36 protein-coding genes and 1 pseudogene (2 of these 37 only partly in view) are annotated in these 57,671 nt (G+C 49.6%); 35 read left to right on the top strand and 2 right to left on the bottom strand.

The window, feature by feature from the left end; genetic code table 11:
• The 7 genes from K7B67_RS15010 to K7B67_RS14980 form a co-directional block, all read left to right on the top strand.
• A protein-coding gene (locus tag K7B67_RS15010; protein WP_252176707.1) for a hypothetical protein crosses the window boundary here: on the top strand, window positions 1-464 show its end. 949 nt of this gene lie to the left of the window's left edge; only the last 464 of its 1,413 coding nucleotides appear in the window; its start codon lies beyond the left edge, outside the window; its stop codon occupies window positions 462-464.
• A 99-nt stretch (window positions 465-563) separates the two neighbouring features.
• Window positions 564-1,787 carry a hypothetical protein gene (locus tag K7B67_RS15005; RefSeq protein ID WP_252176706.1) on the top strand — a complete coding sequence of 408 codons (1,224 nt, stop codon included), beginning with the start codon at window positions 564-566 and terminating at the stop codon, window positions 1,785-1,787.
• Window positions 1,788-1,885: 98 nt separating this feature from the next.
• The gene (locus tag K7B67_RS15000; RefSeq protein WP_252176705.1) at window positions 1,886-3,310 is read left to right on the top strand and encodes a hypothetical protein; all 1,425 of its coding nucleotides are present in this window, start codon (window positions 1,886-1,888) and stop codon (window positions 3,308-3,310) included.
• A 99-nt stretch (window positions 3,311-3,409) separates the two neighbouring features.
• On the top strand, window positions 3,410-4,471 hold the full coding sequence (locus K7B67_RS14995; RefSeq protein ID WP_252176704.1) for a hypothetical protein: 1,062 nt from the start codon (window positions 3,410-3,412) through the stop codon (window positions 4,469-4,471).
• Window positions 4,468-5,718, top strand: a complete 1,251-nt coding sequence (locus K7B67_RS14990) for a C2H2-type zinc finger protein (protein ID WP_252176703.1) — start codon at window positions 4,468-4,470, stop codon at window positions 5,716-5,718. The genes K7B67_RS14995 and K7B67_RS14990 overlap by 4 nt, the downstream gene beginning before the upstream one ends.
• Complete coding sequence (locus tag K7B67_RS14985; protein ID WP_252176702.1) at window positions 5,715-6,515, top strand: hypothetical protein; 801 nt, start codon at window positions 5,715-5,717, stop codon at window positions 6,513-6,515. Before K7B67_RS14990 ends, K7B67_RS14985 begins: the two co-directional genes overlap by 4 nt.
• 99 nt (window positions 6,516-6,614) lie before the next feature.
• On the top strand, window positions 6,615-8,186 hold the full coding sequence (locus K7B67_RS14980; RefSeq protein WP_252176701.1) for a hypothetical protein: 1,572 nt from the start codon (window positions 6,615-6,617) through the stop codon (window positions 8,184-8,186).
• A gap of 33 nt (window positions 8,187-8,219) precedes the next feature.
• Here the strand turns inward: K7B67_RS14980 and K7B67_RS14975 are convergent, their stop codons facing one another.
• Window positions 8,220-12,602 carry a hypothetical protein gene (locus K7B67_RS14975; RefSeq protein ID WP_252176700.1) on the bottom strand — a complete coding sequence of 1,461 codons (4,383 nt, stop codon included), beginning with the start codon at window positions 12,600-12,602 and terminating at the stop codon, window positions 8,220-8,222.
• A gap of 177 nt (window positions 12,603-12,779) precedes the next feature.
• Between K7B67_RS14975 and K7B67_RS14970 the strand changes: the two genes are divergently transcribed.
• The 25 genes from K7B67_RS14970 (at window position 12,780) to K7B67_RS14850 (ending at window position 53,325) form a co-directional block, all read left to right on the top strand.
• Window positions 12,780-14,255, top strand: coding sequence for a hypothetical protein (locus K7B67_RS14970; protein ID WP_252176699.1), 1,476 nt, complete (start codon window positions 12,780-12,782; stop codon window positions 14,253-14,255).
• Between the two features lie 73 nt (window positions 14,256-14,328).
• On the top strand, window positions 14,329-15,438 hold the full coding sequence (locus K7B67_RS14965; protein ID WP_252176698.1) for a hypothetical protein: 1,110 nt from the start codon (window positions 14,329-14,331) through the stop codon (window positions 15,436-15,438).
• A 100-nt stretch (window positions 15,439-15,538) separates the two neighbouring features.
• Entirely contained in the window at window positions 15,539-17,167 is a 1,629-nt protein-coding gene (locus K7B67_RS14960; RefSeq protein WP_252176697.1) for a C2H2-type zinc finger protein, read from the top strand.
• Window positions 17,168-17,266: 99 nt separating this feature from the next.
• Entirely contained in the window at window positions 17,267-18,946 is a 1,680-nt protein-coding gene (locus K7B67_RS14955; RefSeq protein ID WP_252176696.1) for a hypothetical protein, read from the top strand.
• A gap of 82 nt (window positions 18,947-19,028) precedes the next feature.
• The gene (locus tag K7B67_RS14950; protein WP_252176695.1) at window positions 19,029-20,249 is read left to right on the top strand and encodes a hypothetical protein; all 1,221 of its coding nucleotides are present in this window, start codon (window positions 19,029-19,031) and stop codon (window positions 20,247-20,249) included.
• A 99-nt stretch (window positions 20,250-20,348) separates the two neighbouring features.
• The gene (locus tag K7B67_RS14945; protein WP_252176694.1) at window positions 20,349-21,938 is read left to right on the top strand and encodes a hypothetical protein; all 1,590 of its coding nucleotides are present in this window, start codon (window positions 20,349-20,351) and stop codon (window positions 21,936-21,938) included.
• A 99-nt stretch (window positions 21,939-22,037) separates the two neighbouring features.
• The gene (locus tag K7B67_RS14940; RefSeq protein ID WP_252176693.1) at window positions 22,038-23,411 is read left to right on the top strand and encodes a C2H2-type zinc finger protein; all 1,374 of its coding nucleotides are present in this window, start codon (window positions 22,038-22,040) and stop codon (window positions 23,409-23,411) included.
• A gap of 99 nt (window positions 23,412-23,510) precedes the next feature.
• Complete coding sequence (locus K7B67_RS14935; RefSeq protein ID WP_252176692.1) at window positions 23,511-25,163, top strand: hypothetical protein; 1,653 nt, start codon at window positions 23,511-23,513, stop codon at window positions 25,161-25,163.
• 99 nt (window positions 25,164-25,262) lie between these two features.
• Window positions 25,263-27,026 (top strand): C2H2-type zinc finger protein, encoded by a 1,764-nt coding sequence (locus K7B67_RS14930; RefSeq protein WP_252176691.1) that lies wholly within the window; start codon window positions 25,263-25,265, stop codon window positions 27,024-27,026.
• 74 nt (window positions 27,027-27,100) lie between these two features.
• Window positions 27,101-29,065: a hypothetical protein gene (locus tag K7B67_RS14925; RefSeq protein ID WP_252176690.1), complete on the top strand. Its 1,965-nt coding sequence runs from the start codon at window positions 27,101-27,103 to the stop codon at window positions 29,063-29,065.
• Between the two features lie 99 nt (window positions 29,066-29,164).
• Window positions 29,165-30,502, top strand: a complete 1,338-nt coding sequence (locus K7B67_RS14920; protein ID WP_252176689.1) for a hypothetical protein — start codon at window positions 29,165-29,167, stop codon at window positions 30,500-30,502.
• Between the two features lie 100 nt (window positions 30,503-30,602).
• On the top strand, window positions 30,603-32,168 hold the full coding sequence (locus K7B67_RS14915) for a hypothetical protein (protein WP_252176688.1): 1,566 nt from the start codon (window positions 30,603-30,605) through the stop codon (window positions 32,166-32,168).
• Between the two features lie 100 nt (window positions 32,169-32,268).
• Window positions 32,269-33,906: a C2H2-type zinc finger protein gene (locus tag K7B67_RS14910; RefSeq protein WP_252176687.1), complete on the top strand. Its 1,638-nt coding sequence runs from the start codon at window positions 32,269-32,271 to the stop codon at window positions 33,904-33,906.
• A gap of 325 nt (window positions 33,907-34,231) precedes the next feature.
• A complete protein-coding gene (locus K7B67_RS14905; RefSeq protein ID WP_252176686.1) occupies window positions 34,232-35,455 on the top strand; it encodes an IS110 family transposase in 1,224 nt (407 codons plus the stop codon).
• A 156-nt stretch (window positions 35,456-35,611) separates the two neighbouring features.
• Window positions 35,612-37,069 (top strand): C2H2-type zinc finger protein, encoded by a 1,458-nt coding sequence (locus K7B67_RS14900; RefSeq protein ID WP_252176685.1) that lies wholly within the window; start codon window positions 35,612-35,614, stop codon window positions 37,067-37,069.
• Between the two features lie 43 nt (window positions 37,070-37,112).
• Window positions 37,113-38,540 carry a hypothetical protein gene (locus K7B67_RS14895; protein ID WP_252176684.1) on the top strand — a complete coding sequence of 476 codons (1,428 nt, stop codon included), beginning with the start codon at window positions 37,113-37,115 and terminating at the stop codon, window positions 38,538-38,540.
• A gap of 43 nt (window positions 38,541-38,583) precedes the next feature.
• Complete coding sequence (locus tag K7B67_RS14890) at window positions 38,584-39,834, top strand: hypothetical protein (RefSeq protein ID WP_252176683.1); 1,251 nt, start codon at window positions 38,584-38,586, stop codon at window positions 39,832-39,834.
• 43 nt (window positions 39,835-39,877) lie between these two features.
• A complete protein-coding gene (locus tag K7B67_RS14885; RefSeq protein ID WP_252176682.1) occupies window positions 39,878-41,425 on the top strand; it encodes a hypothetical protein in 1,548 nt (515 codons plus the stop codon).
• A 99-nt stretch (window positions 41,426-41,524) separates the two neighbouring features.
• Window positions 41,525-43,660, top strand: a complete 2,136-nt coding sequence (locus K7B67_RS14880) for a C2H2-type zinc finger protein (protein ID WP_252176681.1) — start codon at window positions 41,525-41,527, stop codon at window positions 43,658-43,660.
• A 99-nt stretch (window positions 43,661-43,759) separates the two neighbouring features.
• Window positions 43,760-45,316, top strand: a complete 1,557-nt coding sequence (locus K7B67_RS14875) for a C2H2-type zinc finger protein (protein WP_252176680.1) — start codon at window positions 43,760-43,762, stop codon at window positions 45,314-45,316.
• A 99-nt stretch (window positions 45,317-45,415) separates the two neighbouring features.
• Entirely contained in the window at window positions 45,416-46,735 is a 1,320-nt protein-coding gene (locus K7B67_RS14870) for a C2H2-type zinc finger protein (protein WP_252176679.1), read from the top strand.
• A gap of 99 nt (window positions 46,736-46,834) precedes the next feature.
• On the top strand, window positions 46,835-48,466 hold the full coding sequence (locus tag K7B67_RS14865) for a C2H2-type zinc finger protein (protein ID WP_252176678.1): 1,632 nt from the start codon (window positions 46,835-46,837) through the stop codon (window positions 48,464-48,466).
• A gap of 98 nt (window positions 48,467-48,564) precedes the next feature.
• Window positions 48,565-50,520 (top strand): hypothetical protein, encoded by a 1,956-nt coding sequence (locus tag K7B67_RS14860; RefSeq protein WP_252176677.1) that lies wholly within the window; start codon window positions 48,565-48,567, stop codon window positions 50,518-50,520.
• A 99-nt stretch (window positions 50,521-50,619) separates the two neighbouring features.
• Window positions 50,620-52,158, top strand: coding sequence for a C2H2-type zinc finger protein (locus K7B67_RS14855; RefSeq protein ID WP_252176676.1), 1,539 nt, complete (start codon window positions 50,620-50,622; stop codon window positions 52,156-52,158).
• Window positions 52,159-52,257: 99 nt separating this feature from the next.
• Window positions 52,258-53,325 (top strand): hypothetical protein, encoded by a 1,068-nt coding sequence (locus tag K7B67_RS14850; RefSeq protein ID WP_252176675.1) that lies wholly within the window; start codon window positions 52,258-52,260, stop codon window positions 53,323-53,325.
• A gap of 29 nt (window positions 53,326-53,354) precedes the next feature.
• Here K7B67_RS14850 and K7B67_RS14845 read toward each other — a convergent pair.
• A pseudogene (locus K7B67_RS14845) lies at window positions 53,355-54,718 on the bottom strand (IS110 family transposase).
• A 264-nt stretch (window positions 54,719-54,982) separates the two neighbouring features.
• On the opposite strand from K7B67_RS14845, the gene K7B67_RS14840 reads away from it, so the two are divergent.
• The 3 genes from K7B67_RS14840 to K7B67_RS14830 form a co-directional block, all read left to right on the top strand.
• Window positions 54,983-55,144 carry a hypothetical protein gene (locus K7B67_RS14840; protein WP_252176674.1) on the top strand — a complete coding sequence of 54 codons (162 nt, stop codon included), beginning with the start codon at window positions 54,983-54,985 and terminating at the stop codon, window positions 55,142-55,144.
• Between the two features lie 99 nt (window positions 55,145-55,243).
• On the top strand, window positions 55,244-56,689 hold the full coding sequence (locus K7B67_RS14835; protein ID WP_252176673.1) for a hypothetical protein: 1,446 nt from the start codon (window positions 55,244-55,246) through the stop codon (window positions 56,687-56,689).
• Between the two features lie 99 nt (window positions 56,690-56,788).
• Window positions 56,789-57,671, top strand: the beginning of a protein-coding gene (locus K7B67_RS14830; protein ID WP_252176672.1) for a C2H2-type zinc finger protein. Its footprint extends 980 nt past the window's final position; only the first 883 of its 1,863 coding nucleotides appear in the window; its start codon is at window positions 56,789-56,791; its stop codon lies beyond the right edge, outside the window.

The following is a 57,671-nucleotide window of genomic DNA, read 5'->3' as shown; positions in this document are numbered from 1 at the left end:
GCTGCAACTACAGCACCGACTATTCGAGCGATCTGAAAAGGCACAAACAGAAGCACTTGTCTGCCGACCAGAGACCCAAAAGACCCAAACTGCACCAGTGTGACCATGAGGACTGCAACTACAGCACCGACCAGGCCGGTAATCTGAACAGACACAAACAGATCCACCTGCCTGCCGACCAGAGACCCAAGCGGCACCAGTGTGACCGTCAGGGCTGCAACTACAGCACCGACTATGCGAGCGATCTGAAAAGGCACAAACAGAAGCACTTGTCTGCCGACCAGAGACTCAAAAGACCCAAACTGCACCAGTGTGACCATGAAGGCTGCAACTACAGTTCCAACCGAGTGAGCAATCTAAATACTCACAAGCGGACCCACCTGCCTGCTGACCAGAGACTTAAAAGAAAAGCCTATGACCAGCCGCCATCTAACGCGAAAAGAAAGAAAGGCGATAAAGAATGATCCGTCTCCCAACCCACCTCCAAGAAACCCCCAACCTCTCTCCGGATTTTGACTAACCTGACCTCCCAATAAACAGTTCAATGACTGGGAAGCCGGGCCTTGATATCCAAAAAACCATTGATTTTGACCTTGGTCATTGCCTTTTCTGGGCACTGTTCCAATGGCCACGCTCAAGAAAACAGGTTGCCTTTGCTGCGCTTCGCTCAGGCTGTCGGCAAGGCGCTGATTAACGCCCCGAAGTCCTTTATTGAGGTCTTATCCATAAAAGGAGTCTACGTTACGGGCGTTGAAACTGTTCTTCTCCCTCTTTTCCCGCTCCGGGATAGGCTACCAGATGAACAAGAGAGCAAGGCCATTGAATGGTGGGAGTTGAAGGTTCATAGTCGGGCGGCCTCTGATCATGGTTCTGACAGTGAAGACAGCAGCACCTCTGATGAAAGCAGCGACAACCGTTCAAACGAAGACGAATCTGATGCTCGGTATGTAACCACGACACTTAATCCCTTTCGAGTAGCCAATGAAATCAGTCCGTATGGTGCGACTCTGAAGCTGAAAAAGATTAAGGAGGAGCCTGTTTCAGACAGTGAAATACTCACTGAGTCAGAGGTAGACGTGACAAAAGTGGACGCTGCTAAGCACCAGTGTGACCATGAGGGCTGCGACTACAAGACCAAGCGGTCGAGTGATCTGAAAAGGCACAAACAGATCCATCTGCCTGTCGACCAGAGGCTCAAGAGATCCAAGATCCACCAGTGTGAGCATGAGGGCTGTGACTACAGCACGGACCGGGCGGAGAATCTGAAAGAGCATAAACAGATCCACCTGCCTACCGACCAGAGGCTCAGGGTGCACCAGTGTGACCATGAGGGCTGCAACTACAGCACCAATCGTATGGGCAATCTGAAAAAACACAAACGGACCCACCTGCCTGCCGACCAGAGACCCAAGGTACACCAGTGTGACTATGAGGGCTGCAACTTTAGCACGAGCCATTCAGGCAATCTGAAAAAGCACGAACAGACCCACCTGCCTGCCGACCAGAGACTCAAGAAGCACCAGTGTGACCACGAGGGCTGCAACTACAGCACCGGCCATAAGGGCCATTTAAAAATACACAAACAGACCCACCTGCCCGCTGACCAGAGACCCAAGGTGCACCAGTGTGACTATGCGGGCTGCAACTACAGCACCGACTGCGCGAGCCATCTGATAAGGCACAAACAGACCCACCTGCCCGCTGACCAGAGATTCAGGAAACCCAAAAGAAAAGGCTATGAACAGCCGCCATCTAACGCGAAAAGAAAGAAGGGTGATAAAGAATGACCTGCCTCCCAACCCACCTCAAAAAAACCTCCGACCTCTCTCCAGATTTGACTAACCTGATTTTCAAATAAACAGTTCAATGACTGGGAAGCCGGGCCTTGATATCCAAAAAACCATTGATTTTGACCTTGGTCATTGCCTTTTCTGGGCACTGTTCCAATGGCCACGCTCAAGAAAACAGGTTGCCTTTGCTGGTCGCTCTGGCTGTCGGCAAGGCGCTTTTCCCGATCCGGGATGGGCTACCAGATAAACAAGAGACCGAGGCCATTGAATGGTGGGAGTTGAAGGTTCACAGTCGGGCAGCCTCTGACAATGCCTCTGACAATGCCTCTGACAACGGTTCTGACAACGGTTCTGACAGTGAAGGCAGCAGCACCTCTGATACAAGCAGCGACAACCGTCCAAACGAAGATGAAGACGAAGCTAATACCGAATCAGATGTTCGGTATGAAACCACAACACTGAATCCTTTTCGGGTAGCCAATGAAACCAGTCAGTATTGTGCGACTCTGGAGCTGAAAAAGATTAAGCAGGAGCCTGTTTCAAACAGTGAAATAGCCACTAACGGCACCTCTGATAAAAGCATCGACAACCGTTCAAACGAAGACGAATCTGATGTTCAGTATGAAACCACAACACTTAATCCTTTTCGGGTATCCAATGAAACCATCCAGTATTGTACGACTCTGGCACTGAAAAACATTAAGCAGGAGTCCGTTTTAGACAGTGAAATAGCCACTAACGGCACCTCTGATAAAAGCATCGACAACCGTTCAAATGAAGACGAATCTGATGCTCGGTATGTAACCACGACACTGAATCCCTTTCGAGCATCTAATGAAATCAGTCAGTATGGTGCGACTCTGGAGCTAAAAAACATTAAGCAGGAGCCCGTTTCAGACAGTGAAATACTCACTGAGTCAGAGGTAGACGTGACAAAAGTGGATGCTGCTAAGCACCAGTGTGACCATGAGGGCTGCAACTACAGGAGCGACCGGATGGAATCCCTGAAAAAGCACAAACAGACCCACCTGCCTGCCGACCAGAGAGTCAAGTTGTACCAGTGTGATCATGAGGGCTGCGACTACAGGGCCGACCAGGTGGGCAGTCTGAAAAAGCATAAAAAGACCCACCTGCCTGCCAACCAGAGACTCAAGGTGCACCATTGTGACCATGCGGGCTGCAACTTCAGCACCGACCGGACAAGTAATCTGAAAAAGCACAAACAGACCCACTTACCTGTCGACCAGAGAGTCAAGTTGTACCAGTGTGATCATGAGGGCTGCGACTACAGGACCGACTACACGAGCAATCTGAAAAAGCACAAAAAGACCCACCTGCCTGCCAACCAGAGGCTCAAGGTGCACCGGTGTGACCATGAAGGCTGCGACTACATCACCGACTGGGCGAGCAGTCTGAAAAAGCACAAACAGACGCACCTGCCTGCCGACCAGAGACCAAAAAGGAAAGCCTGTGACCAGCCGTCATCTAACAGGAAAAGAAAGAAGGGTGATAAAGAATGACCTGCCTCCCAACCCACCTCAAAAAAATCTCCGATCTCTCTCCAGATTTTAACTAACCTGACTTTCCAATAAACAGTTCAATGACTGGGAAGCCGAGCCTTGCTATCCAAAAAAACATTGATTTTGACCTTGGTCGTTGCCTTTTCTATGCATTCCCATAATAGCCATGCTCAGGAAAACAGGTTGCCTTTGCTGGTTGCTCTGGCTGTCGGCAGGGTGCTTTTCCCGGTCTGGGATCGGCTACTGGACGAACAAGAGACCGAGGCCATTGAATGGTGGGAGTTGAAGGTTCACAGCCGGGCAGCCTCTGATCATGGTTCTGACAGTGAAGGCAGCAGCACCTCTGATGAAAGCGGCGACAACGATTCAAACGAAGATGAAGACGAAGCTAATGCTGAACCTGATGTTCAATATGCAACCACAACACTTAATCCCTTTCGGGTAGCCAATGAAATCAGTCAGTATGGCGCGGCTCTGGCACTGAAAAAGATTAAGGAGGAGTCCATTTCAGACAGTGAAATACTCACTTACAGCACCAACGACCAGAGAATCAAGAGACCCAAGGTGCACCAGTGTGGCTATGCGGGCTGCAACTACAGCAGCGACCGGGCGGGTAGTCTGAAAAGGCACAAACAGATCCATCTGCCTTTCGACCAGAGACCCAAGAAATCCAGGGAATCCAAGATCCACCAGTGTGAGTATGAGGGTTGCGACTACAGAACGGACCGGGTGGAGAATCTGAAAGCGCATAAACGGATCCACCTGCCTGCCGACCAGAGACTCAGGGTGCACAAGTGTGACCATGAGGGCTGCAACTACAGCACCGACCAGGCAAGTAATCTGAACAGACACAAACAGACCCACCTGCCTGCCGACCAGAGACCCAAGAGACCTAAGATCCACCAATGTGACAATGAGGACTGCAACTACAGCACCGACCAGTCGGGCGATCTGAAAAGGCACAAACAGTCCCACTTGCCTATGGACCAGAGAGTCAAGGTGTACCAGTGTGACCATGAAGGCTGCAACTACAGATCCGACCGAACGAGCCATCTGAAAACGCACAAACGGACCCACCTGCCTGCCGACCAGAGACCTAAAAGGAAAGCGGATGACCAGCCGTCATTTAACAAGAAAAGAAAGAAGGGTGATAAAGAATGATCCGTCTTCCGATTTTGACCTTGGTCATTGCCTTTTCTGTGCATTGCTCCAATGGTCGCGCTCAGGAAAACAGGTTGCCTTTGCACTTCGCTCTGGCTGTCGGCAAGGTGCTTTTCCCGGTCCGGGATGGGCTACCAGATGAACAAGAGAGCGAGGCCATTGAATGGTGGGAGTTGAAGGTTCACAGTCGGGCAGCCTCTGATGATGGTTCTGATAGTGAAGACAGCAGCACCTCTGATGAAAGCAGCGACAACCGTTCAAACGAAGATGAAGCCAACGCCGAATCTGATGTTCAGTATGAAACCACAACCATTAATCCTTTTCGGGTATCCAATCAAGTCAGTGAGTATTGTGCGGCTCCGGCACTGATAGAAATTAAGCAGGAGCCCGTTTCAGACAGTGAAGTAGTCACTAACGGCACTTCCAGCACCTCTGATAAAAGCATCGACAACCGTTCAAACGAAGACGAATCTGAAGTTCACTATGAAACCACAACACTTAATCCCTTTCGACTATCCAATGAAATCAGTCAATATGGTGCAACTCTGGAACTGAAAAAGATTAAGGAGGATCCGGTTTCAGACAGTGAAATACTGACTTACAGCACTGACGACCAGAGGCCCAAGAGGCTCAAGAGCCACAGACCCAAGAGACCCAAGAGACCCAAGAGCCAGCAGTGTGACCATGAGGGCTGCAACTACAGCACCAACCAGGCGGGTAATCTGAACAGACACAAACAGATCCACCTGCCTGCCGACCAGAGACCTGAAAGAGCCAAGGTAAACCAGTGTGATCATGAAGGCTGCGACTACAGGACCGATAGGCCAGAGGATCTGAAAAGGCACAAACAGATCCACCAGCCTGCCGACCAGAGACCCAAGGTGCACCAGTGTGACTATGAGGGCTGCAACTACAACACCGACCGTACGGGCAATCTGAATATGCACAAACGGACCCACCTGCCTACCGACCAGAGACTTAAGGTGCACCAGTGTGACCACGAGGGTTGCAACTACTCCACCGACCGGACGGGCAATCTGAATATGCACAAACAGACCCACTTACCCGCCGACCAGAGACCCAAGCGGCACCAGTGTGATCATCAGGGCTGCAACTACAGCACCAACAAGGCGAGCGATCTGAAAAGGCACAAAAAAATCCACCTGCCTGCCGACCAGAGACCCAAAAGAAAAGCCTGTGACCAGCCGCCATCTAACGCGAAAAGAAAGAAAGGCGATAAAGAATGATCCGTCTTCCGATTTTGACCTTGGTCATTGCCTTTTCTGTGCATTGCTCCAATGGTCGCGCTCAGGAAAACAGGTTGCCTTTGCACTTCGCTCTGGCTGTCGGCAAGGTGCTTTTCCCGGTCCGGGATGGGCTACCAGATGAACAAGAGAGCGAGGCCATTGAATGGTGGGAGTTGAAGGTTCACAGTCGGGCAGCCTCTGATGATGGTTCTGATAGTGAAGACAGCAGCACCTCTGATGAAAGCAGCGACAACCGTTCAAACGAAGATGAAGCCAATGCCGAATCTGATGTTCAGTATGAAACCACAACCATTAATCCTTTTCGGGTATCCAATCAAGTCAGTGAGTATTGTGCGGCTCCGGCACTGATAGAAATTAAGCAGGAGCCCGTTTCAGACAGTGAAGTAGTCACTAACGGCACTTCCAGCACCTCTGATAAAAGCATCGACAACCGTTCAAACGAAGACGAATCTGAAGTTCAGTATGAAACCACAACACTTAATCCCTTTCGACTATCCAATGAAATCAGTCAATATGGTGCAACTCTGGAACTGAAAAAGATTAAGGAGGATCCGGTTTCAGACAGTGAAATACTCACTTACAGCACCGACGACCAGAGAATTAAGAGACCCAAGGTGCACCAGTGTGACTATGCGGGCTGCAACTACAGCGCCGGCCATGCGGGCAATCTGAAAAAGCACAAGCAGACCCACCTGCCTGCCGACCAGAGAGTCAAAAGGAAAGCCTATGACCAGCTGCCACCTAACAAGAAAAGAAAGAAGGGTGATAAAGAATGACCCGCTTCCCAACCCACCTCAAAAAAACCTCCGGCCTCCCTCCAGATTTTGACTAACTTGACTTTTCAATAAACAGTTCAATGACTGGGAAGCCGGGCCTTGCTATCCAAAAATCCATTCATTTTGACCTTGGTCATTGCCTTTTCTGTGCATTGCTCCAATGGTCACGCTCAGGAAAACAGGTTGCCTTTGCGCTTCGCTCTGGCTGTCGGCAAGGCGCTGATCAACGTCCCGAAGCCCTTTATTGAGGTCTTATCCATAAAAAGAGTCTACGTTACGGATATTGAAGAAGAGAGCGAGGCCATTGAATGGTGGGAGTTGAAGGTTCACAGTCGGGCAGTCTCTGATAATAGTTCTGACAGTGAAGACAGCAGCACCTCTGATAAAAGCAGCGACAACCGCTCAAACGAAGATGAAGACGAAGCTAATGCCGAATCAGATGTTCGGTATGAAAGCACAACAATTAATCCTTTTCGGGTAGCCAATAAAACCAGTCAATATTGTACGACTCTGGATCTGAAAAAGATTAAGCAGGAGCCCGTTTCAAACAGTGAAATAGCCACTAACGGCACCTCTGATAAAAGCATCGACAACCGTTCAAACGAAGACGAATCTGATGTTCGGTATGAAAGCACAACAATTAATCCTTTTCGGGTAGCCAATAAAACCAGTCAATATTGTACGACTCTGGATCTGAAAAAGATTAAGCAGGAGCCCGTTTCAAACAGTGAAATAGCCACTAACGGCACCTCTGATAAAAGCATCGACAACCGTTCAAACGAAGACGAATCTGATGTTCAGTATGAAACCACGACACTTAATCCTTTTCGGGTATCTGATGAAATCAGTCAGTATGGTGCGACTCTGGAACTGAAAAAAATTAAGGAGGAGTCTGTTTCAGACAGTGAAATACTGACTGATTCAGAGGTAGACTTGACAAAAGTGGACGCTGCTAAGCACCAGTGTGACTATGAAGGCTGCAACTACAGAACCGACCACAGGGGCAGCCTGAACAAACACAAACAGATCCATCTGCCTGACGACCAGAGACTTAAGGTGCACCAGTGTGACCATGAGGGCTGCAACTACAGAACCGACCACAAGGGCAGTCTGAATATACACAAACATACCCACCTGCCTGCCGACCAGAAACCCAAAGTACACCAGTGTGAACATGAGGACTGCAACTACAGCACTAACCGAGTGAGCAATCTAAAAGCGCACAAAAAAACCCACCTGCCTGCCGACCAGAGACCCAAGAAACCCAAGAAACCTAAGAAACCCAAGAAACCCAAGAAACCCAAGATCCACCAGTGTGAGCATAAGGGTTGCGACTACAGCACTAACCGAGTGAGCAATCTGAAAGCGCACAAAAAAAACCACCTGCCTGCCGACCAGAGACTCAGGGTACACCAGTGTGACCATCAGGGCTGCAACTACAGAACGGACCATAAGGGCAATCTGAAACAGCACAAACAGACCCACCTGCCTACCGACCAAAGACTCAAGCAGTACCAGTGTGACCATCAGGGCTGCAACTACTGCAGCGACCGGACGGAACGTCTGAAAATACACAAACAGACCCACCTGCCTGCCGAACAGAGAGTCAAAAGAAAAGCCTATGACCAGCCGCCATCTAACGCGAAAAGAAAGAAGGGTGATAAAGGATGAAACCTCCGGCCTCTCTCCGGATTTTGACCTTGGTCATTGCCTTTTCTGTGCGTTGCTCCAACGGTCACGCTCAAGATTTCTGTGCACAAAAACATGGCTGACAAACCGCGTAATTAACTTGGTCAGGGTGACTAGAGGAAACATGGCATTAGTGGCTCCGAGGTGCAGATGGTTACCATTTCTGGTGAAGTCTCTGGGAAATTTTTTCTGCTCTTCCAAATAATGCAAAGGTTTCGGGTACAGTGTTTTATCAAGACGTCCCGTGTCTTTTAAGTGCTCTGAGTAGCACTCACTGTTGGGGGTAAATGTACAGTGCTCTGTGGCCTCATAAGGTTGTAGGGCCGTCCAATACAGGATCTCCTGGGCTGAGCGAGTCAACCATGCGCGGTATTGGGTATCGTCAAATTTCATAAATGATTGCAATCTTGACGTCGGCTGTTGTTCTTTTTCTTCTGCAAACAGACCCGACAAGTATTCGTTCAGTAGCTGTTCAATAAAAGTTTTCGTCTCTTCCACTGCCTGTGGATTTTGATAATGATAATCCGGGGAGTCCCGACGCAGGCGTGATCTTAACAACACCGCTGCCAGCATATTTTCACACAGGGCATTGGCAAAGCTTAATCGTTGAAAAACCTCTGGAGTATAACCCCAGGTTTTAGAATCTTCGGAACCAAAGCCGCTTTTCATGGAGCCATAAAACTCAACATCACCCCAGTCCCTTAAACCGCTCCAGCCAAAATCAGGGCGTTCAATGGCTTCGATCCAGTTTTCAAATTTTCCGGGTAATGGGAAAGCAAAATACTTCGAGTTCCCTAACAACGGGCTAAGGAAAACCCAACGACGCCCGGTAAAGTGAAATGCCGGTATTGCTGACGTAGGCATAACACCGTACTGGCCATTCAGTACGCCAATATCATGAATGCCATTCAATAGACCTCGCTCAGCAGACGCGTAAGGCGTGTTGGTTTTATCAGGGGTATAAGCGTACTGGCTATAGTCGTCTGTCGCCTGAAAGTAATAGACCAGAAGGATTCTTTCACTTTCAACACTGTTTACTTGTAAACGGTCAGTAAAGTGCCGGGTAATCTCGGGAAGATCCTTTTCAAGTACCACGAGGTATTGGCCAAAAAGGGGTTTCTGACTTTTAAAACGGTCGTTTTTGGCAATAAGTTGATGCATGATGCCTTCTTGCGCGAGAGTGTCTACGGACTCTCCGATGCGTTGAAACTTATAATAATCCACCCACTCACCATTGGGTATTTTCAGTGTCCGACCACCCAGGATGGTACCTTTTTTTGTAAAGAGTGATAACGGATGTTGAGCAGAATAAACCCGTTGAAAGTGTGTTTTTCCTGCATGAGCAAAGGCTAACTTTAGCTGATGACCAGCGTCCTCATCCGAAGCATGAAAACCCACTGCGTGGACAACCACCACCAGTGGGAATGCCTCAGTATTAGGGCTTTGAAATTGAAGAGGGTGAACGGGTTCTGACAGCTGATTGGCAGAATCCAGTTTGAAAAAAAGTGCCGGATCTTTGAGAAAATCCAGAATAGCATCCAGTAATTTCGGGGGAAGAAGATCTTTCCAGTACACCAATAAAGACTGTTTGTCAGCAATTAACCTTTCTGCAAGTACGCGTATGAGCCTTTGTCGGATTATTGGATCAATGCAACACTTCTCCAGATAGTCTTTGTCGTCAAAAAAGCGGAAAAAGTCTATATGCCGTTCCATATAGTCTATTGCAATATGAGGGTTGTCGGGCTTTAGCTTTCTGCTTAGAAGGTGCATTTTTCCCCTGTCAAAGGGGACTTCAGATTTGAGCACTATTTTGTCTTGCTCCAGCAGTATTTCTTCCGGAAGCTCATCGTAATTCTGTTCAGGTAAATAAGGATAAACAATATTCAGGACATCGGTTTTAAAGTCATCATCGGCACTGACTATGCTAAAAAATGCATAAAGGAAGTTGATATAAAAATGCTGACTGACTTCAGGTCTGGTTTTTAATAAGTTCCGTAATGAATCCTTTGCAGTATCGATGAATTCCTGAGGCAACTCATTATTGTAATTTTTAATAGGTATCAACATAAAAGGATTGGTTTTTATCAGTTTTATTAGCAGTGAATTCAATGTTTTTTTATCTGCCTTATATCTATTTATGGCAGCAAAATATATACAATCAAAGAGGTTGCCGGGTGTGTACTTAAAGCCCTTTTCTGTTTCCTGTTCGACGGTTAAAGCCTTGACCATTACTGCTTCCAAAAAATCAGGATCCTTGGTGAACCTATTGTATTCAGAAAAAAAAGCAATCGAGGCATTAATATCCCAATGCTTTCCACTGATCGAATTCAGGATGATTTCTTTTGTTAGAAAATGAACCGGAACCTCTGATAGTTTACAAAAGCCGTTTAATAGCTGAGAAAGACAGTAGTCTTTATTTTTGATCTTAATATGTTTAGGAAGGTCTTCAAGCTCTATCATGCCAGAATGGATAAGTTCATCATAAAGTTCATCATTTTTAAAGCTGTTTGGAAGGGATCTCAGGGAATTTATTTTCGCTGTGGTGTCCAGATGACCATAAATAAAAATGGCCAGTTCCGGTGGTGTACCACGAGGAATACCCGCCATCTTTGAGTATTCGAAAAGAAAGTCAACATCTTTTTTCAATTCGTCGGGCATACCTTCGTAGGAAGGTTTGGAATGAACAAAGTTGGGTTTAGCAAGAATTACGTCTTTGGTTATTTTTTCTTTTGGTACTTCGTAAATGTGCAAAAGACGATTCTTTACAAGTTCTTTCCAAAGGGTAGGTGATTCAAATTGAGCAAAAGACTTACCTATCACATGCCTGTCTCGTTCCAAGAAGTCAATAGCATTTATAAATTCATCTTTCGGAAGACTTCTGGGGTCACCATCAGCCAGCTTTTTAATCAGCTCGACTTGTTTTTCGGTGAAGATAGCGGTGTTCAAAGCCGGTCTGGCTGTAAGGCTGTTTAAAGGATTAGATGATGAGGCTTCGGGCTCTACCATAAAATGCCTGAATGAGCCGGGGTACAGCCGCCATGGAATCGGTGCAACCTTGTGGCGCTTTCCTGATTTCCAGAGACTGCCTTCTGGCATCAACGTTTTAACCAGTAACTGTAAAGGTGCAACGAGCTTGGGGTGTGAGGGGGTTTGCTGAAGGGAAGGCGGAACATAATCGTTGCCAGTCTTTTTTGCCTCCTGATTGTTTTGCTGCACAGAGGTTATAAAAAAGTGCAAAACAGCCTTTTCCAGAAGTTGCAGCATCAGCTCGGCGCGGTTGGCATTGGCCAGTTGCTTAACGGTCGCGTCAACGCTGTTTTTAATGTCATATTGTCCCTGCAGTATCATGCCAAAATGCGGGTATGGAAACAGTTTATAGGTCAATTGCAGGTGACTGTTGCAGTCGGCTTGCTGTTCACCACCTTGCTGCTTACCACAAAGAGAGAGCTGGCCGCTATGTCCGTCAGCGTCATCAAATTCAAGTTGGCCAGCAACCTGTGTTACAGGGAGACTGGTTAAAGACGAATCCGGATTTTGGATCAGGGCCACGGTGTTTTTAATAACCGCATCACTTAACAGGCTGGCAATGGCGTGACCCTGGGCAAAATGTTTCGCCTCATTGTGCAACAACGACTCAATACTGACTGGCAGACTTTCTGAACCTTCGTTACGGGTCAGTGTCACTAACGTTGATTCCGTGGCTTTGTCGGAATAATGAATGTCGATGCGAATGGCTTCTGGCGTTTCGGGTGAAACCCATGAGAGATCCATATAAACGACACTGTGTTGCAAACTGGCCTCGTACAGTTGCAGCCAATGGGAGTAGCCGTCAGAAAAAGGTGTTTCAGCCAGCCGGGGGTTGATGGATGGGTTCAATGGAAAGGGCGTGATTCGCAAAATCTGCTGATGACTTTCCTGCTGGTAAATCAGCTCCAGGTAAAATCGCCTGCGAATGTGGGGGGCGTCTGCCTGAATTTGCTCTGAGCCTGGACGAGTGCCGGTATACCAGCTATACAGGGCACTTTTGACACCGGGCAAAATGGCCATGGACAAGACTTGGGCCGTGTGCAGTGTGACCGGATTCACTGTCCAGCGACTCAGCACAGAGGCGGTTGTTTTGCTTACCATCCAGTACATCATGGCACTGAAGGCCATCGAGGGCAGGGTGCGCAATCCGTTCAGTGACAAATAATCCCCATAACGGCGAAAAGTAAAATCATCGCCAAGGCGAATAAAAAAGCCCAATGGGGAGCTGCTGTGAAACTCAAAGTCAACCAGTGAAAGTCTGTTTAACAGAGCTTCATTGTTATCATAATCCTGATGATCCGTATCTGAATGGCTGAAGTTTGCCAAAGATAACAGCAGAAAAAAACAGAACAATAATGCGCAATTTTTCATAAATTATGGGCTGCTGAGGGTAACGGGATTGTTTGAATTTAAAAATGGATAAATACATCCAAAAGAGCGTGAAAGCGTAGTTGGGTTATGGCAACTTTTCCAACCCTTCGACCTCTGTCCATTTTTTTGACTAACCTGATTTCCAAATAAACGGTTCAACGACTGGGGACAAAGACCTTGCTATCCAAAAATCCATTGATTTTGACCTTGGTCGTTGCCTTTTTTGTGCATTCATCTAATAGCCATGCTCAGGAAAACAGGTTGCCTTTGCTGGTTGCTCTGGCTGTCGGCAAGGCGCTGATGAATACCCCGAAGTCCTTTATTGAGGTCTTATTCATGAAAGGAGCCTACGTTACGGGCATTGAAGACGAGAGCGAGGCCATTGAATGGTGGGAGTTGAAGGTTCACAGTCGGGCGGCCTCTGATAATAGTGCCTACAGCAAAGACAGTGACAGTGAAGACAGCAGCATCTCTGACAAAAGCAACGACAACGGTTCAAACGAAGATCAAGGCGAAGCCAATACTGAACCTGATGTTCAGTATGCAACCACAACACTTAATCCCTTTCGGGTATCCAATGAAACCAGTCAGTATTGTACGACTCTGGAGCTGAAAAATATTAAGCAGGAGCCCGTTTCAGACAGTGAAATAGCCACTAATGGCACCTCTGGTGAAAGCATCGACAACTGTTCAAATGAAGACGAATCTGATCCTCGGTATGTAACCACGACACTTAATCCCTTTCGAGTATCCAATGAAATCAGTCAGTATGGTGCGACTCTGGAACTGAAAAAGATTAAGCAGGAGTCCATTTCAGACAGTGAAATAGCCACTAACGGTGCCTCCGATAAAAGCAGCGACAACGGTTCAAACGAAGATCAAGGCGAAGCCAATACTGAACCTGATGTTCAGTATGCAACCACAACACTTAATCCCTTTCGGGTAGCCAATGAAACCAGTCAGTATTGTACGACTCTGGAACTGAAAAAGATTAAGGAGGAGCCTGTTTCAGACAGTGAAATACTTACTGAGTCAGAGGTAGACGTGACAAAAGTGGACGCTTCTAAGCACCAGTGTGACTATGAGGGCTGCGACTATAGAACCAAGCGGCTGGATAGCTTGAAAAGGCACAAACAGACCCACCTGCCTGCCGACCAGAGACCCAGGAAACCCAAGGTACACCAGTGTGACTATGAGGGCTGCAACTACAACACCTACCACACGGGTCATCTGAACGAGCACAAACAGACCCACCTGCCTGCCAACCAGAGACTCAAGGTGCACCAGTGTGACTATGCGGGCTGCAACTTCAGCACCAACCACGCGAGCGGTCTGAAAAAGCACAAGCAGATCCACCTGCCTGCCGACCAGAGACTCAGGAAACCCAAAGTGCACCACTGCGATCATGAGGGCTGCAATTACAAAACCGACCAGGCGAGCAATCTGAAAAAGCACAAACGGACCCACCTGCCTGCCGACCAGAGAGCCAAGGTGCACCAGTGTGACCATGAGGGCTGCAACTACAGAGCCGATCGGTCAGGCAGTCTGAAAAAGCACAAACAGATCCACCTGCCTGCTGACCAGAGACCCAAAAGGAAAGCGTGTGACCAGCCGCCATCTAACCAGAAAAGAAAGAAGGTTGATAAAGAATGATCCGCCGACCTCTCTCCAGATTTTGACTAACCTGATTTCCAAATAAACGGTTCAACGACTGGGGACAAAGACCTTGCTATCCAAAAATCCATTGATTTTGACCTTGGTCGTTGCCTTTTCTATGCATTCCTCTAATAGCCATGCTCAGGAAAATAAGTTGCCTTTGCTGGTTGCCCTGGCTGTCGGCAAGGCGCTGATGAATACCCCGAAGTCCTTTATTGAGGTCTTATTCATGAAAGGAGCCTACGTTACGGGCATTGAAGACGAGAGCGAGGCCATTGAATGGTGGGAGTTGCAGGTTCACAGTCGGGTAGCCTCTGATAGTGGTTCTGACAATGAAGACAGCAGCACCTCTGATAAAAGCAGCGACAACCGTTCAAACGAAGATGAAGACGAAGCTAATGCCGAATCCATCGACAACCCTTCAAACGAAGACGAATCTGATGTTCGGTATGTAACCACAACACTTAATCCTTTTTGGGTAACCAATGAAATCAGTGAGTATTGTGCGGCTCTGGCACTGAAAAAGATTAAGGAGGAGTCTGTTTCAAATAGTGAAATACTTACTGATTCAGGGGTAGACGTGACAAAAGTGGACGCTGCTAAGCACCAGTGTGACTATGAGGGCTGCAACTACAGAACCGACCACAGGATCAGTCTGAAAAGGCACAAAAAGACCCACTTGCCTGCCGACCAGAGACTCAGGGCGCACCAGTGTGATCATGAGGGCTGCAATTACAGCACCGATCACAGGGGCAATCTGAAGGTGCACAAACAGATCCACCTGCCTGCCGACCAGAGACCCAAGGCGCAACAATGCGACCATGAGGGCTGCAACCACAGCTCCCCATATCTGGACAATCTGAAAAAACACAAAAAGACCCACTTACCTGCCGACCAGAGAGTCAAACTGTACCGGTGTGATCATGAGGGCTGCGACTACAACACCGACTGGGCGAGCGATCTGAAAAAGCACAAACAGACCCACCTGCCTGCCAACCAGAGACCCAAGAAACCCAAGGTGCACCAGTGCGACCATGAGGGCTGCAACTACAGCACCGATCAGGCGGGCAATCTGAAAAGACACAAACAGACCCACCTGCCTGCCGACCAGAGGCTCAAGAGAAAAGCGTCTGACCAGCCGCCATCTAACCAGAAAAGAAAGAAGGGTGATAAAGAATGACCCGCCTCCCAACCCACCCCAAAGAAACCTCCGACCTCTCTCCAGATTTTTTACTAACCTGAATTTCAAATAAACAGTTCAATGACTGGGAAGCCGGGCCTTGCTATCCAAAAAACCATTGATTTTGACCTTGGTCATTGCCTTTTCTGTTCATTGCTCCAATGGTCGCGCGCAAGAAAACAGGTTGCCTTTGCGCTTCGCTCTGGCTGTCGGCAAGGCGCTGATCAACGCCCCGGAGCCCTTTATTGAGGTTTTATCCATAAAAAGAGTCTACGTTACGGGCGCTGAAACTATCCTTCTCCCTCTTTTCCCGATCCAGGATGGGCTAGCAGATGAACAAGAGAGCGTGGCCATTGAATGGTGGGAGTTGAAGGTTCACAGTCGGGCAGCCTCTGATCATGGTTCTGACAGTGAAGGCAGCTGCACCTCTGATGGAAGCAGCGACAATTGTTCAAATGAAGATGAAGACGAAGCTAATACCGAATCTGATGTTTGGTATGAAACCACAACAGTTAATCCCTTTCGGGTAGCCAATGAAATTAGTGAGTATTGTACGATTCTGGATCTGAAAAAGATTAAGCAGGAGCCCGTTTCAGACAGTGAAATACACACTAACAGCGCCTCTGATAAAAGCATCGACAACCGTTCAAATGAAGACGAATTTGATGTTCAGTATGAAACCACAACACTTAATCCTTTTCGGGTATCCAATGAAATCAGTCAGCATGGTGCGACTCTGGAACTAAAAAAGATTAAGGAGGAGCCTGTTTCAGACAGTGAAATACTTACTGATTCAGAGGTAGACGTGACAAAAGTGGACGCTGTCAGGCACCAGTGTGACCATGAGGGCTGCAACTACAGAACCGACTGGGTGGGCAATCTGAAGGCGCACAAACAGACCCACCTGCCTGCCGACCAGAGACTCAAGGTGTACCAGTGTAACCATGAGGGTTGCGACTACAGGACCGATTACATGGGCAATCTGAAAAAGCACAAACAGACCCACCTGCCTGCCGACCAGAGAGCCAAGGTGCACCAGTGTGACTATGAGGGCTGCGGCTACAGCACCGATAACAAGCGCAGTCTGAAAAGGCACAAACAGACTCACCTGCCTGCCGACCAGAGACTCAAGGTGCACCAGTGTGACCATGAGGGTTGCAGCTACAGTTCCCGACATCCGCACAATCTGAAAAGGCACAAACAGATCCACCTGTCTGCCGACCAGAGAGCTAAGAGACCCAAGATCCACCAGTGTGACGATGCGGGCTGCAACTACAGTAGCAACCTGCTGGACAGTCTGAAAAGGCACAAATTGATCCACCTGCCTGCTGACCAGAGACCCAAGGTGCACCAGTGTGACCATGAGGGCTGCAACTACAGCACCAAGCGGTCGGGTGATCTGAAAAGGCACAAACAGATCCACCTTCCTGCCAACCAGAGACCCAAGAAACCCAAGGTGCACCAGTGTGACCATGAGGGCTGCAACTACAGCACCGGCAATAAGGGCCATTTAAAAACACACAAACAAACCCACCTGCCTACCGACCAGAGACTCAAGAAACCCAGGAACCACCAGTGTGAGCATGAGGACTGCGACTACAGCACGGACCGGGCGGAGAATCTGAAATGGCATAAACAGACCCACCTGCCTGCCGACCAGAGACCCAAAAGAAAAGCCTGTGACCAGCCGCCATCTAACGCGAAAAGAAAGAAAGGTGATAAAGAATGACCCGCCTCCCAACCCATCTCAAAAAAACCTCCGACCTCCCTCCAGATTTTTACTAACCTGAATTTCCAATAAACAGTTCAATGACTGGGAAGCTCGGCCTTGCTATCGAAAAAAACACTGATTTTGACCTTGGTCATTGCCCTTTCTATGCATTGCCCCAATGGTCGCGCTCAGGAAAACAGGTTGCCTTTGCGCTTCGCTCTGGCTGTCGGCACGCTGATCAACGCCCCGAAGCCCTTTATTGAGGTCTTATCCTTAAAAGGAGCCTACGTTACGGGCGTTGAAACTATTCTTCTCCCTCTTTTCCCGATCCGGGATGGGCTACCAGATAAACAAGAGAGCGTGGCCATTGAATGGTGGGAGTTGAAGGTTCACAGTCGGGCGGCCTCTGATAATGGTTCTGACAGTGAAGACAACAGCACTTCCGATGAACGCATCGACAACCGTTCAAACGAAGATGAAGCTAATACCGAATCTGATGTTCAGTATGAAACCACAACACTTAATTCTTTTCGGGTATCCAATGAAACCATTCAGTATTGTACGACTCTGGCACTGAAAAACATTAAGCAGGAGCCCGTTTTAGACAGTGAAATAGCCATTAACGGCACCTCTGATGAAAGCATCGACAACCGTTCAAACGAAGATGAATCTGATGTGCAGTATAAAACCACAACACTTAATCCTTTTCGGGTATCCAATGAAATCAGTCAGTATGGGGCGACTCTGGAACTGAAAAAGATTAAGGAGGAGCCTGTTTCAGACACTGAAATACTTAATGATTCAGAGGTAAATGTGATAAAAGTGGATGCTGCTAAGCACCAGTGTGACCATGAGGGCTGCAACTACAGCACTAAGCGGTCGAGTGATCTGATAAGGCACAAACAGACCCACCTGCCTGCCGATCAGAGACCCAAAAGACCCAAAAGACCCAAGGTCTACCATTGTGAGCATGAGGCCTGTAACTACAGCACGGGCCATCCATGCAATCTGAAAATGCACAAACAGATCCACCTGCCCGCCAACCAGAGGCCCAAGGCGCATCAGTGTGACCATGAGGGCTGCAACTACAGCACCGACTATTCGCGCTATCTGAAACAACACAAACAGACCCACCTGCCTGCTGACCAGAGACCCAAGACGTACCGTTGTGACCATGAGGGCTGTGACTACAGAACCGATCTGTCGCATAATCTGAAAAGGCACCGGCAGACCCACCTGCTTGCCAGCCAGAGACCCAAGAGACCCAAGAGACCCAAGGTGCACCAGTGTGACCATGAGGGCTGCGACTACGGCACCGACCTGGCGCCTAATTTGAAAAGGCACCGGCAGACCCACCTGCTTGCCGACCAAAGACCTAATAGATTCAAGGTGCACCAGTGTGACTATGAGGGTTGCGATTACGAAACCAACCATTTGGGTAATCTGAAAAGGCATAAACAGACCCACTTTTCTGCATCTGATGTTCAGTATAAAACCACGACACTTAATCCTTTTCGGGTATCCAATGAAATCAGTGGGTATTGTGCGGCTCTGGCACTGAAAAAGATTAAGCTGGAGCCCGTTTCAGACAGTGATATGCTCACTGAGTCAGAGGTAGACGTGACAACAGTGGACGCTGCTAAGCACCAGTGTGTCCATGAGGGGGGCAACCACAGAACCGCCCACAGGACCACTCTGAAAAGGCACAAACAGACCCACCTGCCTGCCAACCAGAGACCCAAAAGGAAAGCGCATGATCAGCCACCATCTAACGAGAAAAGAAAAAAGGGTGATTAAAGAATAGAAACCACCGACCTCGCTCCAGATTTTGACTAACCTGATTTTCAAATAGACATTTCAATGACTGGGAAGCCGGGCCTTGCTATCCAAAAAAACGTTGATTTTGACCTTGGCCGTTACTTTTTCTGTGCATTGCTCTAATGGCCAGGCTCAGGAAAACAGGTTGCCTTTGCTGTTCGTTTTAGGCGTCGAAACTATGCTTCTCCCTCTTTTCCCAGTCCGGGACGCGCTACCAGAACTTGACTCTATGGCTAAAGCGATCACCACTGAGATACAGCAAAAAAACGATCAGCAACGTGAAATCATTGCAACAGCGAAACAAAGGGGAAGTCTGATGCTCTCTTGTTTTAGAGGTGACAAAAGGCCTGAGGAGCCAGAAGAAAAGAGTGTTGAAGAAGAAAACGAAGTCATTGAATGTTACCACTGCGACATGCCACAAGTTTGCTTCGGTGATGACGTCCTTTTAAAACCAGACACTCGTTATTGCTTTTCTCCCGATCCTGACGTCAAAGCCAGGGCTTACCGTTGTGCAGCCTCTGATAATGGTTCTGACAGTGAAGACAGTGGCAACTCTAATGAGAACAGCGACAACCCTTCAGACCAAGACGAAACTGAGACCGAAACGGATGTTCAGTGTATAAACACGACAACTGACCCTTATCGAGCATTAAACATAATCAGTCAGTATTGCGATACTCTGAGACTGGAACTGATTCAGCAGGAGTCCATTTCAGACCCCACGGACCATCTGAAAACACACAAACAAACCCACCTGCCTGCCAACCAGGGACCCAGGGCACATCAGTGTGACCATGAGGGCTGCAGCTACAGCACCGATCTGGTGTCTAACTTCAAGAGGCACAAAAAGATCCACCTGCCTGCCGATCAGAGACTCAAGAAACCCAAGGTGCACCAGTGTGACTATAAAGACTGCCACTACAGAAGCGACCAGAAGTGTAATCTGAAAACGCACAAACAAACCCACCTGCCTGCCGACCAGCGACCCAAGAAACCCAAGAAACCCAAGGTGCACCAGTGTGACCATGAGGGCTGCGACTACAGCACCGACCACAAGAGCTATCTGAAAAAGCACAAGCAGACCCACCTGCCTATCGACCAGAGAATTAACGTGTTCCATTGTGATCATGAGGGCTGCTACTACAGCTCCGACTGGGCGGGCAATCTGAACCGGCACAAACGGATCCACCTGCTTGCTGACAAGAGATCCAAAAGACCCAAAAGAAAAGCGTCTGACCAGCTGCCATCTGACGAGAAAAGGAAGAAGGTTGATCAAGAATGATCCGCTTCACAACCCAGCTCAAAGAAATCTCGAACCTCTCTTCAGATTTTGACTAACCTGATTTACCAATAAGCATTTCAATGACTGGGAAGCCAGGCCTTGCTATCCAAAAATCCATTCATTTTGACCTTGGTCGTTGCCTTTTCTATGCATTGCTCCAGTGAAACTATTCTTCTCCCTCTTTTCCCGGTCCGGGATGGGCTAGCAGATGAACAAGAGAGCGAGGCCGTTGAATGGTGGGAGTTGAAGGTCCACAGTCGGACAGCCTCTGATAATGGTTCTGAAAATGAAGACAGCAGCACCTCTGATGAAAGCAACGACAACCGTTCAAACGAAGATGAATCTGATGTTCAGTATGAAACCACAACACTTAATCCTTTTCGGGTAGCCAATGAAATCAGTGAGTATTGTGCGGCTCCGGCACTGAAAAACATTAAGCAGGAGTCTGTTTCAGACAGTGAAATAGCTACTAACGGCACCTCTGATGAAAGCATCGACAACCGTTCAAACGAAGACGAATCTGATGTTCGGTATGAAACCACGACACTGAATCCCTTTCGAGTATCAAATGAAATCAGTCAGTATGGTGCGACTCTGGAACTGAAAAAGATTAAGCAGGAGCCTGTTTCAGACAGTGAAATACTCACTGAGTCAGAGGTAAACGTGACAAAAGTGGACGCTCCTAAGCACCAGTGTGACCATGAGGGTTGCAATTACAGCACCGACCACAAGGGCAATCTGAATGCGCATAAACAGACCCACCTGCCTGCCGACCAGAGACCTAAAAGAGTCAAGGTGCACCAGTGTGACCATGAGGGCTGCGACTTCAGCACTGAACGTGCGAGCAATCTGAAAAGACACAAACAGACCCACCTGCTTGGCGACCAGAGACCTAAAAAAGTCAAGGTGCACCAGTGTGGCTATGAGGGCTGCTACTTCAGCACTGAGCGTGCGGGCAATCTGAAAATGCACAAACAGACCCATCTGCCTGCCGACCAGAGACTCAAGGTGCACCAGTGTGACCATGAGGGCTGCGACTTCAGCACTGAACGTGCGGGCAGTCTGAAAAGGCATAAAAAAACCCACCTGCTTGACGGCCAGAGACTCAAGGTGCATCAGTGCGAGCATGAGGGCTGCAACTACGGCACCGACCGGGCGTGTAATCTGAAAATACACAAAAAGACTCACCTTCCTGCCGACCAGAGACCCAGGGCGCACCAGTGTGATCATGAAGGCTGCAACTACAGCACCGATCAGGTGGGCAATCTGAAAATGCACAAGCGGATCCACCTGCCTGCCGACCAGAGAATTAAGATGCACCAGTGTAACCATGAAGGCTGCAACTACATCACTGGCCGCACGACCGATCTGAAAAGGCATAAATGGACCCACCTGCCTGACGACCAAAGACTCAAGGTGCATCAGTGTGACCATGAGGGCTGTGACTACAGTACCGACCGGGCAAGCAATCTGAAAATGCACAAGCAGACCCACCTGCCTATCGACCAGAGAATTAACGTGTACCATTGTGATCATGAGGGCTGCGACTACAGTACCGACCTGGCAGGCAATCTGAACCGGCATAAATGGATCCACCTACTTGCCAACCAGAGATCCAAAAGACCCAAAAGAAAAGCGTCTGACCAGCTGCCATCTAACGAGAAAAGAAAGAAGGTTGATCAAGAATGATCCGCCTCACAACCCAGCTCAAAGAAATCTCCGACCTCCCTCCAGATTTTGACTAACCTGATTTCACAATAAACAGTTCAATGACGGGAAACCGAGGCCTTGCTATCCAAAAAACCATTGATTTTAACCTTGGTCATTGCCTTTTCTATGCATTGCCCCAATGGCCGTGCTCAAGAAAACAGGTTGCCTTTGCGCTTCGCTCTGGCTGTCGACAAGGCGCTGATCAACGCCCGGAAGTCCTTTATTGAGGTCTTATCCTTAAAAGGAGCCTGCGTTACGGGCGTTGAAACTATTCTTCTCCCTCTTTTCCCGATCCGGGATGGGCTACCAGATGAACAAGAGAGCGAAGCCATTGAATGGTGGGAGTTGCAGGTTCACAGTCGGGCAGCCTCTGATGATAGTGCCTACAGCGAAGACAGTGACAGTGACGACAGCAGCACTTCTGATGAAAGCAACGACAACCGTTCAAACGAAGATGAAGACGAAGCTGATGCCGAATCTGATGTTCGGTATGTAACCACGACACTTAATCCCTTTCGAGTAGCCAATGAAATCAGTCAGTATGTTACGACTCTGGAACTGAAAAAGATTAAGGAGGAACCCGTTTCAGACAGTAAAATACTCACTTACAGCACCGACGACCAGAGAATCAAGAGACCCAAGAAACCGAAGAAACCGAAGAAACCTAAGAGCCCCAAGATCCACCAGTGTGACCATGAGGACTGCAACTACAGCACCAACCTGGTGAGTAATCTGTACAGGCACAAACAGGCACACCTGCCTACCGACCAGAGACCCAAGTTGCACCAGTGTGACCATGAAGGCTGCAACTACAGAACCGACCTGACGAGCAGTCTGAAACAGCACAAACAGACCCACCTGCCTGCCGACCAGAGACCCAAGATGTACCGGTGTGACCATGAGGGCTGCAACTACAGAACCGACCTGGCGAGCAGTCTGAAAAAGCACAAACAGACCCACCTGCCTGCCGACCAGAGACTCAGGGTGCACCAGTGTGGCCATGAGGGCTGCGACTACAGCACCGACCTGGCGAGCAATCTGAAAAAGCACAAACAGACCCACCTGCTTGCCGACCAGAGACCCAAGATGTACCGGTGTGACCATGAGGGCTGCGACTACAGCACCGACCTGGCGGCTAATCTGAAAAGGCACAAGCAGACCCACCTGCCTGCCGACCAGAGACCCAAGATGCACCAGTGTGACCATGAGGGCTGCAAATACGGCACTGACCATAAAGGCCATTTAAAAACACACAAACAGACCCACCTGCCTGCTGACCAGAGAGCCTATCGGCACCAGTGTGACCATCAGGGCTGCAACTATAGCACCGACCAGGCGAGCGATCTGAAAAAGCACAAACAGACCCACTTGCCTGCCGACCAGAGACCCAAAAGAAAAGCCTGTGACCAGCCGCCATCTAACGCGAAAAGAAAGAAAGGCGATAAAGAATGACCCGCCTCCCAACCCAGCTCAAAAAAACCTCCGACCTCTCTCCAGATTTTGACTAACCTGACCTTCCAATAAACAGCTCAACGACTGGGAAGCTCGGCCTTGCTATCGAAAAAAACACTGATTTTGACCTTGGTCATTGCCCTTTCTATGCATTGCCCCAATGGTCGCGCTCAGGAAAACGGGTTGCCTTTGCGCTTCGCTCTGGCTGTCGGCAAGGCGCTGATCAACGCCCCGAAGCCCTTTATTGCGGTCTTATCCTTAAAAGGAGCTTACGTTACGGGCGTTGAAACTATTCTTCTCCCTCTTTTCCCGATCCGGGATGGGCTACCAGATGAACAAGAGAGCGGGGCCATTGAATGGTGGGAGTTGCAGGTTCACAGTCGGGCAGCCTCTGATGATAGTGCCTACAGCGAAGACAGTGACAGTGAAGACAACAGCACCTCTGATAAAAGCAGCGACAACCGTTCAAACGAAGACGAATCTGATGCTCGGTATGTAACCACGACACTTAATCCCTTTCGAGTAGCCAATGAAATCAGTCAGTATGATGCGACTCTGAAGCTGAAAAAGATTAAGGAGGAGCCTGTTTCAGACAGTGAAATACTCACTGAGTCAGAAGTAGACGTGACAAAAGTGGATGCTGCTAAGCACCAGTGTGACCATGAGGGCTGCGACTACAGAACCAACTACACGAGCAATCTGAAAAAGCACAAACAGATCCACCTGCCTGCCGACCAGAGACCCAAGATGCAACAGTGCGACCATGAGGGCTGCGATTACAGAACCAACTACACGAGCAATCTGAAAACGCACAAACAGATCCACCTGCCTGCCGACCAGAGACCCAAGATGCACCAGTGTGAACATGAGGGCTGCAACTACAGAACCGGCCACAAGAGCCATCTGAAAGCACACAAACAGACCCACCTGCCTGCCGACCAGAGACCCAAGAGACTTAAGGTATACAAGTGTGATCATGAGGGCTGCAACTATAGCACCTACCATATGGGCAATCTGAAAAAACACAAACAGATCCACCTGCCCGCCGACCAGAGACCCAAGATGCACCAGTGTGACCATGCCGACTGTAACCACCGCACCGACCGCGCGGACAAGCTGAAAATACACAAACAGACTCACCTGCTTGCCGACCAAAGACCTAATAGACCTGAGATATCCAAGGTGCACCAGTGTGACCATGAGGGTTGCAGCTACAGTACCCGATATCCGGGCAATTTGAAAAAACACAAACAGACCCACTTGCCCGCCGACCAGAAAGTCAAGGCGTACCAGTGTGACTATGCTGGCTGCAACCACAGTACCTACCGTGCGAGCAATCTGAAAAATCACAAACAAACTCACCTGCCCGCTGACCAGAGATCCAAGGTGCACCAGTGTGACTATGCAAGCTGCAACTACAGCACCGACTTCACGAGCCATCTGAAAAGGCACAAACAGACCCACCTGCCTGCCCACCAGAGACTCAGGGTGTACCAGTGTGACCACGAGGGCTGCAAATACGGCACTGGCTATAAATGCTATTTAAAAAAACACAAACAGACCCACCTGCCTGCCGACCAGAGACCCAAGGTGCACCAGTGTGACCATGAGGGCTGCAAATACGGCACTGACCATAAAGGCCATTTAAAAAAACACAAACAGACCCACCTGCCTGCCGACCAGAGACCCAAAAGAAAAGCCTGTGACCAGCCGCCATCTAACGCGAAAAGAAAGAAAGGCGATAAAGAATGACCCGTCTCCCAACCCAGCTCAAAAAAACCTCCGACCTCTCTCCAGATTTTGACTAACCTGACATTCCAATAAACAGTTCAACGACTGGGAAGCCGGGCCTTGATATCCAAAAAACCACTGATTTTGACCTTGGTCATTGCCTTTTCTGTTCATTGCTCTAATGGTCGCGCTCAAGAAAACAGGTTGCCTTTGTGCTTCGCTCTGGCTGCCGGCAAGGCGCTGATTAACGCCCCGAGGCCCTTTATTGAGGTCTTATCCATAAAAGGATTCTACGTTATGGGCGTTGAAACTATTCTTTTCCCCCTTTTCCCGATCCGGGATGGGCTACCAGATGAACAAGAGAGCGAGGCCATTGAATGGTGGGAGTTGCAGGTTCACAGTCGGGCAGCCTCTGATGATAGTGCCTACAGCGAAGACAGTGACAGTGAAGACAGCAGCACCTCTGATAAAAGTAGCGACGACCGTTCAAACGAAGATGAAGACGAAGCTAATGCCGAATCTGATGTTTGGTATGAAACCACAACACTAAATCCCTTTCGAGTAGCCAATGAAACCAGTCAGTATTGTACGACTCTGGAGCTGAAAAAGATTAAGGAGGAACCCATTTCAGACAGTGAAATACTGACTGATTCAGAGGTAAATATGACAAAAGTAAACGCTGCTAAGCACCAGTGTGACCATGAGGGCTGCGACTACAGAGCCAACTACACGAGCAATCTGAAAAAGCACAAACAGATCCACCTGCCTGCCGACCAGAGACCCAAGATGCACCAGTGCGACCATGAGGGCTGCGACTACAGAACCAACTACACGAGCAATCTGAAAAAGCACAAATGGATCCACCTGCCTGCCGACCAGAGACCCAAGATGCACCAGTGTGACCATGAGGGCTGCAACTACAGAACTGGTAACAAGAGCCACCTGAAAGGACACAAACAGACCCACCTGCCTGTCGACCATAGACCCAAGAGGCTCAAGATATACAAGTGTGACCACGAGGGTTGCAACTATAGCACCCACCATATGGGCAATCTGAAAAAACACAAACAGATCCACCTGCCCGCCGACCAGAGACCCAAGATGCACCAGTGTGACCATGCCGGCTGTAACCACCGCTCCGACTGCGCGAACAGTCTGAAAAAACACAAACAGACTCACTTGCCCGCCGACCAGAGAGTCAAGATGTACCAGTGTGACTATGCTGGCTGCAACCACAGCACCTATCGTGCGAGCAATCTGAAAAAGCACAAACAAAATCACCTGCCCGCTGACCAGAGATCCAAGGTGCACCAGTGTGACTATGCAAGCTGCAACTACAGCACCGACTTCACGAGCCATCTGAAAAGGCACAAACAGACCCACCTGTCTGGTGACCAGAGACCTAAAAAAGCCAAGGTGCACCAGTGTGACCACAAGGGCTGCGACTACAGTAGCGACCGAGCTGCCAATCTGAAAACACACAAACAGACCCACCTGCCTGCCGACCAGAGATCCAAGCGGCACCAGTGTGACCATCAGGGCTGCAACTACAGCACTGACCTGACGGGCGATCTGAAAAGGCACAAACAGACCCACTTGCCTGCCGACCAGAGACCCAAGATCCACCAGTGTGACCATGAGGGCTGCAACTACAGAACCCACCAGGTGGGCAGTCTGAAAAAGCACAAACAGACCCACCTGCCTGCCGACCAGAGATCCAAGCGGCACCAGTGTGACCATCAGGGCTGCAACTACAGCACTGACCTGACGGGCGATCTGAAAAGGCACAAACAGACCCACCTGCCTGCTGACCAGAGACCCAAAAGGAAAGCCTATGACCAGCTGCCACCTAACAAGAAAAGAAAGAAGGGTGATAAAGGATAAAACCTCCGGCCTCCCTCCAGATTTTGACTAACCTGACTTGTCAATAAACAGTTCAATGACTGGGAAGCCGTGCCTTGCTATCCAAAAAACCATTGATTTTGACCTTGGTCATTGCCTTTTCTGTGTATTGCTCCAATGGTCGCGCTCAAGAAAACAGGTTGCCTTTGCGCTTCGCTCTGGCTGTCGGCAAGGCGCTGTTCAACGCTCCGAAGCCCTTTATTGAGGTCTTATCCACAAAAGAAGTCTACGTTACGGGCGTCGAAACTATTCTTCTCCCTCTTTTCCCGGTCCGGGATGGGCTACCAGATGAAGAAGAAAGCGAGGCCATTGAATGGTGGGAGTTGAAGGTTCACAGTCGGGCAGCCTCTGATAATAGTGCCTACAGCGAAGACAGTGACAGTGAAGACAGCGGCACCTCTGATAAAAGCAGCGACAACCCTTCAAACGAATACGAAGACGAAGACGAAGCCAATGCCGAATCTGATGTTCAGTATGAAACCACAACAATTAATCCTTTTCGGGTATCCTATGAAATCAGTGAGTATTGTGCGGCTCCGGCACTGAAAGAGATTAAGCAGGAGCCCGTTTCAGGCAGTGAAATAGCCATTGACGGCACCTCTGATGAAAGCATCGACAACCGTTCAAACAAAGACGAATCTGATGTTTGGTATGAAACCACAACATTTAATCCCTTTCGAGTATCCAATGAAATCAGTCAGTACGGTGCGACTTTGGAACCGAAAAAGATTAAAGAAGAGCCCGTTTCAGGCAGTGAAGTACTCACTTCCAGCAGCGACGGGCAGAGAATCAAGAGACTCAAGATCCACCAGTGTGATCATCAGGACTGCAACTACAGCACCAACCTGGTGAGTAATCTGTACAGACACAAAGAGATCCACCTGCCCGCCGACCAGAGACCCAAGGAGCACCAGTGTGACCATGAAGGCTGCAACTACAGAACCTGCTATTCGTCCCATCTGAAAACACACAAACAGACCCACCTGCCTACCGACCAGAGACCCAAGGTGCACCAGTGTGACCATGAGGGCTGCAACTACAGAACCGACCTGGCGAGCAGTCTGAAAAAGCACAAACAGACCCACCTGCCTGCCGACCAGAGACCCAAGATGTACCGGTGTGACCATGAGGGCTGCGACCACAGCACCTACCTGGCGAGCAATCTGAAAAAGCACAAACAGACCCACCTGCCTGCCGACCAGAGACCTAAGAGACCTAAGAGACCTAAGAGACCTAAGAACCACCAGTGTGAGCATGAGGGCTGTGACTACAGCACGAACTGGGCGGAGAATCTGAAAGCGCACAAACGGACCCACCTGTCTGCCGACCAGAGACTCAGGATGCACCAGTGTGACTATGCGGGCTGCAACTATAGCAGCGACCGGGCGGAACATCTGAAAATGCACAAATGGATCCACCTGCCTGCCGACCAGAGACTCAGGGTGCACCAGTGTGACTATGCGGGCTGCAACTACAGCACCGACCTGGCGAGCAATCTGAAAAAGCACAAACAGACTCACCTGCCCGCCGACCAGAGACCCAAGGTGCACCAGTGTGACCATGAGGGCTGCGACTACAGCACCGACCTGGCGAGCAATCTGAAAAAGCACAAACAGACTCACCTGCCCGCCGACCAGAGACCCAAGGTGCACCAGTGTGACCATGAGGGCTGCGACTACAGCACCGACCTGGCGCCTAATCTGCAAAGGCACAAGCAGACCCACCTGCCTGCCGACCAGAGAACCAAGAAACCCAAGATCCACAAGTGTGAGCATGAGGGCTGTGACTACAGCACGAACCGGGCAGTGAATCTGAAAATGCATAAACAGATCCACCTGCCTGGCGACCAGAGACTCAGGGGGCACCAGTGTGACCATGAGGGCTGCGACTACAGCACCGACCTGACGGCTAATTTGAAAAGGCACCAGCAGACCCACCTGTCTGCCGACCAGAGACCCAAAAGGAAAGCTTATGACCAGGCGCTGTCTAACGCAAAAAGAAAGAAAGGTGATAAAGAATGACCCGCCTCCCAACCCACCTCAAAGAAACCTCCGACCCCCCTCCAGATTTTGACTAACCTGATTTCACAATAAACAGTTCAATGACTGGGAAGCTCGGCCTTGCTATCGAAAAAGACACTGATTTTGACCTTGGTCATTGCCCTTTCTATGCATTGCCCCAATGGTCGCGCTCAGGAAAACAGGTTGCATTTGCGCTCCGCTCTGGCTGTCGGCAAGGCGTTGATCAGCGCCCGGAAGTCCTTTATTGAGGTCTTATCCTTAAAAGGATTTTACGTTACGGGTATTGAAGAAGAGAGTGAGGCCATTGAATGGTGGGAGTTGAAGGTTCACAGTCGGGCAGCCTCTGATAATAGTGCCTACAGCGAAGACAGTGACAGTGAAGCCAACAGCACCTCTGATAAAAGCAGCGACAACCGTTCAAACGAAGATGAAGATGAATATGAAGATGAAGATGAAGATGAAGATGAAGCTAATGCCGAATCTGATGTTCGGTATGAAACCACAACACTGAATCCTTTTCGGGTATCCAATGAAACCAGTCAGTATTGTACGACTCTGGAGCTGAAAAACATTAAGCAGGAGCCCATTTCAGACAGTGAAATAATGACTGATTCAGAGGTAGACGTGACAAAAGTGGACGCTGCCAAGCGCCAGTGTGACCATGAGGGCTGTAACTACAGAACCGCCCACATAACCACTCTGAAAAGGCACAAACAGACTCACTTACCTGCCGACCAGAGACTCAGGGCGCACCAGTGTGACCATGAGGGCTGCAATTACAGCACCGACCACAAGGGCAATCTGAAGGTGCACAAACAGATCCACCTGCCTGCCGACCAGAGACCCAAGGAGCAACAGTGCGACCATGAGGGCTGCAACTACAGCTCCCGATATCCGAACAATCTGAGAAAACACAAACAGACCCACTTACCTCCCGAACATAGAGTTAGGATGTACCGGTGTGATCATGAGGGCTGCGACTTCAACACCGACTGGGTGAGATATCTGAAAAGCCACAAACAGGCCCACTCGCCTGCCGACCAGATACTCAGGGCGCACCAGTGTGACCATGAGGGCTGCGACTACAGAACTGGTCACAAGGGCCATCTGAAAGGACACAAACAGACCCACCTGCCTGCCGACCAGAGACCCAAGAAACCCAAGAAACCCAAGATCCACCAGTGTGACCATGAGGACTGCAACTACAGCACCGACCAGATGGGTAATCTGAACAGACACAAACAGACCCACCTGCCTGCCGACCAGAGGCTCAAGCGGCACCAGTGTGACCATCAGGGCTGCAATTACAGCACCGACCAGACGAACGATCTGAAAAGGCACCAACAGAAGCACTTGCCTGCCGACCAGAAACTTAAAAGAAAAGCCTACGACCAGCCGCCATCTAACGCGAAAAGAAAGAAGGGTGATAAAAAATGACCTGCCTCCCAACCCACCTCAAAAAAAACCTCCGACCTCTCTCCAGATTTTGACTAACCTGACTTCCCAATAAACAGTTCAATGACTGGGAAGCCGGGCCTTGCTATCCAAAAAACCATTGATTTTGACCTTGTTCATTACCTTTTCTGTGCATTGCTCCAATGGTCACGCTCAGGAAAACAGGTTGCCTTTGCGCTTCGCTCTGGCTGTCGGCAAGGTGCTGATCAACGCCCGGAAGTCCTTTATTGAGGTCTTATCCATAAAAGGAGTTTACGTTACGGGTATTGAAGAAGAGAGCGAGGCCATTGAATGGTGGGAGTTGAAGGCTCACAGCCGGGCAGCCTCTGACAGTGGTTCTGAAAGTGGTTCTGACAGTGAAAACAGCAGCACCTCTGATGAAAGCAACGACAACCGTTCAAACGAAGACGAATCCGATGTTCAGTATGAAACCACAACACTGAATCCTTTTCGGGTATCCAATGAAACCAGTCAGTATTGTACGACTCTGGAGCTGAAAAACATTAAGCAGGAGCCCGTTTCAGACAGTGAAATAGCCACCAACGGCACCTCTGATAAAAGCATCGACAATCGTTCAAACGAAGACGAATACGATGTTCAGTATGAAACCACAACACTGAATCCTTTTCGGGTAGCCAATGAAATCAGTCAGTATGGTGCGACTCTGGAACTGAAAAAGATTAAGGAGGAGCTCGTTTCAGACAGTGAAATACTCACTGATTCAGAGGTAGAGGTGACAAAATTGGACGCTGTTAAGCACCAGTGTGACCATGAGGGCTGCAACTACAGAACCGCCCACAGAACCACTCTGAAAAGGCACAAACAGAAGCACTTGCCTGCCGACCAGAGACTCAGGGCGCACCAGTGTGACCATGAGGGCTGCAATTACAGCACCGACCACAGGGGCAATCTCAAGGCGCACAAACAGACCCACCTGCGTGCCAAACAGAGACCCAATAAACCCAAGGTGCAACAGTGCGACCATGAGGGCTGCAAGTTCAGCACCAGCCACAGTGGCAATCTGAAGGCGCACAAACAGACCCACCTGCCTGTCGACCAGAGACTCAAGGTGCAACAGTGCGACCATGAGGGCTGCAACTACAGATCCCGACATCCGAGCAATCTGCAAAAACACAAACAGACCCATTTACCTGCCGACCAGAGAGTCAAGCTGTACCGGTGTGATCATGAGGGCTGCGACTTCAACACCGACTGGGCGAGCGATCTGAAAAAGCACAAACAGATCCACTTGCCTGCCGACCAGAGAGTCAAGGTGCACCAATGTGATCATGAGGGCTGTGACTACAACACCGACTGGGCGAGCGTTCTGAAAAAGCACAAACAGACCCACCTGCCTGCCGACCAGAGACCCAAGACACTCAAGGTGCACCGGTGCGACCATGAGGGCTGCAACTACAGTACCGACCAGTTGGGTAATCTGAAAAGACACAAACAGACCCACCTGCCTGCCGACCAGAGACTCAAGCGGCACCAGTGTGACCATCAGGGCTGCAACTACAGTACCGACCAGCCGAACGATCTGAAAAGGCACAAACAGAAGCACTTGCCTGCCCACCAGAGACTTAAAAGAAAAGCCTATGACCAGCCGCCATCTAACGCGAAAAGAAAGAAAGGCGATAAAGAATGACCCTGCCTCCCAACCCACCTCAAAGAAAACTCCGACACCTCTCCAGATTTTGACTAACCTGATTTTCCAATAAACAGTTCAATGACTGGGAAGCCGGGCCTTGCTATCCAAAAAACCATTGATTTTGACCTTGGTCATTGCCTTTTCTGTGCATTGCTCCAATGGCCGCGCTCAAGAAAACAGGTTGCCTTTGCGCTTCGCTCTGGCTGTCGGCAAGGCGCTGATCAACAGCCCGACACCCTTTATTGAGGTCTTATCCATAAAAGAAGGCTACGTGACGGGCATTGAAGAAGAGAGTGAGGCCATTGAATGGTGGGAGTTGCAGGTTCACAGTCGGGCAACCTCTGACAGTGCTTCTGACAGTGGTTCTGACAGTGAAGACAGCAGCATCTCTGATGAAAGCAACGACAACCGTTCAAACGAAGACGAATCTGATGTTCAGTATGAAACCACAACACTGAATCCTTTTCGGGTATCCAATGAAATCAGTCTGTATGGTGCGACTCTGGCACTGAAAAAGATTAAGGAGGAGCCTGTTTCAGAAAGTGAAATAATGACTGATTCAGAGGTAGACGTGAGAAAAGTGGACACTGCTAAGCACCAGTGTGACCATGAGGGCTGCAACTACAGCTCCCGACATCTGAGCAATCTGAAAAAACACAAACAGACCCATTTACCTGCCGACCAGAGAGTCAAGGTGTACCGGTGTGATCATGAGGGCTGCGACTACAACACCGACTGGGCGAGCGATCTGAAAAAGCACAAACAGACCCACTTGCCTGCCGACCAGAGAGTCAAGGTGTACCAATGTGATCATGAGGGCTGCGACTACCGCACCGACCGAGCTAGCAATCTGAAAAAGCACAAACAGACCCACCTGCCTGCCGACCAGAGACCTAAAAGAGCCAAGGTGCACCAGTGTGACCATGAGGGCTGCGACTTCAGTACGAACCGGGCGGAGAATCTGAAAGGGCATAAACAGACCCACCTGCCTGCCGACCAGAGACCCAAAAGACCCAAGAGATCCAAGAGACCCAAGAGACCTAAGATCCACCAGTGTGACCATGAGGGCTGTGACTATATCACGGACCGGGCGGGGAATCTGAAAGGGCATAAACAGATCCACCTGCCTACCGACCAGAGGCTCAGGGTTTACAAGTGTGATGATGAGGGCTGCGACTTTAACACCGACCGGGCGAGTGTTCTGAAAACGCACAAACAGACCCACCTGCCCGCCGACCAGAGACCCAGAAAACCCAAGGTGCATCAGTGTGACCATGAGGGCTGCAACTACAACACCAGCAACACGAGCCATCTGAAAAGGCACAAACAAACCCACTTGCCTGCCGACCAGAGAGTCAGGGTGTACCAGTGTGGTCATGAGGGCTGCAACTACAGCTCCAATCTGGCGGGTAATATCAAAAAGCACAAACAGAGGCACTTGCCTGTCGACCAGAGACCCAAGTTGCACCAGTGTGACCATGAGGGCTGCAACTTCAGAACCGACTACAGGAGCAGTCTGAAAATACACAAACAGATCCACCTGCCTGCCGACCAGAGACCCAAGAAAACAAAGGTACACGAGTGTGACTTTGAGGGCTGCAACTATAGCACCGATCGGACAAGCAGTCTGAAAAGTCACAAACAGACCCACCTGCCTGCCGACCAGAGACCCAAAAGAAAAGCCTATGACCAGCCGCCATCTAACGCGAAAAGAAAGAAAGGCGATAAAGAATGACCCTGCCTCCCAACCCATCTCAAATGTTCATGACCTTATTTTCGGTCACCCCGCACAATGAAAATGATGCTCTGCCAAAATAGATCTGAGGCAGAACCTGACAGTGGTCGAATTCTTTGTAGGGCTCCAGACCCTGAACTCAAATTGACCTGGACTGAATCGTCCGCACCCTCGCTTATCTCATGGTTCAGAGCTGGCACCACAGGTTCCATCTCTGGAACATTGAATGCACGGCAAACAGCCCTTTTCTCCAAGTGAGACTATGGCGTTTCGATTCATTCCGTCAGGCTCTGCTGTCCTTCCATGAACAGTTGGAGCATAGACAATGGAAACCATTGTGAAAAACTGCGCAGGCATTGATGTCCATAAAATGATGGTCATGGTCACTGTGCGCAAAGAAGTCCCGAATGAAGAGGTACAGGTTATTACCCGTGAGTTCCCGACCTTCCGGAAAGATCGGGAATTGATGTGCCAATTTCTCCAGCAACATCAGGTTGATCTGGTTGTGATGGAAAGCACGGGCATCTATTGGAAAAGTATTTACGCATCAATCATTACTCGCGGTCTGAACCCATGGGTGGTGAATGCCCGGCATGTTAAAAACGTACCGGGACGTAAAACCGATACGCTGGATAGCCAGTGGCTTGCCCACCTTGCACATTGCGGCCTGATTCGTCCCAGCTTTGTGCCTAACCCTGAACAGGAGCAACTACGTTTATTGACCCGACACCGTGACAAGTTGGTCAAGCTCATAGCGAGAGAAAAGAACCGGTTGCACAAGACGCTGGACGACAGTGGTATCCGGCTCGGGGGGTTAATCAGCGACATAAATGGCAAATCGGGTCAGCGTATGGTCAATGCGCTTATTGATGGTGAATCACTTCGAGACATTGTCAATAAAGCAGACTATCGGGTGAAAGCAGACAAAAAACAATTGATGGCCAGCATGGATGAACAGCTATCTCCCTCTCACCTTATTGTTCTGAAAAGCATCAGAGGTCACATCAACTTCCTCAGCGAACAGCAGAGAGAGCTTGAAATTCAAATTCTGAACGGTATTCAACCATGGAAAGAGGCTTGGCAGCTACTGCAAACCTTGCCCGGCGTAAGCGAAATGAGCGCAGCCACTCTGATTGCAGAAATAGGCGATGACATGGAGCAGTTTGGCGGCATGAAAGAAATCGCATCCTGGGCTGGACTCTGCCCAGGTAACAACGAGAGTGCAGGCAAACGCAAAAGCGGTCGCATACGGAAAGGTAATAAAATGATCAAGACGATTTTGTGTGAAGTAGCAAACGCAGCCATCAAAACGAAATGTCAGTTTAAGGGTAAGTACCAGAGTCTGGTGATTCGCAAAGGACACAAACGAAGTCTGATTGCCATTGCACATAAGCTGATTCGTGTGATTTACACCTTACTGAAGAAGCGGAAGCCTTATATTGATCCTGACACTGATTACGAGGGTTTGATGGTCAGGAAGAACGCACCACGCTGGTTAAACAAACTGGGGGAATACGGATACTTGACTCTGACCCTACAGACGGTCTGAGTCTATTAATGAGACATTCGTACCTTGTTCTGTGCAAGGCGGGCTACCTGCGTCCTGAATTCGGGCATTTTCACGGCAAAGAAAACTCTGACCCCTCTCCAGATTTTGACTAACCTGATTTTTCAATAAACAGTTCAATGACTGGGAAGCCGGGCCTTGCTATCCAAAAAACCATTGATTTTGACCTTGGTCATTGCCTTTTCTGTGCATTGCTCCAATGGTCGCGCTCAGGAAAACAGGTTGCCTTTGCGCTTCGCTCTGGCTGTCGGCAAGGCGCTGATCAACAGCCCGACACCCTTTATTGAGGCCTCATCCATAAAAGAAGGCTACGTGACGGGCATTGAAGAAGAGAGTGAGGCCATTGAATGGTGGGAGTTGCAGGTTCACAGTCGGACAACCTCTGACAGTGCTTCTGACAGTGCTTCTGACAGTGGTTCTGACAGTGGTTCTGACAGTGAAGACAGCAGCATCTCTGATGAAAGCAACGACAACTGTTCAAACGAAGACGAATCTGATGTTCAGTATGAAACCACAACACTTAATCCTTTTCGGGTATCCAATGAAATCAGTCAGTATGGTGCGACTCTGGCACTGAAAAAGATTAAGGAGGAGCCTGTTTCAGAAAGTGAAATAATGACTGATTCAGAGGTAGACGTGAGAAAAGTGGACGCTGCTAAGCACCAGTGTGACCATGAGGGCTGCAACTACAAGTCCAAGCGGTCGATAGATCTGAAAAGGCACAAACAAAAACACTTGCCTGCCGACCAGAGACCCAAGAAACCCAAGATCCACCAGTGTGAGCATGAGGGCTGCGACTACAACACCGACCAGGCGTGCAATCTGAAAAGGCACAAACAGACCCACCTGCCTGCCGACCAGAGACCTAAAAGAGCCAAGGTGCACCAGTGTGACCATGAGGGCTGCAACCACAGCTCCCGACATCCGAGCAATCTGAAAAAACACAAACAGACCCATTTACCTGCCGACCAGAGAGTCAAGGTGTACCAGTGTGATCATGAGGGCTGCGACTACAACACCGACTGGACGAGCGATCTGAAAAAGCACAAACAGACCCACTTGCCTGCCGACCAGAGAGTCAAGATGTACCAATGTGATCATGAGGGCTGCGACTACCGCACCGACCGAGCTAGCAATCTGAAAACGCACAAACAGACCCACCTGCCTGCCGACCAGAGACCCAAGATGTACCGGTGTGACCATGAGGGCTGCAACCACAGCACCGACCTGGCGAGCAATCTGAAAAAGCACAAACAGACTCACCTGCCCGCCGACCAGAGACCCAAGGTGCACCAGTGTGACCATGAGGGCTGCGACTACAGCACCGACCTGGCGCCTAATCTGCAAAGGCACAAGCAGACCCACCTGCCTGCCGACCAGAGAATCAGGGTGTACCAGTGTGGTCATGAGGGCTGCAACTACAGCTCCAATCTGACGGGTAATATCAAAAAGCACAAACGGATCCACCTGCCTGCCGACCAGAGACCCAAAAGAAAAGCCTGTGACCAGCCGCCATCTAACGCGAAAAGAAAGAAAGGGGATAGTCTTCCAACCTACCTCAAAGAAACCTCCGACCTCCCTCCAGATTTTGACTAACCTGATTTTCCAATAAACAGTTCAATGACTGGGAAGCCGGGCCTTGCTATCCAAAAAACTATTGATTTTGACCTTGGTCATTGCCTTTTCTGTGCATTGCCCCAATGGCCGCGCTCAGGAAAACAGGTTGCCTTTGCGCTTCGCTCAGGCTGTCAGCAAGGCGCTGCGGGGTGGGCTACCAGATGAACAAGAGAGCGAGGCCATTGAATGGTGGGAGTTGAAGGTTCACAGCCGGGCAGCCTCTGATGATAGTGCCTACAGCGAAGACAGTGACAGTGAAGCCAACAGCACCTCTGATAAAAGCAGCGACAACCGTTCAAACGAAGATGAAGGTGAAGCTAATGCCGAATCTGATGTTCGGTATGTAACCACAACACTTAATCCTTTTCGGGTATCCAATGAAATCAGTCAGTATGGTGCGACTCTGGAACTGAAAAAGATTAAGGAAGAGCCGGTTTCAGACAGTGAAATACCCACTGATTCAGAGGTAGACGTGACAAAAGTGGACGCTGCTAAGCACCAGTGTGACCATGATGGCTGCGACTTCAGGACCAAGCGGTCGGCTGATCTGAAAAGGCACAAACAGACCCACCTGCCTGCCGACCAGAGACCCAAGAGACGCAAGAGACCCAAGATCCACCAGTGTGACCATGAGGGCTGTGACTATATCACGGACCGGGCAGGGAATCTGAAAGGGCATAAACAGACCCACCTGCCTACCGACCAGAGGCTCAGGGTTTACAAGTGTAATGATGAGGGCTGCGACTTTAACACCGACTGGGCGAGTGTTCTGAAAAAGCACAAACAGACCCACCTGCCTGCCGACCAGAGACCCAGAAAACCCAAGGTGCATCAGTGTGACCATGAGGGCTGCAACTACAACACCAGCAACATGAGCCATCTGAAAAGGCACAAACAAACCCACCTGCCTGCCGACCAGAGAATCAGGGTGTACCAGTGTGGTCATGAGGGCTGCAACTACAGCTCCAATCTGGCGGGTAATATCAAAAAGCATAAACAGGTCCACCTGCCTGCCGACCAGAGACCCAAGCGGCACCCGTGTGACCATCAGGGCTGCAACTACAGCACCGACCACGCGAACGATCTGAGAAGGCACAAACAGAGGCACTTGCCTGTCGACCAGAGACCCAGGTTGCACCAGTGTGATCATGAGGGCTGCAACTTCAGGACCGACTACAGGACCAGTCTGAAAATACACAAACAGATCCACCTGCCTGCCGACCAGAGACCCAAGAAAACAAAGGTACACGAGTGTGACTTTGAGGGCTGCAACTATAGCACCGATCGGACAAGCAGTCTGAAAAGGCACAAACAGATCCACCTGCTTGCCAACCAGAGACCCAAAAGAAAAGCCTGTGACCAGCCGCCATCTAACGCGAAAAGAAAGAAAGGGGATAGTCTTCCAACCTGCCTCAAAAAAGCCTCCGACCTCCCTCCAGATTTTGACTAACCTGATTTTCAAATAAACAGTTCAATGACTGGGAAGCCGAGCCTTGCTATCCAAAAAAACATTGATTTTGACCTTGTTCATTGCCTTTTCTGTGCACTGCTCCAATGGTTGCGCTCAGGAAAACAGGTTGCCTTTGCGCTTCGCTCAGGCTGTCAGCAAGGCGCTGATCAACGCCCCGAAGCCCTTTATTGGGGTCTTATCCATAAAAAGAGTCTTCGTGACGGGCATTGAAGAAGAGAGTGAGGCCATTGAATGGTGGGAGTTGCAGGTTCACAGTCGGGCAGCTTCTGATGATAGTGCCTACAGCGAAGACAGTGACAGTGAAGACAGCAGCACCTCTGATGAAAGCAGCGACAAACGTTCAAACGAAAATGAAGATGAAGCCAATGCCGAATCTGATGTTCAGCATGTAACCACGACATTTAATCCTTTTCGGGTACCCAATGAAATCAGTCAGTATTGTGCGACCCTGGCACTGAAAAAGATTAAGGAGGAACCTGTTTCAGACAGTGAAATACTCACTGGTTCAGAGGTAGACGTGACAAAAGTGGACGCTGCTAAGCACCAGTGTGACCATAAGAGCTGCAACTACAGCGCCGACCTGATGAGTAATCTGAACAGACACAAACAGATCCACCTGTCCGCCGACCAGAGACCCAAGTTGCATCAGTGTGACCATGAGGGCTGCAATTACAACACCTACTATTCGAGCGATCTGAAAAGGCACAAACAGACCCACCTGCCTGCCGACCAGAGACTCAAGGTGCATTGGTGTGACAGTGACGGCTGCAATTACAGCAGCGACCGGGTGAGCAGTCTGAAAAAGCACAAACAGACGCACCTGCCTGCCGACCAGAGACTCAGGAAACCCAAAGTGCACCATTGCGATCATGGGGGCTGCAATTACAAAACCGACCAGAAGAGCAATCTGAAAAAGCACAAACAGAGGCACCTGCCTGCCGACCAGAGACCTAAGATGCACCAGTGTGCTCATAAGGGGTGCAACTACCGCAGCAACCGGGCGGACCATCTGAAAAAACACAAATGGATCCACCTGCCTGCCGACCAGAGAGCCAAGAAAACAAAGGTACACAAGTGTGACTTTGAGGGCTGCAACTATAGCACCGATCGGACAAGCAGTCTGAAAAGGCACAAACAGACCCACCTGCCTGCCGACCAGAGACCCAAAAGAAAAGCCTGTGACCAGCCGCCATCTAACGCGAAAAGAAAGAAAGGGGATAGTCTTCCAACCTGCCTCAAAAAAGCCTCCGACCTCCCTCCAGATTTTGACTAACCTGATTTTCCAATAAACAGTTCAATGACTGGGAAGCCGGGCCTTGCTATCCAAAAAACTATTGATTTTGACCTTGGTCATTGCCTTTTCTGTGCATTGCCCCAATGGCCGCGCTCAGGAAAACAGGTTGCCTTTGCGCTTCGCTTTGGCTGTCAGCAAGGCACTGATCAACGCCCCAAAGCCCTTTATTGAGGTCTTATCCATAAAAGGAATCTACGTTACGGGCGTTGAAACTATTCTTCTCCCTCTTTTCCCGTTCCGGGATGGGCTACCAGATGAACAAGAGAGCGAGGCCATTGAATCGTGGGAGTTGAAGGTTCACAGTCGGGCAGCTTCTGATGATAGTGCCTACAGCGAAGACAGTGACAGTGAAGCCAACAGCACCTCTGATAAAAGCAGCGACAACCGTTCAAACGAAGATGAAGATGAAGGTGAAGCTAATGCCGAATCTGATGTTCGGTATGAAACCACAACAGTTAATCCCTTTCGGGTAGCCAATGAAACCAGTCAGTATTGTACGACTCTGGTACTGAAAAAGATTAAGCAGGAGCTCGTTTCAGACAGTGAAATAGCCACTAACGGCACGTCTGATGAAAGCATCGACAACCGTTCAGACGAAGATGAATCTGATGCTCGGTATGTAACCACGACACTTAATCCTTTTCGGGTATCCGATGAAATCAGTCAGTATGGTGCAATTCTGGAACTGAGAAAGATTAAGGAAGAGCCTGTTTCAGGCAGTGAAATACTCACTGGTTCAGAGGAAGAAGTGACAAAAGTGGACGCTCCTAGGCACCAGTGTGACCATGAGGGCTGCGACTACAAAACCAAGTGGTCGGGAGATCTGAAAAGGCACAAACAGATCCACCTGCCTGCCGACCAGAGACCTAAGGTGTACCACTGTGACTATGAGGGCTGTGACTACAGCGTCGAACAAGTGTACAGACTGAAAAGACACAAACAGACCCACTTGCCTGCCGACCAGAGACCCAACAGATCCAAAATCCACCAGTGTGACCATGAGGACTGCAACTATAGCACCGATCAGGCGTGTAATATGAAAAGACACAAGCAGACCCACCTGCCTGCCGACCAGAGACCTAAAAGAGCCAAGGTGCACCAGTGTGACCATGAGGGCTGCGACTTCAGCACGAACCGGGCGGAGAATCTGAAAGGGCATAAACAGACCCACCTGCCTGCCGACCAGAGACCCAAAGTGCACCAGTGTGACCATGAGGGCTGCGACTACAGCACCGGCCACCTGGGCAATCTGAAAATGCACAAACAAACTCATCTGCCTGCCGACCAGAGACTCAAGATCCACCAGTGTGACCATGAGGGCTGCAACTACAGCACCGACCATCTGGGCAACCTGAAAACGCACAAAAACAGCCACCTTCCTGCCCACCAGAGACCTCAAAGTGCCAAGGTGCACCAGTGTAACCATGAGGGCTGCAACTACAGAACCGGCGACAGGGCCAGTCTGAGAAGGCACAAACAGAAGCACTTGCCTGCCGACCAGAGACTTAAAAGAAAAGCCTGTGACCAGCCGCCATCTAACGCGAAAAGAAAGAAAGGCGATAAAGAATGACCCGCCTCCCAACCCACCTCAAAAAAACCTCCGACCTCCCTCCAGATTTTGACTAACCTGATTTTCCAATAAACAGTTCAATGACTGGGAAGCCGGGCCTTGCTATCCAAAAAACTATTGATTTTGACCTTGGTCATTGCCTTTTCTGTGCATTGCCCCAATGACCGCGCTCAGGAAAACAGGTTGCCTTTGCGCTTCGCTCAGGCTGTCGGCAAGGCACTGATCAACGCCCCGAAGTCCTTTATTGAGGTCTTATCCATAAAAAGAGTCTACGTTACGGGCGTTGAAACTATTCTTCTCCCTCTTTTCCCGCTCCGGGATGGGCTACCAGATGAACAAGAGACCGAGGCCATTGAATGGTGGGAGTTGAAGGTTCACAGCCGGGCAGCCTCTGATGATAGTGCCTACAGCGAAGACAGTGACAGTGAAGGCAGCAGCACCTCCGATGGAAGCAGCGACAACCGTTCAAACGAAGATGAAGGTGAAGCTAATGCCGAATCTGATGTTCGGTATGAAACCACAACAATTAATCCTTTTCGGGTAGCCAATGAAACCAGTCAGTATTGTACGACTCTGGAGCTAAAAAGCATTAAGCAGGAGCTCGCTTCAGACAGTGAAATAGCCACTAACGGCACGTCTGATGAAAGCATCGACAACCGTTCAGACGAAGATGAATCTGATGCTCGGTATGTAACCACGACACTTAATCCTTTTCGGGTATCCGATGAAATCAGTCAGTATGGTGCGACTCTGGAACTGAAAAAAGTTAAGGAGGAGCCCGTTTCAGACAGTAAAATAGCCACTAACAGCACCTCTGATAAAAGCATCGACAACCGTTCAAAGGAAGACGAATCTGATGTTCATTATGAAATCACAACACTTAATCCTTTTCGAGTATCCAATGAAATCAGTCAGTATGGTGCAATTCTGGAACTGAGAAAGATTAAGGAAGAGCCTGTTTCAGACAGTGAAATACTCACTGGTTCAGAGGAAGAAGTGACAAAAGTGGACGCTCCTAGGCACCAGTGTGACCATGAGGGCTGCGACTACAAAACCAAGTGGTCGGGAGATCTGAAAAGGCACAAACAGATCCACCTGCCTGCCGACCAGAGACCTAAGGTGTACCACTGTGACTATGAGGGCTGTGACTTCAGCGTCGAACAAGTGTACAGACTGAAAAGGCACAAACAGACCCACTTTCCTGCCGACCAGAGACCCAACGGACCCAAAATCCACCAGTGTGACCATGAGGACTGCAACTATAGCACCGATCAGGCGAGTAATATGAAAAGACACAAACAGACTCACCTGCCTGCCGACCAGAGACCCAAAGTGCACCAGTGTGACCATGAGGGCTGCGACTACAACACCGACTGGGCGAACGTTCTGAAAAAGCACAAACAAACTCATCTGCCTGCCGACCAGAGACTCAAGATCCACCAGTGTGACCATGAGGGCTGCAACTACAGCACCGACCATCTGGGCAACCTGAAAAAGCACAAAATCAGCCACCTTCCTGCCCACCAGAGAGCTCAAAGTGCCAAGGTGCACCAATGTGACCATGATGGCTGCAACTACAGCACCGGCGACAGGGCCTGTCTGAGAAGGCACAAACAGATTCACCTGCCTGCTGACCAGAGACTCAAGGTGCATCAGTGTGACCATGAGGGCTGCAACTACAGCACCGACCGGATGAGCAACCTGAAAGTGCACAAATGGACTCACCTGCCTGCTGACCAGAGAATCCAGAGAATCAGGCTGCACCCGTGTGACCATGAGGGCTGCAACTACAGCTCGGACCGGGCGTGCAATCTGAAAAAGCACAAACAGACCCATCTGCCTGCCAACCATAGAGTCAAGGTGTACCGGTGTGATCATGAGGGCTGCGACTACATCACCGACTGGGTGAACGATCTGAAAATGCATAAACAAACCCATCTGCCCACCGACCAAAGACCCAAGAGACCCAAGACCCACCAGTGTGACCATGAGGACTGCAACTACAGCACCGACCAGGCGAGTAATCTGAACAGACACAAACAGACCCACCTGCCTGCCGACCAGAGACCGGGGGGATACCAGTGTGACCATGAGGACTGCGACTACAGCACCAACCAGGCGGGCAATCTGAAAAGGCACAAACAGAATCACTTGCCTGCCGACCAGAGACTTAAAAGAAAAGCCTATGACCAGCTGCCATCTAACGTGAAAAGAAAGAAGGGTGATAAAGAATGACCCGCCTCCCAACCCAGCTCAAAGAAACCTCCGACCTCTCTCCAGATTTTGACTAACCTGATTTTTCAATAAACAGTTCAATGACTGGGAAGCAGGGCCTTGCTATCCAAAAAACCATTGATTTTAACCTTGGTCATTGCCTTTTCTGTGCATTGCCCCAATGGCCGCGCTCAGGAAAACAGGTTGCCTTTGCGCTTCGCTCAGGCTGTCGGCAAGGCACTGATCAACGCCCCGAAGTCCTTTATTGAGGTCTTATCCATAAAAAGAGTCTACGTTACGGGCGTTGAAACTATTCTTCTCCCTCTTTTCCCGGTCCGGGATGGGCTACCAGATGAACAAGAGAGCGAGGCCATTGAATCGTGGGAGTTGAAGGTTCACAGTCGGGCAGTTTCTGATGATAGTGCCTACAGCGAAGACAGTGACAGTGAAGCCAACAGCACCTCTGATAAAAGCAGCGACAACCGTTCAAACGAAGATGAAGATGAAGATGAAGATGAAGATGAAGATGAAGCTAATGCCGAATCTGATGTTCGGTATGAAACCACAACAGTTAATCCCTTTCGGGTAGCCAATGAAACCAGTCAGTATTGTACGACTCTGGTACTGAAAAAGATTAAGCAGGAGCTCGTTTCAGACAGTGAAATAGCCACTAACGGCACGTCTGATGAAAGCATCGACAACCGTTCAGACGAAGATGAATCTGATGCTCGGTATGTAACCACGACACTTAATCCTTTTCGGGTATCCGATGAAATCAGTCAGTATGGTGCAATTCTGGAACTGAGAAAGATTAAGGAAGAGCCTGTTTCAGACAGTGAAATACTCACTGGTTCAGAGGAAGAAGTGACAAAAGTGGACGCTGCTAAGCACCAGTGTGACCATGAGGGCTGCGACTACAAAACCAAGTGGTTGGGAGATCTGAAAAGGCACAAACAGACCCACCTGCCTGCCGACCAGAGAGCCAAGGTGCACCAGTGTGACCATGAGGGCTGTGGCTACAGCACCGACCAAAAGCGCAATCTGAAAATGCACAAACAGACTCACCTACCTGCCGACCAGAGAGCCAAGGTGCACAAGTGTGATGTTGAGGGCTGCGACTTCAACACCGACTGGGCGAACGTTCTGAAAAAGCACAAACGGACTCATCTGCCTGCCGACCAGAGACTCAAGGTGTACCAGTGTGACCATGATGGCTGCAACTACAGCACCGACCATCTGGGCAACCTGAAAACGCACAAAAAGACCCACCTTCCTGCCCACCAGAGACCTCAAAGTGCCAAGGTGCACCAGTGTGACCATGAGGGCTGCAACTACAGAACCAACCATGCGAGCAGTCTGAAAAAACACAAACAGACCCACCTGCCTGCCGACCAAAGACCCAAGATGTACCGGTGTGACCATGAGGGCTGTTACTACAACACTGATCTGGCGCCTAATCTGAAAAGGCACCGGCAGATCCACCTGCTTGGTGACCAGAAATCCAAGAGACCCAAAATGCACCAGTGTGACCATGAGGACTGCGACTACAGCACCAATCAGGCGGGCAATCTGAAAAGGCACAAACAGAAGCACTTGCATGCCGACCAGAGACTTAAAAGAAAAGCCTATGACCAGCTGCCATCTAACGCGAAAAGAAAGAAGGGTGATAAAGAATGACCCGCCTCCCAACCCACCTCAAAAAAACCTCCGACCTCCCTCCAGATTTTGACTAACCTGATTTTCAAATAAACAGTTCAATGACTGGGAAGCAGGGCCTTGCTATCCAAAAAACCATTGATTTTAACCTTGGTCATTGCCTTTTCTGTGCATTTCCCAAATGGTCGCGCTCAGGAAAACAGGTTGCCTTTGCGCTTCGCTCTGGCTGTCGGCAAGGCACTGATCAACGCCCCGAAGTCCTTTATTGAGGTCTTATCCATAAAAAGAGTCTACGTTACGGGCGTTGAAACTATTCTTCTCCCTCTTTTCCCGCTCCGGGATGGGCTACCAGATGAACAAGAGAGCGAGGCTATTGAATCGTGGGAGTTGAAGGTTCACAGCCGGGCAGCCTCTGATGATAGTGCCTACAGCGAAGACAGTGACAGTGAAGCCAACAGCACCTCTGATAAAAGCAGCGACAACCGTTCAAACGAAGATGAAGATGAAGATGAAGATGAAGATGAAGCTAATGCCGAATCTGATGTTCGGTATGAAACCACAACAGTTAATCCCTTTCGGGTAGCCAATGAAACCAGTCAGTATTGTACGACTCTGGTACTGAAAAAGATTAAGCAGGAGTTCGCTTCAGACAATGAAATAGCCACTAACGGCACCTCTGATGAAAGCATCGACAACCGTTCAGACGAAGATGAATCTGATGCTCGGTATGTAACCACGACACCTAATCCCTTTCGAGTATCCAATGAAATCAGTGAGTATGATGCGACCCTGGAACTGAAAAAGATTAAGGAGGAACCTGTTTCAGACAGTGAAATAGCCACTAACGGCAGCTCTGATGAAAGCATCGACAACCGTTCAAATGAAGACGAATCTGATCTTCGGTATGTAACCACGACACTTAATCCCTTTCGAGTATCTAATGAAATCAGTCAGTATGGTGCGACTTTGGAACTGAAAAAGATTAAGGAGGTGCCCGTTTCAGACAGTAAAATACTCACTGAGTCAGAGGTAGACGTAACAAAAGTGGACGCTGTTAAGCACCGGTGTGACCATGAGGGCTGCGACTACAGAACCAACCAGGCAAGTAATCTGAACAGACACAAACAGATCCACCTGCCTGCCGACCAGAGACCTAAAAGAGCCAAGGTGCACCGGTGTGACCATGAAGGCTGTGACTACAGGGGCGAGTGGCCGGAGGATCTGAAAAGGCACAAACAGATCCACCTGCCTGCCGACCAGAGACCCAAGAAATCCAAGATCCACCTGTGTGACCATGAGGGCTGCGACTACAGCACCGACCTGACGAGCAATCTGAAACAGCACAAACAGACCCACCTGCCTGCCGACCAGAGAGCCAAAAGGAAAGCGTCTGACCAGCCGACGTCTAACAAGAAAAGAAAGAAGGGTGATAAAGAATGACCTGCCTCCCAACCCAGCTCAAAGAAACCTCCGACCTCTCTCCAGATTTTGACTAACCTGATTTTTCAATAAACAGTTCAATGACTGGGAAGCAGGGCCTTGCTATCCAAAAAACCATTGATTTTAACCTTGGTCATTGCCTTTTCTGTGCATTGCTCCAATGGTCGCGCTCAGGAAAACAGGTTGCCTTTGCGCTTCGCTCAGGCTGTCGGCAAGGCACTGATCAACGCCCCGAAGTCCTTTATTGAGGTCTTATCCATAAAAAGAGTCTACGTTACGGGCGTTGAAACTATTCTTCTCCCTCTTTTCCCGCTCCGGGATGGGCTACCAGATGAACAAGAGAGCGAGGCTATTGAATCGTGGGAGTTGAAGGTTCACAGCCGGGCAGCTTCTGATGATAGTGCCTACAGCGAAGACAGTGACAGTGAAGACAGCAGCACCTCTGATGAAAGCAACGACAACCGTTCAAACGAAGATGAAGATGAAGGTGAAGCTAATGCCGAATCTGATGTTCGGTATGAAACCACAACAGTTAATCCCTTTCGGGTAGCCAATGAAGCCAGTCAGTATTGTACGACTCTGGTACTGAAAAAGATTAAGCAGGAGCTCGTTTCAGACAGTGAAATAGCCACTAACGGCACCTCTGATGAAAGCATCGACAACCGTTCAGACGAAGATGAATCTGATGCTCGGTATGTAACCACGACACTTAATCCTTTTCGGGTATCCGATGAAATCAGTCAGTATGGTGCAATTCTGGAACTGAGAAAGATTAAGGAAGAGCCTGTTTCAGACAGTGAAATACTCACTGGTTCAGAGGAAGAAGTGACAAAAGTGGATGCTGCTAAGCACCAGTGTGACCATGAGGGCTGCGACTACAAAACCAAGTGGTCGGGAGATCTGAAAAGGCACAAACAGACCCACCTGCCTGACGACCAGAGAGCCAAGGTGCACCAGTGTGACCATGAGGGCTGCGGCTACAGCACCGACCACAAGCGCAATCTGAAAAGGCACAAACAGACCCACCTGCCTGCCGACCATAGAGTCAAGGTGTACCGGTGTGATCATGAGGGCTGCGACTACAACACCGACTGGGCGAACGTTCTGAAAAAGCACAAACAAACTCATCTGCCTGCCGACCAGAGACTCAAGATCCACCAGTGTGACCATGAGGGCTGCAACTACAGCACCGACCATCTGGGCAACCTGAAAAAGCACAAAAGAAGCCACCTTCCTGCCCACCAGAGAGCTCAAAGTGCCAAGGTGTACCAATGTAACCATGATGGCTGCAACTACAGCACCGGCGACAGGACCAGTCTGAGAAGGCACAAACAGATTCACCTGCCTGCTGACCAGAGACTCAAGGTGCATCAGTGCGACCATGAGGGCTGCAACTACAGCACCGACCGGATGAGCAACCTGAAAGTGCACAAATGGACTCACCTGCCTGCTGACCAGAGAATCAGGCTGCACCAGTGTGACCATGAGGGCTGCAACTACAGCTCGGACCGGGCGTGCAATCTGAAAAAGCACAAACAGACCCATCTGCCTGCCAACCATAGAGTTAAGGTGTACCGGTGTGATCATGAGGGCTGCGACTACAGCACCAAACAGGCGGGCAATCTGAAAAGGCACAAACAGAAGCACTTGCCTGCCGACCAGAGACTTAAAAGAAAAGCCTGTGACCAGCCGCCATCTAACGCGAAAAGAAAGAAAGGCGATAAAGAATGACCCGCTTCTCAACCCACCTCAAAAAAACCTCAGACCTTCCTCCAGATTTTGACTAACCTGATTTCCAATAAACAGTTCAATGACTAGGAAGCAGGGCCTTGCTATCCAAAAAACCATTGATTTTAACCTTGGTCATTGCCTTTTCTGTGCATTGCCCAAATGGTCGCGCTCAGGAAAACAGGTTGCCTTTGCGCTTCGCTCTGGCTGTCGGCAAGGCGCTAATCAACGCCCCGAAGTCCTTTATTGAGGTCTTATCCATAAAAGGAGTCTACGTTACGGGCGTTGAAACTATTTTTCTCCCTCTTTTCCCGCTCCGGGATGGGCTACCAGATGAACAAGAGACCGAGGTCATTGAATGGTGGGAGTTGAAGGTTCACAGCCGGGCAGCCTCTGATGATAGTGCCTACAGCGAAGACAGTGACAGTGAAGGCAGCAGCACCTCCGATGGAAGCAGCGACAATCGTTCAAATGAAGATGAAGACAATACCGAATCTGATGTTCAGTATGAAACCACAACACTTAATTCTTTTCGGGTAGCCAATGAAGTCAGTCAGCATTGTACGACTCTGGAACTGAAAAAGATTAAGCAGGAGCCCGTTTCAGACAGTGAAATACACACTAACAGCACCTCTGACATCGACAACCGTTCAAATGAAGACGAATCTGATCTTCGGTATGTAACCACGACACTTAATCCCTTTCGAGTGTCTAATGAAATCAGTCAGTATGGTGCGACTTTGGAACTGAAAAAGATTAAGGAGGCGCCCGTTTCAGACAGTAAAATACTCACTGAGTCAGAGGTAGACGTGACAAAAGTGGACGCTGTTAAGCACCGGTGTGACCATGAGGGCTGCGACTACAGAACCAAGCGGTCGGGAGATCTGAAAAGGCACAAACAGATCCACCTGCCTGCCGACCAGAGACCCAAGAAACCCAAGGTGCACCAGTGTGACCATGAGGGCTGCAACTACAGCACCGGCAGTAAGGGCCATTTAAAAACACACAAACAAATCCACCTGCCTGCCAACCAGAGACCCAAGAAACCCAAGAAACCCAAGATCCACCAGTGTGAGCATGAGGACTGCGACTACAGCGCGAGCCGGGCGGAGAATCTGAAATGGCATAAACAGACCCACCTGCCTGCCGACCAGAGACTCGGGGCGCACCAGTGTGACCATGAGGGCTGCGGCTACAGCACCGACCGCATGAACCATCTGAAAAGGCACAAACAGACTCACCTACCTGCCGACCAGAGAGCCAAGGTGCACAAGTGTGATGTTGAGGGCTGCGACTACAACACCGGCTGCGCGAACGTTCTGAAAAAGCACAAACAGACTCATCTGCCTGCCGACCAGAGACTCAAGGTGCACCAGTGTGACCATGAGGGCTGCAACTACAGCACCGACCAGACAGGTAATCTGAACAGACACAAACAGATCCACCTGCCTGCCGACCAGAGACCTAAAAGAGCCAAGGTGCACCGGTGTAACCATGAAGGCTGTGACTACAGGGTCGAGCGGCCGGAGGATCTGAAAAGGCACAAAAAGATCCACCTGCCTGCCGACCAGAGACCTAAGGTGTACCACTGTGACTATGAGGGCTGTGACTTCAGCGTCGAACAAGTGTACAGACTGAAAAGGCACAAACAGACCCACTTGCCTGCCGACCAGAGACCCAACGGATCTAAAATCCACCAGTGTGACCATGAGGGCTGCAACTATAGCACCGATCAGGCGAGTAATATAAAAAGACACAAACAGACTCACCTGCCTGCCGACCAGAGACCCAAAGTACACCAGTGTGACCATGAGGGCTGCAACTACAGCACCGGCCACCTGGGCAATCTGAAAATGCACAAACAGACTCACCTGCCTGCCGACCAGAGACTCAAAGTGCACCAGTGTGACCATGAGGGCTGCGACTACAGCACCAACCAGACGGGCAATCTGAAAAGGCACAAACAGAAGCACTTGCCTGCCGACCAGAGACTTAAAAGAAAAGCCTGTGACCAGCCGCCATCTAACGCGAAAAGAAAGAAAGGCGATAAAGAATGACCCGCCTCTCAACCCACCTCAAAAAAACCTCAGACCTTCCTCCAGATTTTGACTAACCTGATTTTCCAATAAACAGTTCAATGACTGGGAAGCCGGGCCTTGCTATCCAAAAAACTATTGATTTTAACCTTGGTCATTGCCTTTTCTGTGCATTGCCCCAATGGCCGCGCTCAGGAAAACAGGTTGCCTTTGCGCTTCGCTCAGGCTGTCGGCAAGGCACTGATCAACGCCCCGAAGTCCTTTATTGAGGTCTTATCCATAAAAAGAGTCTACGTTACGGGCGTTGAAACTATTCTTCTCCCTCTTTTCCCGCTCCGGGATGGGCTACCAGATGAACAAGAGAGCGAGGCTATTGAATCGTGGGAGTTGAAGGTTCACAGTCGGGCAGCTTCTGATGATAGTGCCTACAGCGAAGACAGTGACAGTGAAGGCAGCAGCACCTCCGATGGAAGCAGCGACAATCGTTCAAATGAAGATGAAGACAATACCGAATCTGATGTTCAGTATGAAACCACAACACTTAATTCTTTTCGGGTAGCCAATGAAGTCAGTCAGCATTGTACGACTCTGGAACTGAAAAAGATTAAGCAGGAGCCCGTTTCAGACAGTGAAATACACACTAACAGCACCTCTGACATCGACAACCGTTCAAATGAAGACGAATCTGATCTTCGGTATGCAACCACGACACTTAATCCCTTTCGAGTGTCTAATGAAATCAGTCAGTATGGTGCGACTTTGGAACTGAAAAAGATTAAGGAGGTGCCCGTTTCAGACAGTAAAATACTCACTGAGTCAGAGGTAGACGTAACAAAAGTGGACGCTGTTAAGCACCGGTGTGACCATGAGGGCTGCGACTACAGAACCAAGCGGTCGGGAGATCTGAAAAGGCACAAACAGATCCACCTGCCTGCCGACCAGAGACCCAAGAAACCCAAGATGCACCATTGTGACCATGAGGGCTGCAACTACAGCACCGGCAATAAGGGCCATTTAAAAATACACAAACAAATCCACCTGCCTGCCAACCAGAGACCCAAGAAACCCAAGATCTACCAGTGTGAGCATGAGGACTGCGACTACAGCGCGAGCCGGGCGGAGAATCTGAAATGGCATAAACAGACCCACCTGCCTGCCGACCAGAAACTCGGGGCGCACCAGTGTGACCATGGAGGCTGCAACTACAGAACCCGCTATTCGACCCATCTGAAAATACACAAACAGACTCACCTGCCAGCCGACCAGAGATCCAAGAGACTCAAGGAGCACCAGTGTGACCATGAGCGCTGCAACTACCGCACCGACCAGGTGAGTAATCTGAACAGACACAAACAGACCCACCTGCCCGCTGACCAGAGAGCCAATCGGCACCGGTGTGACCATCAGGGCTGCAACTACAGCACTCACCAGACGAGCGATCTGAAAAGGCACAAACAGACCCACTTGCCTGCCGACCAGAGACTTAAGAAACTCAAGGTGCAGCAGTGTGACCATGAAGGCTGCAACTACAGCACCGGCCAGGCGAGTAATCTGAAAAGACACAAACAGACCCACCTGCCTGCCGACCAGAGGCCTAAAAGGAAAGCGTGTGACCAGCCGCCATCTAACGCGAAAAGAAAGAAAGGCGATAAAGAATGACCCGCCTCCCAACCCACCTCAAAAAAACCTCAGACCTTCCTCCAGATTTTGACTAACCTGATTTCCAAATAAACAGTTCAACGACTGGGAAGCCGGGCTTTGCCATCCAAAAAACCATTGATTTTGACCTTGGTCATTGCCTTTTCTATGCATTGCTCCAATGGCCGCGCTCAGGAAAACAGGTTGCCTCTGCGCTTCGCTCTGGCTGTCGGCAAGGCACTGATCAACGCCCGGAAGTCCTTTATTGAGGTCTTATCCATAAAAGGAATCTACGTTACGGGCGTTGAAACTATTTTTCTCCCTCTTTTCCTGGTCCGGGATGGGCTACCTGATGAACAAGAGACCGAGGCCATTGAATGGTGGGAGTTGAAGGTTTACAGCCGGGAAGCCTCTGATCATGGTTCTGGCAGTGAAGGCAGCAGCACCTCCGATGGAAGCAGCGACAATCGTTCAAATGAAGATGAAGACAATACCGAATCTGATGTTCAGTATGAAACCACAACACTTAATCCTTTTCGGGTAGCCAATGAAACTAGTCAGTATTGCACGACTCTGGAACTGAAAAAGATTAAGGAGGAGCCTGTTTCAGATACTGAAATACTTACTGATTCAGAGGTAGACGTGACAAAAGTGGACGCTGTTAAACACCAGTGTGACCATGAGGGCTGCAACTACAGAACCGACCACAGAAACAGTCTGAAAAGGCACAAACAGACCCACCTGCCTGCCGACCAGAGACCCAGGAAGTACCAGTGTGACTATGAGGGCTGCAACTACAGATCCGACCACAGAGCCAGTCTGAAAAGGCACAAACAGACCCACTTGCCTGCCGACCAGAGACCCAGGAAGTACCAGTGTGACTATGAGGGCTGCAACTTCAGATCCGACCACAGGGCCAGTCTGAAAAGGCACAAACAGACCCACTTGCCTGCCGACCAGAGACCTAAGGTGCACCGGTGTGACCATGAGGGCTGCAACTACGGCACCAACCATACAAGTAATCTAAACAGACACAAACAGACCCACCTGCCTGGCGACCAGAGACCTGAAAGAGCCAAGGTGCACCAGTGTGACCATGAGGGCTGTGACTACAGGGTCGAGCGGCCGGAGAGTCTTAAAAGACACAAAAAGATCCACCTGCCTGCCGACCAGAGACCTTCTGAGTAACTCCCTCGGAACTCGCCACTTGCACAGCGTCAAGATGGTGAGGCTGTTTCAAGTTTGACCAGTTTATAGCCCATATCTTCAGCACGCTTTTTCATGTTTTTTACAACTCGATCACGGTATTGCTCTTCGTAGTACTCCTGACCTCGGTCAACGTACTCCGAGCCGTTTTTCAGCATGCTGTAAATCAGCCGGGCAAGTTTATGCGCTGTCGCCGTAATCGCTTTTGGAGCCCCCAGCTTGCTTCTCATCCTGCGATAATAGGCTCCCAGCGCACTTTTCGAGTTCACTAGTGTCAGAGCAGCCATACGCAGGGCTGAAGCAGCCCGATTGGGGATTCTTTTGGTTTTGCTGCTCAACACTTTTCCGCCTGATATCTTGTTTCCAGGACTCAGCCCCAGCCAGGAACAAAAGTGCTTAACCGTCGGCCAACGACCCATGTCTGTACCAATTTCAGAAACAACCTTCAGGGCGGTATTTTCCTCTATTCCCTCAATCGCTGTCAGATCTACCCCTGTCGCCCGGTAAAGATGGGATCTCACGTCAAAACCAGGGGCGCTGGCTGATTTTCGCTTTGCAGCAGGCAGAAAGGAACTCTCGGACTTATCATCAAACTGGTTCAACTGGCCTTCCAACGCCTTGTCACAATCTTCGATTTGCTTTTCATAAAAATCATAAAGCGCAACAGATTGCTTTAAGGCAAAGAGATGCTCTGCCCGGTAATGCCCATGCAGTGACTTGGCAATGACTTTCTCTGATTTTTTACAATGAGAGTCCCGATGTTTGGCCAGTACCTCTGGGTCATGCTCTCCCGCAAGAATGGAGCGAATGATGCCCATACCCGTTTTACCCGTGATATCCGTAACCACATTGTCCAACAGCAGGTTCATTTGTCGTAAAGCTTTCTGCATGTGCTGGATGTGTGACGCCCGATAGCGGATCAGGGTTTCACGCTGTCGCATGTAGGCTCGCAAGGCGCACATTTGATCTTCTGGGCGAAAAGCCCCTCAAGCAGACCATGAGTATGCAATTGCTGTAACCACTGGCAGTCCTGAACATCTGTTTTACGACCAGGGACGTTTTTGACATGCCGTGCATTCACCAGTTTGACGTCCAGGCCGTGTTCTTCAAGCATTTCAAAAGCGGGAATCCAGTAGATTCCGGTAGACTCCATGACCACAGTTGTAATTCCGGTTTTCACGAGCCATTGGGCCATCATTTCAAGATCAGCGGTAAAGCAGGCAAAAGACCGAACCGGCTGGTCATCCAGCTCTTCAGGGACAGCAACGAAGTGGAACTCAGAGCCAATATCAATGCCTGCAGCATAGAGATTGACGGTTTTGAGATGGCCAGATATCCGCTTTTGAACTTTAACCGAATTTGGGTTGTGCTTCATGACTGTCTTCCTATACTGCTGGACGAAGGCATATCCGAGTATGGGGCTGTCGATCATATGCAGTCTTCCGAACGAGATCGCCAAGCGTCATCAGTGATGCGGTCGCCAGCCTCCCGACCACGCTAAAGTTCGGGCAAGTGCACCAGTGTGCGTTCGGTCTCTGGCTCGGGTATGCCTTCTTTCTTATCGTAGGACGAAGACTTGAGGTTGGCAGCAAAGAGTTACTCAAAGATGTGTGCCCGCAGGGCGGGCTAGTCCGCTAAGGTGTACCACTGTGACTATGAGGGCTGTGACTACAGCGTCGAACAAGTGTACGGACTGAAAAGGCATAAGCAGACCCACTTGCCTGCCGACCAGAGACCCAAAAGAAAATTCTATGACCCGCTGCCACCTAACAAGAAAAGAAAGAAGGGTGATAAAGAATGATCCGCCTCCCAACCAAGCTCAAAGAAACTTCCGACCTCTCTCCAGATTTTGACTAACCTGAATTTTCAATAAACAGTTCAATGACTGGGAAGCCAAGCCTTGCCATCCAAAAAACCATTGATTTTAACCTTGGTCATTGCCTTTTCTGTGCATTGCTTCAATGGCCAAGCTCAGGAAAACAGGTTGCCTTTGCGCTTCGCTCTGGCTGTCGGCAAGGTGTTGTTCAACGCCCCGAAGCCCTTTATTGAGGTCTTATCCATAAAAGGAATCTACTACGTTGCAGGCGTTGAAACTATTTTTCTCCCTCTTTTCCCGCTCCGGGATGGGCTACCAGATGAACAAGAGACCGAGGCCATTGAATGGTGGGAGTTGAATGGCGTCGAAGCTAAGGTTCACAGTCGGGCAACCTCTGATGATAGTGCCTACAGCGAAGACAGTGACAGTGAAGACAGCAGCACCTCTGATGAAAGCAATGACGACCGTTTAAACGAAGATGAAGACGAAGCTAATACCGAATCTGAGGTTTGGTATGAAACCACAACAATTAATCCTTTTCGGGTATCCAATGAAATCAGTCATTATGGTGCGACTTTGGAACCGAAAAAGATTAAGGAGGAGCCCGTTTTGGACAGTGAAATAGCCATTAACGGCAGCATCGACAACCGTTCAAACGAAGACGAATCTGAGGTTCGCTATGAAACCACAACAATTAATCCTTTTCGGGTATCCAATGAAATCAGTCAGTATGGTGCGACTTTGGAACCGAAAAAGATTAAGCAGGAGCCCGTTTCAGACAGTGAGGTACTCACTTCCAGCAGCGACGACCAGAGAATCAAGAGACCCAAGATCCACCAGTGTGATCATGAGGGCTGCAACTACAGCACCAACGTGATGAATAATCTGAACAGACACAAACAGATCCACCTGCCCGTCGACCAGATACCCAAGGTGCACCAGTGTGACCATGAAGGCTGCAACTACAGAACCCGCTTTCCGGCCCATTTGAAAGCACACAAACAGACCCACCTGCCTGCCCACCAGAGACCCAAGCGGCACCGGTGTGACCATCAGGGCTGCAACCACAGCACCGACAAGGCGAGCGATCTGAAAAGGCACAAACAGACCCACCTGCCTGCCGACCAGAGACCCAAGAGACTGAAGGTGCATCTGTGTGACCAGGAGGGCTGCAACTATAGCACCGCCCAGACGAGCCATCTGAAAAGGCACAAACAGACACACTTGCCTGCCGACCATAGACCTAAGAGACCTAAGATCCACCAGTGTGACCATGAGGACTGCAACTACAGCGCCGAGCAGGCGAGCGATCTGAAAAGGCACAAACAGACACACTCGCCTGCCGACCAGAGACCCAATCGATCCAAGAACCTCCAGTGTGACCATGAGGACTGCAACTACAGCACCGATCGGACGAGTAATATGAAAAGACACAAACAGACCCACCTGCCTGCCGAACAGAGACCCAAAAGAAAATCCTATGACCCGCTGCCACCTAACAAGAAAAGAAAGAAGGGTGATAAAGAATGATCCGCCTCCCAACCAAGCTCAAAGAAACTTCCGACCTCTCTCCAGATTTTGACTAACCTGAATTTTCAATAAACAGTTCAATGACTGGGAAGCCAAGCCTTGCCATCCAAAAAACCATTGATTTTAACCTTGGTCATTGCCTTTTCTGTGCATTGCTTCAATAGCCAAGCTCAGGAAAACAGGTTGCCTTTGCGCTTCGCTCTGGCTGTCGGCAAGGTGCTGTTCAACGCCCCGAAGCCCTTTATTGAGGTCTTATCCGTAAAAGGAATCTACTACGTTACGGGCGTTGAAACTATTTTTCTCCCTCTTTTCCCGCTCCGGGATGGGCTACCAGATGAACAAGAGACCGAGGCCATTGAATGGTGGGAGTTGAATGGCGTCGAAGCTAAGGTTCACAGTCGGGCAACCTCTGATGATAGTGCCTACAGCGAAGACAGTGACAGCGAAGACAGTGACAGTGAAGACAGCAGCACCTCTGATGAAAGCAATGACGACCGTTCAAACGAAGATGAACACGAAGCTAATACCGAATCTGAGGTTCGCTATGAAACCACAACAATTAATCCTTTTCGGGTATCCAATGAAATCAGCCAGTATGGTGCGACTTTGGAACCGAAAAAGATTAAGGAGGAGCCCGTTTTGGACAGTGAAATAGCCATTAACGGCAGCATCGACAACCGTTCAAACGAAGACGAATCTGAGGTTCGCTATGAAACCACAACAATTAATCCTTTTCGGGCATCCAATGAAATCAGTCAGTATGGTGCGACTTTGGAACTGAAAAAGATTAAGCAGGAGCCCGTTTCAGACAGTGAAGTATTCACTTCCAGCAGCGGCGACCAGAGAATCAAGAGACCCAAGATCCACCAGTGTGACCATGAGGGCTGCAACTACAGCACCAACGTGATGAATAATCTGAACAGACACAAACAGATCCACCTGCCCGCCGACCAGATACCCAAGGTGCACCAGTGTGACCATG

The sequence above is a fragment of the Endozoicomonas sp. 4G genome (assembly GCF_023822025.1).
In the GTDB taxonomy this organism is placed as follows: domain Bacteria; phylum Pseudomonadota; class Gammaproteobacteria; order Pseudomonadales; family Endozoicomonadaceae; genus Endozoicomonas_A.
Note: the sequence above shows the minus strand (reverse complement) of the source record. Positions and strands in the feature narration are given on the sequence as shown.

What these genes read in the sequence shown, in the direction of transcription:
- K7B67_RS14985 (WP_252176702.1), top strand. Translation starts at nt 5,715, where the DNA reads ATGATCCGTCTTCCGATTTTGACCTTGGTCATTGCCTTTTCTGTGCAT.
- K7B67_RS14975 (WP_252176700.1), bottom strand. Translation starts at nt 12,602, where the DNA reads ATGAAAAATTGCGCATTATTGTTCTGTTTTTTTCTGCTGTTATCTTTG.
- K7B67_RS14905 (WP_252176686.1), top strand. Translation starts at nt 34,232, where the DNA reads ATGGAAACCATTGTGAAAAACTGCGCAGGCATTGATGTCCATAAAATG.
- K7B67_RS14990 (WP_252176703.1), top strand. Translation starts at nt 4,468, where the DNA reads ATGATCCGTCTTCCGATTTTGACCTTGGTCATTGCCTTTTCTGTGCAT.